General features: G+C 33.0%; 50 protein-coding genes and 3 tRNA genes (1 of these 53 running past the window's edge). 44 read left to right on the top strand and 9 right to left on the bottom strand.

What is annotated here, in order from left to right:
- Both OH806_RS14210 and OH806_RS14205 read right to left on the bottom strand, forming a co-directional pair.
- Positions 1-1,134: the 5' portion of a peptide MFS transporter gene (locus OH806_RS14210; RefSeq protein ID WP_264744335.1), read on the bottom strand. It extends 522 nt beyond the left edge of the window; 1,134 of the gene's 1,656 nt are visible here — the first part of the coding sequence; it begins with the start codon at positions 1,132-1,134; the stop codon falls past the left edge of the window.
- A gap of 161 nt (positions 1,135-1,295) precedes the next feature.
- On the bottom strand, positions 1,296-3,425 hold the full coding sequence (locus OH806_RS14205; protein ID WP_264744334.1) for a S9 family peptidase: 2,130 nt from the start codon (positions 3,423-3,425) through the stop codon (positions 1,296-1,298).
- 258 nt (positions 3,426-3,683) lie between these two features.
- Between OH806_RS14205 and OH806_RS14200 the strand changes: the two genes are divergently transcribed.
- From OH806_RS14200 to OH806_RS14160, 9 genes are all read left to right on the top strand, one after another.
- A complete protein-coding gene (locus OH806_RS14200; protein ID WP_264744333.1) occupies positions 3,684-5,111 on the top strand; it encodes a helix-turn-helix transcriptional regulator in 1,428 nt (475 codons plus the stop codon).
- A 238-nt stretch (positions 5,112-5,349) separates the two neighbouring features.
- Positions 5,350-7,098, top strand: coding sequence for a tail fiber domain-containing protein (locus tag OH806_RS14195; RefSeq protein WP_264744332.1), 1,749 nt, complete (start codon positions 5,350-5,352; stop codon positions 7,096-7,098).
- A gap of 93 nt (positions 7,099-7,191) precedes the next feature.
- On the top strand, positions 7,192-8,166 hold the full coding sequence (locus OH806_RS14190; RefSeq protein ID WP_264744331.1) for a hypothetical protein: 975 nt from the start codon (positions 7,192-7,194) through the stop codon (positions 8,164-8,166).
- A gap of 48 nt (positions 8,167-8,214) precedes the next feature.
- Positions 8,215-8,637, top strand: coding sequence for a helix-turn-helix domain-containing protein (locus tag OH806_RS14185; protein ID WP_264744330.1), 423 nt, complete (start codon positions 8,215-8,217; stop codon positions 8,635-8,637).
- Entirely contained in the window at positions 8,613-8,954 is a 342-nt protein-coding gene (locus OH806_RS14180; protein WP_264744329.1) for a helix-turn-helix domain-containing protein, read from the top strand. Before OH806_RS14185 ends, OH806_RS14180 begins: the two co-directional genes overlap by 25 nt.
- 414 nt (positions 8,955-9,368) lie before the next feature.
- Positions 9,369-10,298, top strand: a complete 930-nt coding sequence (locus OH806_RS14175) for a hypothetical protein (RefSeq protein ID WP_264744328.1) — start codon at positions 9,369-9,371, stop codon at positions 10,296-10,298.
- An 11-nt stretch (positions 10,299-10,309) separates the two neighbouring features.
- Entirely contained in the window at positions 10,310-11,221 is a 912-nt protein-coding gene (locus OH806_RS14170; RefSeq protein ID WP_264744327.1) for a hypothetical protein, read from the top strand.
- A gap of 50 nt (positions 11,222-11,271) precedes the next feature.
- Entirely contained in the window at positions 11,272-12,483 is a 1,212-nt protein-coding gene (locus OH806_RS14165) for a hypothetical protein (RefSeq protein WP_264744326.1), read from the top strand.
- A 192-nt stretch (positions 12,484-12,675) separates the two neighbouring features.
- A complete protein-coding gene (locus OH806_RS14160; RefSeq protein ID WP_264744325.1) occupies positions 12,676-13,149 on the top strand; it encodes a hypothetical protein in 474 nt (157 codons plus the stop codon).
- Positions 13,150-13,257: 108 nt separating this feature from the next.
- On the opposite strand, the gene glgP is transcribed toward OH806_RS14160, so the two are convergent.
- Complete coding sequence (glgP, locus tag OH806_RS14155; RefSeq protein WP_264744324.1) at positions 13,258-14,916, bottom strand: alpha-glucan family phosphorylase; 1,659 nt, start codon at positions 14,914-14,916, stop codon at positions 13,258-13,260.
- A gap of 155 nt (positions 14,917-15,071) precedes the next feature.
- Here glgP and OH806_RS14150 point away from each other — a divergent pair, with 155 nt between their 5' ends.
- From OH806_RS14150 to OH806_RS14125, 6 genes are all read left to right on the top strand, one after another.
- Positions 15,072-15,869 carry a hypothetical protein gene (locus tag OH806_RS14150; RefSeq protein ID WP_264744323.1) on the top strand — a complete coding sequence of 266 codons (798 nt, stop codon included), beginning with the start codon at positions 15,072-15,074 and terminating at the stop codon, positions 15,867-15,869.
- A gap of 152 nt (positions 15,870-16,021) precedes the next feature.
- Complete coding sequence (locus OH806_RS14145; protein WP_264744322.1) at positions 16,022-18,118, top strand: gliding motility-associated C-terminal domain-containing protein; 2,097 nt, start codon at positions 16,022-16,024, stop codon at positions 18,116-18,118.
- An 85-nt stretch (positions 18,119-18,203) separates the two neighbouring features.
- Positions 18,204-18,728 carry a DUF1572 domain-containing protein gene (locus tag OH806_RS14140; RefSeq protein ID WP_264744321.1) on the top strand — a complete coding sequence of 175 codons (525 nt, stop codon included), beginning with the start codon at positions 18,204-18,206 and terminating at the stop codon, positions 18,726-18,728.
- A gap of 6 nt (positions 18,729-18,734) precedes the next feature.
- Positions 18,735-19,406 (top strand): hypothetical protein, encoded by a 672-nt coding sequence (locus OH806_RS14135; RefSeq protein WP_264744320.1) that lies wholly within the window; start codon positions 18,735-18,737, stop codon positions 19,404-19,406.
- Between the two features lie 67 nt (positions 19,407-19,473).
- Positions 19,474-20,820, top strand: coding sequence for a tRNA (N(6)-L-threonylcarbamoyladenosine(37)-C(2))-methylthiotransferase MtaB (mtaB, locus tag OH806_RS14130; RefSeq protein ID WP_264744319.1), 1,347 nt, complete (start codon positions 19,474-19,476; stop codon positions 20,818-20,820).
- A 52-nt stretch (positions 20,821-20,872) separates the two neighbouring features.
- Positions 20,873-22,390, top strand: coding sequence for an FMN-binding glutamate synthase family protein (locus OH806_RS14125; protein WP_264744318.1), 1,518 nt, complete (start codon positions 20,873-20,875; stop codon positions 22,388-22,390).
- Between the two features lie 76 nt (positions 22,391-22,466).
- Here the strand turns inward: OH806_RS14125 and OH806_RS14120 are convergent, their stop codons facing one another.
- Positions 22,467-23,222, bottom strand: coding sequence for a hypothetical protein (locus tag OH806_RS14120; protein WP_264744317.1), 756 nt, complete (start codon positions 23,220-23,222; stop codon positions 22,467-22,469).
- A 55-nt stretch (positions 23,223-23,277) separates the two neighbouring features.
- On the opposite strand from OH806_RS14120, the gene OH806_RS14115 reads away from it, so the two are divergent.
- Complete coding sequence (locus OH806_RS14115) at positions 23,278-23,715, top strand: RNA-binding S4 domain-containing protein (protein WP_264744316.1); 438 nt, start codon at positions 23,278-23,280, stop codon at positions 23,713-23,715.
- An 8-nt stretch (positions 23,716-23,723) separates the two neighbouring features.
- On the opposite strand, the gene OH806_RS14110 is transcribed toward OH806_RS14115, so the two are convergent.
- Entirely contained in the window at positions 23,724-24,239 is a 516-nt protein-coding gene (locus tag OH806_RS14110; RefSeq protein WP_264744315.1) for a shikimate kinase, read from the bottom strand.
- Between the two features lie 116 nt (positions 24,240-24,355).
- On the opposite strand from OH806_RS14110, the gene OH806_RS14105 reads away from it, so the two are divergent.
- From OH806_RS14105 to OH806_RS14095, 3 genes are all read left to right on the top strand, one after another.
- A tRNA-Lys gene (locus tag OH806_RS14105) sits at positions 24,356-24,428 on the top strand.
- A 36-nt stretch (positions 24,429-24,464) separates the two neighbouring features.
- A tRNA-Leu gene (locus OH806_RS14100) sits at positions 24,465-24,547 on the top strand.
- 76 nt (positions 24,548-24,623) lie between these two features.
- Positions 24,624-24,696 (top strand) — tRNA-Lys (locus OH806_RS14095).
- Positions 24,697-24,884: 188 nt separating this feature from the next.
- On the opposite strand, the gene panC is transcribed toward OH806_RS14095, so the two are convergent.
- The gene (gene panC / locus OH806_RS14090; protein WP_264744314.1) at positions 24,885-25,733 is read right to left on the bottom strand and encodes a pantoate--beta-alanine ligase; all 849 of its coding nucleotides are present in this window, start codon (positions 25,731-25,733) and stop codon (positions 24,885-24,887) included.
- 169 nt (positions 25,734-25,902) lie between these two features.
- Here panC and OH806_RS14085 point away from each other — a divergent pair, with 169 nt between their 5' ends.
- From OH806_RS14085 to OH806_RS14050, 8 genes are all read left to right on the top strand, one after another.
- On the top strand, positions 25,903-26,673 hold the full coding sequence (locus tag OH806_RS14085; protein ID WP_264744313.1) for a glycogen/starch synthase: 771 nt from the start codon (positions 25,903-25,905) through the stop codon (positions 26,671-26,673).
- 13 nt (positions 26,674-26,686) lie between these two features.
- Positions 26,687-28,234: a DUF4270 domain-containing protein gene (locus OH806_RS14080; protein ID WP_264744312.1), complete on the top strand. Its 1,548-nt coding sequence runs from the start codon at positions 26,687-26,689 to the stop codon at positions 28,232-28,234.
- 24 nt (positions 28,235-28,258) lie between these two features.
- Positions 28,259-30,112 (top strand): glutamine--fructose-6-phosphate transaminase (isomerizing), encoded by a 1,854-nt coding sequence (gene glmS / locus OH806_RS14075; protein ID WP_264744311.1) that lies wholly within the window; start codon positions 28,259-28,261, stop codon positions 30,110-30,112.
- 108 nt (positions 30,113-30,220) lie between these two features.
- Entirely contained in the window at positions 30,221-31,636 is a 1,416-nt protein-coding gene (gene porK / locus OH806_RS14070; RefSeq protein WP_264744310.1) for a T9SS ring complex lipoprotein PorK/GldK, read from the top strand.
- A gap of 58 nt (positions 31,637-31,694) precedes the next feature.
- Positions 31,695-32,390: a type IX secretion system motor protein PorL/GldL gene (gene porL, locus OH806_RS14065; RefSeq protein WP_264744309.1), complete on the top strand. Its 696-nt coding sequence runs from the start codon at positions 31,695-31,697 to the stop codon at positions 32,388-32,390.
- Between the two features lie 52 nt (positions 32,391-32,442).
- Entirely contained in the window at positions 32,443-34,032 is a 1,590-nt protein-coding gene (porM, locus tag OH806_RS14060) for a type IX secretion system motor protein PorM/GldM (RefSeq protein ID WP_264744308.1), read from the top strand.
- A gap of 22 nt (positions 34,033-34,054) precedes the next feature.
- The gene (gene porN / locus OH806_RS14055) at positions 34,055-34,993 is read left to right on the top strand and encodes a type IX secretion system ring subunit PorN/GldN (RefSeq protein ID WP_264744307.1); all 939 of its coding nucleotides are present in this window, start codon (positions 34,055-34,057) and stop codon (positions 34,991-34,993) included.
- A 55-nt stretch (positions 34,994-35,048) separates the two neighbouring features.
- The gene (locus tag OH806_RS14050) at positions 35,049-36,083 is read left to right on the top strand and encodes an NAD(P)/FAD-dependent oxidoreductase (RefSeq protein WP_264744306.1); all 1,035 of its coding nucleotides are present in this window, start codon (positions 35,049-35,051) and stop codon (positions 36,081-36,083) included.
- Between the two features lie 95 nt (positions 36,084-36,178).
- Here OH806_RS14050 and OH806_RS14045 read toward each other — a convergent pair whose 3' ends face one another.
- A complete protein-coding gene (locus OH806_RS14045) occupies positions 36,179-36,574 on the bottom strand; it encodes a hypothetical protein (RefSeq protein WP_264744305.1) in 396 nt (131 codons plus the stop codon).
- Between the two features lie 279 nt (positions 36,575-36,853).
- Here OH806_RS14045 and OH806_RS14040 point away from each other — a divergent pair, with 279 nt between their 5' ends.
- From OH806_RS14040 to OH806_RS14020, 5 genes are all read left to right on the top strand, one after another.
- Entirely contained in the window at positions 36,854-37,246 is a 393-nt protein-coding gene (locus tag OH806_RS14040) for a hypothetical protein (RefSeq protein WP_264744304.1), read from the top strand.
- Positions 37,247-37,420: 174 nt separating this feature from the next.
- Positions 37,421-38,482: an efflux RND transporter periplasmic adaptor subunit gene (locus OH806_RS14035; protein WP_406567644.1), complete on the top strand. Its 1,062-nt coding sequence runs from the start codon at positions 37,421-37,423 to the stop codon at positions 38,480-38,482.
- A 20-nt stretch (positions 38,483-38,502) separates the two neighbouring features.
- Positions 38,503-41,697: an efflux RND transporter permease subunit gene (locus OH806_RS14030; RefSeq protein ID WP_264744302.1), complete on the top strand. Its 3,195-nt coding sequence runs from the start codon at positions 38,503-38,505 to the stop codon at positions 41,695-41,697.
- Entirely contained in the window at positions 41,684-43,126 is a 1,443-nt protein-coding gene (locus tag OH806_RS14025) for a TolC family protein (RefSeq protein ID WP_264744301.1), read from the top strand. Before OH806_RS14030 ends, OH806_RS14025 begins: the two co-directional genes overlap by 14 nt.
- Before the next feature lie 166 nt (positions 43,127-43,292).
- On the top strand, positions 43,293-43,997 hold the full coding sequence (locus OH806_RS14020; RefSeq protein WP_264744300.1) for a hypothetical protein: 705 nt from the start codon (positions 43,293-43,295) through the stop codon (positions 43,995-43,997).
- A 112-nt stretch (positions 43,998-44,109) separates the two neighbouring features.
- Here the strand turns inward: OH806_RS14020 and OH806_RS14015 are convergent, their stop codons facing one another.
- Both OH806_RS14015 and OH806_RS14010 read right to left on the bottom strand, forming a co-directional pair.
- Entirely contained in the window at positions 44,110-46,584 is a 2,475-nt protein-coding gene (locus OH806_RS14015; protein WP_264744413.1) for an AAA family ATPase, read from the bottom strand.
- Between the two features lie 13 nt (positions 46,585-46,597).
- Positions 46,598-47,653, bottom strand: a complete 1,056-nt coding sequence (locus OH806_RS14010) for a PKD domain-containing protein (RefSeq protein ID WP_264744299.1) — start codon at positions 47,651-47,653, stop codon at positions 46,598-46,600.
- Between the two features lie 101 nt (positions 47,654-47,754).
- Between OH806_RS14010 and OH806_RS14005 the strand changes: the two genes are divergently transcribed.
- The 12 genes from OH806_RS14005 to tssD form a co-directional block, all read left to right on the top strand.
- Complete coding sequence (locus OH806_RS14005; protein ID WP_264744298.1) at positions 47,755-48,411, top strand: C40 family peptidase; 657 nt, start codon at positions 47,755-47,757, stop codon at positions 48,409-48,411.
- A gap of 3 nt (positions 48,412-48,414) precedes the next feature.
- Complete coding sequence (locus OH806_RS14000; protein WP_264744297.1) at positions 48,415-49,350, top strand: type VI secretion system baseplate subunit TssG; 936 nt, start codon at positions 48,415-48,417, stop codon at positions 49,348-49,350.
- The gene (locus OH806_RS13995) at positions 49,347-50,318 is read left to right on the top strand and encodes a TssN family type VI secretion system protein (protein ID WP_264744296.1); all 972 of its coding nucleotides are present in this window, start codon (positions 49,347-49,349) and stop codon (positions 50,316-50,318) included. The genes OH806_RS14000 and OH806_RS13995 overlap by 4 nt, the downstream gene beginning before the upstream one ends.
- A 14-nt stretch (positions 50,319-50,332) precedes the next feature.
- Entirely contained in the window at positions 50,333-51,493 is a 1,161-nt protein-coding gene (locus OH806_RS13990) for a hypothetical protein (RefSeq protein ID WP_264744295.1), read from the top strand.
- A 24-nt stretch (positions 51,494-51,517) separates the two neighbouring features.
- A complete protein-coding gene (gene tssO, locus OH806_RS13985; protein ID WP_264744294.1) occupies positions 51,518-52,030 on the top strand; it encodes a type VI secretion system transmembrane protein TssO in 513 nt (170 codons plus the stop codon).
- 53 nt (positions 52,031-52,083) lie between these two features.
- Entirely contained in the window at positions 52,084-52,626 is a 543-nt protein-coding gene (locus tag OH806_RS13980; RefSeq protein WP_264744293.1) for a hypothetical protein, read from the top strand.
- Positions 52,604-53,299, top strand: coding sequence for a hypothetical protein (locus OH806_RS13975; RefSeq protein ID WP_264744292.1), 696 nt, complete (start codon positions 52,604-52,606; stop codon positions 53,297-53,299). The genes OH806_RS13980 and OH806_RS13975 overlap by 23 nt, the downstream gene beginning before the upstream one ends.
- An 8-nt stretch (positions 53,300-53,307) precedes the next feature.
- On the top strand, positions 53,308-53,736 hold the full coding sequence (locus tag OH806_RS13970) for a GPW/gp25 family protein (RefSeq protein ID WP_264744291.1): 429 nt from the start codon (positions 53,308-53,310) through the stop codon (positions 53,734-53,736).
- 3 nt (positions 53,737-53,739) lie between these two features.
- Complete coding sequence (locus tag OH806_RS13965) at positions 53,740-55,563, top strand: type VI secretion system baseplate subunit TssF (protein WP_264744290.1); 1,824 nt, start codon at positions 53,740-53,742, stop codon at positions 55,561-55,563.
- A 39-nt stretch (positions 55,564-55,602) separates the two neighbouring features.
- The gene (locus OH806_RS13960) at positions 55,603-56,052 is read left to right on the top strand and encodes a hypothetical protein (protein WP_264744289.1); all 450 of its coding nucleotides are present in this window, start codon (positions 55,603-55,605) and stop codon (positions 56,050-56,052) included.
- A gap of 18 nt (positions 56,053-56,070) precedes the next feature.
- Entirely contained in the window at positions 56,071-57,453 is a 1,383-nt protein-coding gene (locus tag OH806_RS13955; RefSeq protein WP_264744288.1) for a DUF5458 family protein, read from the top strand.
- 99 nt (positions 57,454-57,552) lie between these two features.
- Positions 57,553-57,671: type VI secretion system tube protein TssD (tssD, locus tag OH806_RS13950; protein WP_264744412.1), on the top strand; the 119-nt coding region annotated here is incomplete at its 3' end.

Below are 57,671 nucleotides of genomic sequence, written 5' to 3'. Positions count from 1 at the left end.
TTTATTTTCTGGATTTTTTTCCAATTCGGTGCGCTGTCCTTCAGAAATATTTTTAAAATAAACATCTTTTCCTTGTTCTTTGATTGTATTTCCTTCTTTATCTTTTTGAGATTGGAATTGATTGTCGTAAACAGGGACTTCTTTTGTTTCATAGCTTTTTCCGTCAACCATATAAATACTTTCTAATGGTTTTTCCATTGAAGCAGGAACACTTCTGTCTGTATAATAATTTGCCCATCTTGTTAAGGCTGTTCCGTTTTGTTTAAATACTGCCCAAAAGAACATACTGATTAAGAATACGGATAATAAAGCTCCGATTGAAGCCTTTTCTTCTGGTTTTGCTTTGAAATAAAGTGAAGCATAAAAATAAATGACAGGGACACATGCAAAAATAAATGCGTCCGTATTATCACTTCCAAAAATATTTCCTGGAATCACCCAGCCGATTGCTCCGGCAATAATTGCAGGTAAGAAAACTTTAATTAAAATTTCAGAAAGTTTTGTGTCACCTTCCTGTACAGGTTTCATTTGAGCTGCATGAATATAATGCTTTCTACCGATGGTAAAAATAACAAGACCGATTAACATTCCGACTCCCGCAGTAATGAATGCTTCACCCCAACCGAATTTATTTCTCATAAAAGCAGCAATAATATTGCAAATAAATGCCCCAATATTGATTCCCATATAGAAGATATTGTAACCAGAATCTTTATTTGCTTTATAAGGTTCTTCCGAATAAAGATTTCCTAAAAGAGTAGAAATGGTGGGTTTAAAGAATCCATTTCCAATGATAATTAATGCTAATGAAGAATAAAATAAAGTCAAATCTTTAAAAATACCCATTCCAATATATCCGGCTGCCATCAAAATACCACCCAAATAAATAGATTTGATGTACCCTAAAACTCTGTCAGCTAAAAAACCTCCGATGAAGGGAGTAAGATATGTCAGAGCGATATAAGTTCCGAAAATGTCGTCTGCGGTTTTGTCGGGAAGTCCAAGACCTCCTTTAAGACCAGTTGGTTCAATAACATATAAAACAAAAATTCCGAGAATTAAATAATACCCAAAACGCTCCCACATTTCAGTGAAGAAGAGGAAAGGCAATCCTTTAGGATGTTTAGTCTTCATATTTTCAAATTTCAAATTTCCCAAAAATAGGTTTTTAATTTTAATTGATAAAATAAATGAACCTTTCTCGTAACGATAAATTGTATTAATGCAAGAATCCCTTCCAAAAGTTTGAAAGGGATTGTGGTATTAAGAAATTAAATTGTTTATAGCTAATAAGATTATAAATTCTCTAAAATAAAGTTTGTCATTTTCTGATACAATTGAGGTCTTGTTTGTCCACCATAAATTCCGTGGTTTTTGTCAGGATAAGCCATGAATTCAAATTGTTTTTTGTTTTGAATTAAAGCTTCTGAAAATTCCATTGAATTTTGGAAATGTACGTTGTCATCAGCTGTTCCGTGGATCAATAAAAAATTACCTTTTAATAGTTTAGCGTATTCAGTTGGAGAGTTTTTATCGTATCCATCTGGGTTTTCCTGAGGTGTTCTCATAAATCTTTCGGTGTAAACAGTGTCGTAATATCTCCAATTGGTAACTGGTGCTACTGCAATTCCAGCTTTGAAAACATCAGCTCCTTTTGTTAAGGCTAAACTCGTCATGTAACCTCCAAAACTCCATCCGAACATTCCAATTCTTGTTTTGTCGATATAAGATTGGTTTCCGAACCATTTTGCGGCTGCAATTTGGTCTTCAATCTCATATTTTCCTAAATTCATATAAGTTACTTTCTTGAATTTAGCTCCTTTATAACCGGTTCCGCGTCCGTCTACACAAGCTACAATATATCCTTTTTGTACCAAATGATTGAACCATAGTGTGTTTCCGTTGTCCCAAGAATTTGAAACCTGTTGAGAACCCGGCCCTGAATATTGGAACATAAACAACGGATATTTTTTGTTTTTATCAAAGTTTTTAGGCTTCATTACCCATGCATTCATCAGGTCTCCTGCTTCATTTGGAATTGTGATGAATTCTTTCTCAACAAAATTATCTGCTTTTAATTTTTGAAGCTGTTCATTATTGTTTTGAAGTTCTTTCACAACTTTTCCGTTCCCATCTTTTAAAACAAAAGTATAAGGTTGGGATGCTGTAGAGGAAGTTTCAATGAAATAATTGTAATTTTTGCTGAAGTTGGCAGAGTTATTTCCTTCTGTATTTGAAATTAACTGAGATTTGCCGTTTTCAATATTGATTTTAGAAATTACTTTGTTGATACTTCCTTTTTCAGTTGTCTGAACATAAATTTCTTTAGATTTAGGATTAAATCCATAATAATCAGTTACTTCCCAATTTCCTTTTGTTACCTGTTTTTTTAATTTTCCATCTTTCTCATACCAATATAGGTGTCTATAGCCATCTCTTTCAGAACCCCAAAGGAATGAGTCGTCCTCTAAAAATTCAAGAGTAGGGCTGTCTGTATCTACCCATTTTTCGTCTGTTTCTGTAAATAGTTTTTGTACGGTTCCTGTTTTTGTATTTACTTTTAAAACATCAGATGCATTTTGAATTCTTTCAGAAGTTATTAAAACAATTTCATCAGGTTTTGCAGTCTGGATAACATTCGGAATATAATAATTTTTAAATGAGCTTAAATTTAGCTGAGTTGTTTTTCCTGAATCAATACGGTATAATTGTGCTGAAACTACTGAATTTTTTTCTCCTGCCTTTGGATATTTAAATCGCATTTCCTGCGGATATAGTGATTTCCCATAAATAGGGATATAAACTTCAGGAACTTCGGCTTCATTTGATTTTACAAAAACAATAGCATCAGAATTTTTTGTCCATTCATATAATCTTGCATGTCCGAATTCTTCTTCATATACCCAATCTGCCAATCCGTTGAGGATAGAGTTTTTCTTGCCATCATTTGTTATTTGTGTAATTTTTCCTGAATCTACGTCCTGGAAAAATAAATTATTTTCGAAAACAAAAGCGACTTTTGTTGCATCAGGAGAAAATCTTGGTTCTTGAACGGGCTTTCCATTATTTAAGCTGATAACTTTTCCTGATTTTAAATCTTTTACATCAAAATTTCCTAAAAAAGAATGTCTATAAATGGGTTGACTTTCCTTTAACAAAAGAATTTTAGATTCATCATCGGAGAATTCGTAACTTTCAAAGTTCCCATCTACGATATTTCCTTCTTTTTGAGATGTTTTGTAAGAATACTTTGCAATTCCGCCTTGTTCGATAACGAGGTAATTTTCACCATTTTTCATAGATGTTATTCCAGCGATACCTTTTCCACGGTAATATCCTGAATATATTTTATCTAAAGTAATTTCCTGTGCCGAAAAATTTTGAAATGCAACAGCAGCAGCTAGAGCTAAAAAGATTTTTTTCATTTTCATTTTAATAGGTTATCAAAGATATAAAATAATTGAAATGTTTTTAAATTACGATCTGACGAGTTTTATAAAGTGTGATAGAAAATTGATGTTTTATTTGTAATTTATTCACTGTATTTTGATATTATGGGGTAATTTTTTATCAATATTTAAATATTGATTTATAATATTTATTTTTTTTAAATTAGACGATTGTTTTTTAGTCGCAAAAATTTAAATTTGTAAAAAATATAAATGATGATTAAAATGATGACTTTGAAAAATATAAAAGATCTTTTTGGTCTCTTGTTTTTTTTCTATTTTTCACTAACCAGTGCGCAGGTAGGCTTTTCTATATCTGAAATAGACAGTTTACAAAAGAAAGAGCACAAAAGATTAGCAAATGTTGGTGATATTAAGGGGATTGTTTTGCAGGAAAAAAAACTGATTAAATATTCTCAAAAGATAAATTATTTTAAAGGGGAGCTTAATGGTTATCTCAATCTTGCACAAGCATTAAAGGCATTGGATAGAAATAAAGATAGTTTTTATTTTCTTGACATTGCAGAGAAAAAACTTCTAAAATCTACCGATAATCTTTTAAAATCCCGATTGTTTTTTTTATATGGTATTAATTATCATTCACTAGGATTGCATCAGCAGGCAATTAAGAGTTTTGACAAATCTTTAGAATTTGCCTACAAAATTAAAGAAAAAGAAGAAAGGGATAGGCGAATGTATGAGGTATATGACTGGAAAAGATCCAGCTTTGCTTTTCTCAATAAGATGGATTCTGTAATCAGTAATGAGCGCAAGTGTATGAAAGCACCAAGACCAATGCTTTATATAACAATTGCTAAAAGACATTTACCTCAAAATATAGATTCTGCAGAGTACTATATAAATAAAGCTAATGAACTTGTATTGGCAAAAAAAGCTCCCGCCGAAGGTAAAGCTAATGTTTTGAGGGCTTATGGAGAACTGTTCATTGAAAAGAAAGAATGTCAAAAAGCTCTTGAATATCTTTTTGAGTCCTTGAAGATTTCACAAAGAATGGGGCAGAAGAAAAGAAGTCTTGAAACTTATAAACTAATTTCCCAAGCATATAAAAAGCTAAATGATGTGCAGCATCAAAATGAATACCTGACAAAATATTCTGAATTAAATGATAGCATTATTCAGGTTGAAAGAAGCATTTTGAATGTTCCTATTGAAAAATTTCTAAATGAGCGTAACACAAAAAGTGAAAATAAGGATACAAAAGACTTTTACATCTTCATTTTTATTGTCGTTTTAGGGAGTGGTATGGCTATTTTATTTATTGCAAAAATGTATTTAAAAAGGCAAAAACAGAAAGACTTGGTTATTAATCAGAAGGAACAGGAGGCGGAGATTTTAAGAAAAAAGCTTAATAAAGCTTATGAAGAAGTGATACGACTTGCAGTAAATGCAGATCCTGCTTTTATTACCAGGTTTAAAGAAACTTATCCTGAATTTTATAAAAATATTACCTCAAAGTATCCGGAGCTTACCCCAAATGACATTAAACTCTGTGCTTATATAAAGCTTAATTTTTCTAATAAAGAAATTGCGGAATATGATTGTATTTCTATTCGTACTGTTGAATCAAAAAAATATAGGTTAAGAAGAAAGTTAGGTCTTTCAACGGAGATAGATTTTAATAAATGGGTATTGACACATTAATAACACAATTCTTTTTTTTGAAGTGAAATTTATGATTCTATATGTGTCTTTAATTATTTTATTTTCTTGATAGTCAATTGTTTGTGTTAATGCAGTATAAATGCAGTATGTAAGTTTTTCTGTTAAAGCATTAGTTTTGCTCACTAGTTTTTATTGTTAAAGTGCTCAAATTGGTTTGAGTATATGAAAACAAAATTGAAGTGAAATTGAATATTAACTAAGGATTAAAAAAACACAAATGAAAAAATTTACTACCCTTTTAGGGCTAATTTTGTATGGAGTTTATTCTGCCCAAAGTGGAAGTGTAGGTATTAATACTCCTGCACCTAATTCTGACGCTGTATTGGATGTGGTTTCTACCAATAAAGGCTTTTTGACTCCAAGAATGGCACTTACCTCTACTACTTCGCCATCTCCATTATCTGCTCATGTAGCCGGGATGATAGTGTATAATACTGCAACAGTGAATGATGTACAACCTGCTTTATATTACAATGACGGAACTAAATGGGTGCTGAGTAAAGGAGGAGCGGCTACAGCTACTACGACTAACGTATTAAGTACTTCTGGGAACACTATAACTTCTACAGTAAATGGGATAGCATCTACTGCCCCAGCAATAAATACGAATACGTTGTCATTATCAGGTACGAATCTTACAAGTTCTGTAAATGGAGTTTCTAGTAGCTCGTTGGATTTGAAACCTGTTGTTACAGCTGCAACTACTCATACACTATCTACGTCTGGGAATACATTAACATCGAATGTAAATGGAATTGCCCCTACGGCTTCAATAATTACCTCTAATGCGCTTACTAAACCTGCGACTAATACTTTACGCTCCTCTGTAAATGGAGTTACAGCATCACCGGATGTAACTTTGGTAAGCTCTGTAAGTAATACATTGAGTGGTTCTTCTTTGTCAACATCTGTAAATGGAGTTGCAGGAAGTGCGGTAGATTTGAAACCTGCTATTACAGCCGGAACTACACATACATTATCTACTTCAGGTAATACACTGACTTCTAATGTTAATGGTATTGCTCCTACTGCTTCAATAATTACTTCTAATGCACTGACTAAACCAACAACCAATACTTTGCGTTCTTCCGTAAATGGAGTTACGGCAACACCGGATGTAACTTTGGTAAATTCTGTAAGCAATACTTTGAATGGCTCTTTACTATCAACTACGGTAAATGGAGTTACAGGTAGTACTGTAGATTTATCTTCAGCAATGAAAAATATATATAATGCTGATGGAACGCTTACTTCTAATAGGACTGTGAATATGGCAGGTAGAACGCTGTCATTTGTTAACGGGGATAATAGTATCTCTTTTGATACTAGTTCTTATGGAAACCTAAGGGTTGGAAGTCCGACAAGAGGAAATATAAGAACAATGGGAGGGGATGCTTATTTCGATATGTTTGTTGATAACGGTAGTGCAGCTCAGTGGGCAGCATTTGGTAATTTGACTTCTATACATATAGGTGGCAAAACTGCCGTGCCTATGTACTTTTTTACTAATAACACAACAAGAGTGACGATAACTTCTGCCGGTAATTTTGGAATTGGAACGCAGTCTCCTACATCTTTACTTTCCGTAAATGGTTCTGCTGACAAACCAGGAGGTGGAAGCTGGGGTACATTCTCAGACAGAAGAGTGAAGAAAGACATTGTAGAGTTTAAAGATGGTTTGAATGTTATCAATAAACTTACTCCTGTAACCTACAAATACAATGAAAAATCTGGTTATGAAGACCTGAATAAAGAATATGTTGGTTTCATAGCTCAGGATGTGGAAAAAGCTGCTCCATATATGGTTAGTATTATTGATGATACTCAAAAAAGCGGTTTGAAAGATAAACGAGAACTTGACGAAAGTGCTCTTACTAAAATATTGGTAAATGCAGTAAAAGAACAGCAACAACAAATTGCAGAGCTGAAAAAGGAAATAGAAGAACTAAAGAAGAAAAAAAGTTAATTGATCTGAAGTATCAATAGCAGATATAGCTCATTGTAATATTGGGCTATATCATTTTTAAGCGTTTTATCCCAACTTTAAAATAATTCAATCATGAAAAATTTGTTAATTTCAGCATTGCTCACATTATCAGGGTTTTGCTGTGCCCAAACAGGAAATGTAGGTATTAATACAACTTTACCTGGTAGTACTCTTACTGTAAGTGGTTCTATTGCAGGGCAGTATAAAAATGTATCAACTTCCACAACACTTGGGAGTAATGATTTTTATACGGCATTTGACGGTTCTTCGGCAGGAACATTTACTTTACCTGCAGCAGCGGCAGCATATCCGGCAGCGGGAAATATAAAAGGTAGGGTTTACTACATAAAAAATATAGGAACAGCTAATCTTTCTATTAAAGCTAACGGCTCTGAGCTTATAGATAATCAGTCAGGAGCAGGTGTTTCAAGTGTGACGGTTACTCCGGGAGGATATACAATGCTTATCAGCAAAGGAACTACGAGTGGAGCTACATGGGAAGTGGCAATTTTAATAAATAAAGCAACTCCTACTATAGCTGCATTGAGTGCTTCAGATTTGATAACTATTACAGGAAGTTCATTTACAGATTTTAATAATAGTATTCCTCAAATTATTCCATTTTCATCTTCGGATATTATAGTAAATCAAGGAGGGTCTGCAAATTGGAATGATTCAGGTGATTATTGGAATATCTTAGAGTCTGGAATATACAAAATTGAAGGTTATTCTTATTTCAGAAGTGGAGGAGCTGTTACAGGGAATGGAGCGTTTACTGGGATCAATTTAAATGTTACTAAAAACGGGACGGCAATTTCAAGTATAATATGTGGTAATAGGGCTAATTTTGATAATGACACATCATCCATAGGGTTTACACCAATTAATGTAAGTTGTATTGTGCCTCTTAATGCTGGTGATAAAGTGTATCTTACTATGAATTGGGGTGCATTAAATAAACCAACTACAGAAGTACGAATTGGAGCACCTGCATCTTTAACAGAAAGTAGAAACTTTTCACTAATGCAGTTGTCTACAGCACAATAAATAAAAAAATAAAAAGTAAAAATAAAAAAACACAAAGTAACCACTATTATGCAATTTAAATACATTCATATAGGCTCAGAGATTCATCAGCGAGTTAAAGAATATGGGGTAGATATAGACCGTATATGCAAATTCTTTAAATGTGAAATAGAAGATGTAGAAAATATATACCGTGCAGAAAGCATTGATACCAATTCGCTTCTGCGTTGGAGTAAACTGCTTGGATATGATTTTTTTAGGATATATTCTCAGCATCTGATTTTATATTCTCCGCAAGGTCATTCTAAAAATTCTGCTTCTGATCAGAAGCAGAATTCACCTCAATTCAGAAAGAATATTTATACTAAAGAATTGATTGATTTTATTTTAGAATTGATTGAAAGTGGAGAAAAGACTAAACAACAAATCATAAATGAATATAAAATCCCAAAAACTACTTTGTATAAATGGACAAGCAAATACAAGAAATGAGTCGTCCGGATTACAGACGTATATATAACGATATCATTATAAAAAAGCATCCTGATAAAAAGGAAAAATGTCAATCTTTTCTTTTGAAGAAGCAATTGTCTGCTTTAGATATTATTAAACTCAATTCATTAATATTTGATTCGGGAGACAGAGAGTGTATTGCTTTTAATCAAAAAAATAAGGCTTACAATCGTTCGGCTATTCAGGAAATATTAGAATATCAGATAAAAAATAAATTAAATAATACTCAATTGGCTAGCCATTTTAAACTCAGTAGAAATACGATAGCAAAGTGGAAAAAGATGATAATGAGTTAGTTGTTGAATTGGGGATGAAAAATATACTAATTGAAGTACTTTGTCAAAATTTTAGAAGATTGTTGGTAAGCAAGTAAAAAAGTTTCAGATAAAGTATAAATAGGAGTATTGGAAATAGGTGTTTTTGATTTGAAAATCAATCTGTTTGATTTATTGCAGTGTAAATGCAGTGTGAATGCAGTGCTGTTTGATTTAGTTATACGATAGATTTGTATATAAAATAAAAACTACTAACAGAGAACTTTGAATGTATAAAAGACTCCCCCAATTTTTTCTTAATACTATTTGTTAACCATACAAAATAGATTTCAGACAAAACTTTAATGCTTTAGTAATTTAAATTAGGTTATTATGATTTTATGACTAGGAGAGAATATATTATTTGCTCCTTTTTAACACTAAAACTAAACTAAAATGAGAAAACGTTTATTATTTTTCTTTAATGTATTACTTACCGCACTTATATATGCTCAAGTAGGTATAAATGAAACTAATCCATCGGCAACTTTGGATATTAAGTCAAAAGGAAATACAAGCGCGACCAAGGCTCTTGAAATTAATAATTCAGGCGGAACAGAAATGCTTACTGTTCTTGATAATGGGAATGTAGGAATTAATGTTGCTAATCCTACGGCAAAACTTCATACAAAGGGAAGTGTAAGATATGAAGATCTTCCCTCAGTTACGGGTAGTGTATCTCCTCTTGCTATAAAATCGGATGGGACTGTTGGAACTTATACCCCGGAACCTACTAAATATCTTTATATGCAACTGGCATCAACAACAACTACTACTGCATTTTCATTATCAAACACTGGCGTTTATACTAATATTCCGCTCACAGCAACACAATCTGTGACAAATACTATTGCAGCAGTTTTTGGAACAGACGCAACGGTTTCTTTATCGGTAGACGGTACAAATGTTACTACTCCTCCTACGAATGTGAGATACATTTCCTTTCCGGAACCAGGGGTTTATAAGATAAATTTAAACTATTATACATCTTGTACAGGAGAGCCAACAACTGCTTCAGGTAATATGCTTGGTATTGGTACGGCTTTGTTTAAAGCTAATGCGGGTAGTACTAGTTACACAAGGCAGGCGGTAGTTCGTTATAATGGTTTGCCAAGAAGAAATAGTACTGGTTCTGTGATTACAGATCCTTATAATTTTGCACTTCCGCATACGGTATATTTGATTTTTGAAACAACAACAGCTAATGAAAAAATAGCTCTTTTTGTTAACTATGGATTTGGGGATACATTTACCACTAATGTATGTTCTTTTGCAACACCTCCGGGACTGTCTAATAAAGTAACGATGAATATTTCAAAATTATAATAATAAAAATTATGAAAACGAAAATATTGATATGTTTTATTCTAGTTTACGGTAAGGCTTTCGGTCAAGTCGGGATAAATACAGATTCACCTTCTGCACTATTAGATGTTATTTCAAAAACGAGTTCCCCAACAACAAAAGCATTAGAGATTAATAATTCTACAGATTTGGAAATGATGAAACTACATGATAATGGTAATGTAGGAATTAATATAGGAACGTCTAATGCAACAGATTTATTACATGTGAAAGCAGATGTGAAACATGAGGATTTACCGGTTTTATCTGCTCCATATAGCTTATTTGCGGTAGATGGCGCAGGGGCAGCCAAGGCTCAGTTTACAAGTACAAAATATTTTTATTTCAAAAGAAGTACATCATTTGGAGATTTTACTCTTTCTAATACCAATTCTTATACTAATATCCCTTTTGAAAATAATTCTGATATTAAGGGAAATACAGTAGGATTTAGTTTTGGAACAGATACTTCGGCTACAGTAAACGGACAATCTGTAAATAACGTAAGTTATTTAACTGTACCAGAGCCAGGTGTTTATCTTTTTGAAATGTATCAGACTGCTTTTTGTAGTGGCTTACCAACAACAGTGGGAGATACAGGGCAGATAGCTTTAAATACACTATTTGCAACAGCTGCTAGTGGAAGTTCTACTTATTCTACTAATACCATTTTTAGAGACTATGTTATTGCTAGGAGAAATGCTTCAGGAGGAATTACTTCTTCCAGTTATGCTTACGCAAATCCCCAAAAAATGGTGGTAGCTTATCAGAGTACTTCAGTGAACGAAAAAGTGGCATTGTTTATTAATTATGCAGGTGGGGATAGTTACAATACAGAATCATGTAGGATGAATTTACCTGCAGGGAGTGATAATTATGGTTATCTAATCGTCACTAAATTATAATCAATTATTACAAAAACACAAATAATTTTAAGATTCTAAAAAAATAAATGATGAAGAAAATTTTTCTCATGGGATGTCTATGGGTATGTACGCCGTTGTTTTCTCAAATTGGAGTGAATACGTCAACTCCGAAAGCAAGTTTTGATATTGTAGCGAAAAATCCTACAGGTACATCTTCAACACCGGAAGGTTTACTTGTACCGAGAGTGAATAGAGAAAGAGCGCAGTCAATGACTGATGTGGCTACATCTACTTTAATTTACATAAATGGTATAGCATCAGGTACACAAGCGGGAACGGCGGCTAACATAGATTCTGTAGGGTATTATTATTTTAACGGAAGTGTATGGGTAAAATTAAATGCAGGAACAATTACTGATAAAGATACTAACCTTTATAATTCTAATGGAACTCTTTCAGGAGATCGTATAGTTACACAAGGTGATAATACATTAGCATTTAGATCAAACGCTGTTAATGGATTTTCTGTTGATGGTATTACATTTTCTGTAGATGCTGCAAATAACAGGGTGGGACTTGGAACAAGCACTCCGGCAGAAAGGCTTGATGTTCAGGGAACAGGACTCATTTCAGGGAGGCTAGGAGTTGGAACAAGTACTCCGGCTGCAAAACTAGATGTTCAGGGAGGTGGACTTATTTCTGGAAATTTAGGTGTAGGAGTGACTGATCCTCAAAATAAATTGGACGTTGATGGAAATGCAAGATTTAGGTCTGTGACTTCAGGTAATTTGGGAGATAATGATAGGTATTTGGGAATTACAAGTGATGGAGTTTTGAAAAAGTTTAATATCACATTACCATCGTTAGCATTATATGCTACCAGTACGCAGACCATAACCAGAAACGCAGATAATACATTCAGACCATTGGCTATTCAGAGTACAGACAAAATTAATAATGAATATATTGTAAGAGTGAATAATACTACTTTTAAAGCTGTAAAAGCTGGTATTTATACTATTGAGGTTTGGGGCAACTTTTCTGAAATTCCTGTGCTAAATGAGGGAGGAGGAGCTGATGGTCGTTTGGGAGTTGCTTTACAATTGACAGCAGGAGGTAATACAGTAAGCCTTATTGGTTCAAGGTGGAACGGCGCTACTGGTACATCTAATATTACTAAAACTGTGATTTTATCTGCCAATGCAACAATTGAAGTGAAGAGTGCACTTTCTCGAGGCGCAAATGAGCAGTACAAAGAGGCGCCTGGTTCAACGATATTTATTACTTACACGGCTTTATAGATGAAAAAATAATTAATATTCCGCAAGATTCTAAAAACACAACCTAAAGATTCTTTCCTTTTCCCTCAATTGAGAAAGAATCTTTTTTTCCTCAGAGAAAAGATTGAATATTTACATGTGTTTGTTCTGTTTTTATTAATATTTGGCAAAAAAATTGATCATAATATTGTGATAATCAAATAAAATATAATTATGGAAACAAATGCATATAATCAGAAGTTGAATCGTTATGAATTAAATAATCAGATTGTTTATACGGGTTTTTCCGGCTTTAAAGATGCTGAAGACTGTGCCAAAGCAAAAGGTGGTACACTTGTAGAAGTGGGGTTTAAGGATGGAAATGATAATCCTCAGATTACCAATGAAGCAGGACTTTTAGAGAAAAAGCTGCATTATTTTGTAGATGCAGGTAATGAGTATAAATTTATTCACTCTTCAGATCCTGGGTTTAGGCAATATGCTGATGAATTACAGAAAATAAAAGCCAATCAAGACAAAGCTAGTTTCGAAGAAAGATATTTTGCTAATTTTGAGATTGAGAATGTAGAAGATCCTATTATTGTGATTAAAAATGATCATTTTGAATCGGTGACTTCCAGAGAACGGTCCAAATATCTAAAACATGCTAAAGTCTATGAAATAGGAGTTGCATTGCCAAAACCTTAAAGTTTTTATCTTGCATAAAATAAAATGTTTTGGGTGAGAATATAAAAAGAAAAGATTTATACTAATCAAAATAAAAAATCCGTGAAAATTTTTCACGGATTTTTTAATTTAATAGCTATAAAGCGTTGTATAGTATTCGTCAGCCATTCTGTCGCTGTTGAATTGATCTTTTACGTCAACCATTGCGTTATACTGAATTTTTCTCCATTTATCAGGATTGTCGTAATATGTTGGAAGAATTTCATTTTCTAAGATTTCATATAATTTGTTTAAATCATAGTTGTCTTGCTCGTAAACACTCATATTCATATAATCTGCTTTGGGAACAACGAATGAATTTTCTCCGTGTTTTGCAAATTCAGGAATCCATCCGTCGTCTGTTGAAAGGTTTACCGAACCGTTCATAGAAGCCGTCATTCCTGAAGTTCCTGAAGCTTCTCTCGGAACTCTTGGGTTATTTAGCCATAAATCTGAACCTTGTTTTAATGATTTGCTTAATGAAAGTTCATAGCCTGTAAGCACAGCCATATTTTTATGATTTTTACTTTCTTCAACCAATGTATTGAATGTAGAAATCGCAGAATAATCCATTGGATAAGGTTTTCCTGCCCAAATAATTTGTACGGGATATTTAGGATTGTTTAATAATCGGTAGAATCTTTCTTTGTCTTGCAGTAAAAAATCTGCACGTTTGTAACCTGCAAATCTTCTTGCCCAAACAATGGTGAAAATATTAGGATTGAATAAATTTCCTGTTTGGTCGGCTACGATTTTGAAAAGTCTCTTTTTCAAATGCTTTTTGCGATAATCAAACAACGTTTCATTATTTTCATCTTTAGCATTGTAAAGTGGTTTGTCTGCCCAATATTTAAATTCTTGAGCATTGGTGATTGATTTTATTTCGCAGATTCCGGGATATTTACTCCACATCGCTCTTGAAACTTCACCATGAAGCTGAGAAACTCCGTTGGCGATTTTAGCCATTTTCAGAGCACAAAGCGAGTGATTGAAACGGTCGTCGTCTGCTCCTTCAATGTTTTTAACATCTTCCATGCTGAATCCCGAAAAATAAGACATATCGTAGCATAATTTTAAATTATGTTTTTCATTTCCGGCTTCTTCAGGTGTATGAGTGGTAAAAACCAGTTTCTCTTTTACTTGGTTTAAATCTCCATTATATTTTTTTAGCAAATGGAAAGCGGCAGGTAGTCCATGAGCCTCGTTCAGATGATAAATGTCTCTTTCAATATTCATTTCATCCAATAATTTTGCTCCTCCTTTTCCTAATAAGATGTACTGTGCTAATTTTGTAGATTCGTTGGCGTCGTATAGCTTATGACAGATTGTTTTTGAAAGATGATCGTTCTCAGGAACATCTGTAGAAAGGAAAAACATGGGTGCTGTATTGAAAATCTCGGGATCAAGATACCATACCTTTACCCAAACAGGTGCGCTGTGGATTTCAATTTGGAATTTTATGTCTGTATCTTCAAGAAAGCTGTACATTTTTTTAGTCCATGTCGGCTGTAAAGTCTGGTCGTGATTTCTTGCCTGGTCATAATAGCCGAATTTCCAAAGAATACCGATTCCGATAAGATCTTGTTTAAGGTTGTAAGCACTTCTCATATGAGAACCTGCTAAAAAGCCTAAACCTCCCGAATATATTTTTAGAACCTGCTCAATAGCGAATTCCATTGAAAAATAAGCAACTTTTTTAGAGTATTGAGGATTAATACTATACGGTATTTTAAAGTTTTTAAAATCCATAAAATGTAGTTTAAAATTTGAGGGGGTAAAGGTATAAATTTACAGAAATAAACTCTACATTAATTATATGATAAATTAACTTAAAAAGCATTCTTTGAATAGTTTTTTTAACTAACTTTAAGGTGTAAATTTTTGATAATCAAAAACTTCATATTATGAAAAAAGCATTTTCTGATGAAGATTTAATCAAGAATCTGAGTTTATACTATCTGAATCGACATTTGAAAAAAAAGCCGATAGAGAAGTATTATCGTACAATAGATGAATCTCCGCTCCATGATCGTGATAAATACAAGAAAAAGGCAGAGATTTTATTGCTGAATTCTTTTATGCACCATTTTCCGGAAGTTAAGTTTGAGAATTTAACTTGTGAGAGCCCCGATTTTATTGCAAAATTCAACGATAAAAAAATAGGAATTGAATTAACTGAAGTTATCAATCACCTTGAAATGAAAAAGGTTGAAAGCAATTTGAATAAAATTTTCCGTCAGGCAGAAATACTATTAGAGCAAGAAGACACTACGAAATATCGTGGTGTTTATTTTTTAGAATTCTACCCCAATATTAAGTTAGATACTTTGGAAAATCATGAAGAAATTATCCTGAATATTTACAAAAGCATCAAAAAAAGAAAAGCCATTGGTTGTGTGAAAAGTTTGCGAAAATCTTTCCATCGTAGAAATGTTTTTATTACCCATGAGTATAATATGAATCTTTTTGATGAGTTGTGTTCGGAGAAAATTCTGGAATTAATTGAAAAGAAAAATGAAAAATTTCCTTACTATGACAGCTCTGTTGACGAATGTTGGCTGGTTATTGTTTCGGATATGAACTCTATTGCATCACGGTACACTTTTATACAAAATAAAGAACATTTGCGTGAGGTGAAAAGCCCTTTTCATAAAATTTTTCATTTAGAAAATCTATGTGGAAATATTATAAGTATTAAATAGTTTTCGTTGTTTTGTTTTTGAATTTTTAATAATTTTTATATTTTACGCTTTAATTCATTGCTTTTTCTGGGTATTATTGTTTTTTATTGAAAAATGTTTATATTTGATATTCATTATACACCATAAACTTTAATAACCTTTGAGAAAAATATATGAAAAAATCTTTACTGTTTTTCCTATTACTTCTTTCGCAAACATTTTTTTCACAGGCAGATTGTACATCTGCATTGTCTGTTTGTGGAAACTCTAGTATTACCTATTCTCCTACAGGAATTGGTGCTGTAAATGAAAGCTTAGGTGGGTGCTTATCAACGGGTGAGCATAACTCAATATGGTATAAAATTACTATCGCTACTGGTGGAACACTGACTTTTGATTTGGTTCCTACGGATCCGGGTGCAGATTATGATTGGGCAATTTACGGTCCGAATGTTACCTGCGGAAGTTTGGGAGCCCCAATACGTTGTAATGCAGCAACAGTCATCGGGGTTGGTGCTTCTACAGGATTAAATCTGACGAGCACAATTACCAATGCGGCAGGTGGCTCTTTGACTCCTTATTGTAAATATCTGGATGTTTTGCCAGGACAAACTTATTATTTGTACATAGATAATTGGGTGGGAGCAGGAAGTACTACAACCGCTCCGTTCTCTTTAACTTGGGGAGGGACGGCAACATTGGCATCGCCATTCACAGATCCTGCAATCCAGCCACATCCTTTTAGTCCTCCAGGAAATCCGGCGGCTAATCCTGCAGATCCGAGAGAAATAATTGTGTGTAACAATCCTACAATTTTTGATTTTAATAGCTTATCAACAGGTATTTTGAATGGAAATCCGAATTTTGTGATAAGTTATCATACCTCTCAAAATGATGCGCTTTCTGGAGCTAATCCTATTTTAACTCCACAGACAGTAAGTACAACTGCAACATATTATTATAGCATACATTATCAGGATCCGGCAAACCCGAATAATCCTATTAATTCTTGTAGACAGGTAGGTGCTTTTAAATTTAAGCAAGGAACGATTACAGGAACTAATGTAACGATGTATGGTTGTAATAATAACAATGCAGGAACTGCAACATTTGATCTTACAACGGCGGCTGTTTTTGCAGACCCTACGGCAACTAAAAAATATTACCCTTCATTAGGTGACCTTAATGCGGGAACTAATGAGATTTTGACGCCAACATCATATGTTTCTGCGGAAGGAGCAACATATGTGAAAATAACATCTCAATACGGATGCGTAGGAACTGCGGTTATTACTCTCAATTTTCATCCTGTTGTTACTGTAACTGAGGCTATTTTAAGGTCTTGTTCTATAGAAAATAATCCTTCAACAGCTTCTTTCAATCTTACGACGGCTTTAGTGAATTCGCAAATAGGAATGACGAAAAAATATTATCCATCATTAGCCGATGCGATTAATGGAACAAACGAAATATTGGCACCAGCGAATTATATTGCACCAAATGGTGTAGCGTATATAAAAGTAATCAACGGAAACGGATGTTATGCTATAGCCAAAGTAACTTTAAATGTGATACCTTCAGTTTATTCTTCTGTATTAAAAGACAAAACGATTTGTATTGAAGACAAAACTACATTGGATGCAGGGCCAGGATTTAATGGATATCAGTGGAGTACAGGAGCAACGACTCAATCTATCGACAATGTTGGGGTTGGAATCTATTGGGTGAAACTGAAAACAGGAGATTGTGTCGTTACACAAACCGTGAAAGTGAATCCTTCTGAACAACCTGTTATTTCAAGCATTGATATTTCAACTAACACCGTGACTGTAAATGTAATTGGTGGTACTGCGCCGTACAAATATTCTATGGATAATGTAAACTGGCAAGATTCTAATGTGTTTAATAATGTTTCAAGAGGAGATCATATCGTTTATGTAAAAGACGCTTATGATTGTGAGCCTATTAATGTAAACATTGTTGTGCCAAATCTTACTAATGTCATTACGCCAAATGGAGATGGGGTAAATGATATTATTGATTATTCAGCTTTAGGAAATAAGCAGAATCTTGTGTTTGATATTTTTGACAGATATGGAAATAAAGTTTTCCACGTGGATAAATTCCGCGGATACAAATGGGACGGAACCATGGCAGGAAAGAAAATTCCGACAGGAACATACTGGTATTCTATATCATGGAATGAAAATGATAAAAAGAATACCCAAATTAAATATTCCGGATGGGTAATGGTAAAGAATAGAGATTAAATTTATAATTAAGATAGAAAAACCGTCATAAAAATGGCGGTTTTTTATTTTTAAAGTTTTTAAATTGAATAGCTAAATTTTAATTATGAAAGATTTATTCATAAAACGTTTTGAGTATTATAAAATACTTGGTGATAAGTCGTTTAAGCAACTTTCAGATGAGCAGTTTTTTTGGCAGTATAACGAAGAAAGTAATTCGATAGCTATTATTGTAAAGCATATTGCGGGAAATATGCTGTCAAGATGGACGAATTTTCTGACAGAAGATGGAGAAAAATCATGGCGAAACCGTGATGAAGAATTTATAAATACTTTTAAAACAAAACAGGAAGTTTTAGAATATTGGGAAAAAGGTTGGAAATGTCTTTTTGATGCTCTAGAGCAAATCAATGATGAAAATTTATATTCGACGATTTATATAAGAACTGAACCACATTCGGTGATTGATGCGATTTTTCGTCAATTGGCTCATTATCCGTATCACATCGGGCAGATTGTTTATATTGCAAAAATGTTGAAAGATGATGATTGGAAGACTCTTTCTATTGCAAGAAATAAATCTGAGGACTTTAATAATGAAATGAAAAATAAAATTTCAGGAGAAAAATAACAGATAATGAATGATTTTAACATAGATAAAGATAAAGGAATTGTTTCTAAAAGATTCTCGGAATTCGATATTTCTAAATTTTCTTCTGCTTGTAACTTCATCGCTGAATTGCCCTATAAAAGAAATCAGAATAAAGATAATATAACATGTGTTTTTGATGATAACGGAGGAACTTGCAGTACAAAACATGCAGTATTAAGAAAATTAGCACTTGAAAACAATCAGGAAAATGTAAAACTAATGCTTGGAATTTTTAAAATGGATGCAGAATATGCTCCTTCAATAAAAAATACTTTAGATAAATATCAGCTTAAATACATTCCTGAAGCACACAATTATTTGAAAATTGATAATCAGTATTTTGACTTTACTAAACCTAATTCAAGTTATAAAAATTTTGAGCAAAAAATTTTACTTGAAACCGAAATAGAATACAATCAGATAAGCTCTGAGAAAATATTACTTCATAAAAAGTATCTTGAAGAATGGTTAGTTGAAAAAGGAATAAAATATACATTGGATGAGGTGTGGGAAATTCGGGAGAAATGTATTGAGGACTTACAGAAACAAGATGTAGAAAAGATTAAAACAAATTCTTCGGAAGAAGATTTTAACTGTAATTCTTCTCCTGTTTGCTTTCAAAACAGTCCTGAAGTTCGAGATGAATACAAACAATAGTTTTAATCAGTTTAAAAATCATATTAAAATTACTATCTTTGCACCCATAAAATTCAGGAGTACACAAATGTCAACTTTTCACAGGACTGCCGCATTTCATACACTTGGCTGCAAATTAAACTTTGCGGAAACATCTACTATTGCCCGTCAATTAACAGATGCTGGTTATGAAAAGGTGAGTTTTGATGATAAAGCCAACGTTTATATAATCAATACTTGTTCTGTAACCGAAAATGCAGACCGTGAATGTAAACTTCATGTGAAAAGAGCAATGAAAGCCAATCCCGATGGTTTGGTGGTTATTGTCGGTTGCTACGCTCAGTTGAAACCTGAAGAAATTTCGCAAATTGAAGGGGTTGATTTGGTTTTAGGAGCCAAAGAAAAATTCAATATTTTGAGCTATCTTGATGATTTGGAAAAATCAGAAAATCAAGGTATTGTTCACTCTTGTGAAATTGAAGAAACAGACTTCTTTATCGGAAGCTATTCCATTGGTGACAGAACTAGAGCTTTTCTGAAAGTTCAGGATGGTTGCGATTACAAATGTACCTATTGTACAATTCCTTTGGCGAGGGGTATTTCTCGTTCCGATACTATTGAAAATGTATTGAAAAATGCAAAAGAGATTGCGGAAAAAGATATCAAAGAAATTGTTCTTACCGGAGTAAATATTGGTGATTACGGAAAAGGAGAATTCGGAAACAAAAGACATGAGCATACCTTTTTAGATTTAATTTCGGAGCTTGATAAAGTGGAAGGAATTGAAAGGATTCGTATTTCTTCTATTGAGCCGAATCTTTTGAAAGATGAAAGTATAGAACTTGTTTCTAAAAGCAAAAGTTTTGTACCTCATTTTCATATTCCGTTACAATCGGGAAGTGATGATTTGTTGAAAAAAATGAAGCGTCGTTATCTTACTAAATTGTATAAAGACAGAGTTGCGAAAATTCGTGAAGTAATGCCTGATGCAGCAATTGGGGTAGATGTTATCGTTGGATTTCCGGGAGAAACAGAAGAGAAATTTTTGGAAACATATAATTTCCTTAATGAACTTCCGATTACTTATTTGCACGTTTTCACATATTCTGAAAGAGAAAATACGGAAGCTGTGGATATGGAAGGTGTTGTTCCTATTCTTGAAAGAAAAAAAAGAAATAAAATGCTAAGAATTTTATCTGAAAAGAAAAAAATGGCATTTTATCAGACCCAGCTTGGAAAAACGCTTCCTGTACTTTGGGAACACGAAAACAAAGATGGTAAGATGTTTGGCTTCACAGAAAACTATGTGAGAGTCCAAAAAGACTTTGACCAGGCATCTGTAAATCAAATAGAATTCTTGAATTTAGAAAAAATACTGTCAGATGGCACGGTTTCTGTGCAGTCTTCTTACGAAAGTTTTTTAGCAAAGGCATAGTTTCTTTGCAAAATTTCTACTAAATTTAATTTAAACTTTAAATATTACATTCATGAGAGATAAGTTTTTATCTTGGGGAATTGTATTAGTGATTGCTACATGGATAGTGGCATTACTAATCAGAGCGCATTATTGGATACCCATTCTTTTGTCCGCAATCTATGTGTTGGGAGTTTACAATGCTTACCAGACAAAACATGCCATTCTAAGAAATTTTCCGGTTTTGGGATATTTCAGATACTTTTTTGAAAGTATTTCTCCGGAAATGCAGCAATATTTTATAGAAAGAGAAACAGATGGAAAACCATTTCCAAGAAATCAACGTTCTGCGGTGTACAGACGTGCTAAAAACTTAAGTGATACTGTAGCTTTTGGAACTCAGCTTGAAGTGAATCATAGAAAATATGAAGGAATTAAGCATTCTATTTATGCTAAATCTCCTTCAGAGGAACTTCCAAGAGTTTGGGTAGGAGGTGAGCAATGTACTCAGCCTTATCATGCTTCTTTACTGAATATTTCGGCTATGAGTTTCGGTTCCTTAAGTGACAGAGCTCAAATTTCTTTAAATAGAGGTGCTAAAAAGGGTAATTTCTATCATAATACAGGAGAAGGAGGTATTTCTCCTTATCATTTGGAAGGAGGTGATTTATGTTGGCAAATTGGAACCGGATATTTCGGATGTAGAGATGATGAAGGAAAGTTTAATCCCGAATTATTTACAAAATATTCCACACTTCCGAATGTGAAAATGATTGAGATTAAATTATCACAGGGTGCAAAACCTGGACATGGTGGGGTTTTACCTGGAGTGAAAAATACTCCGGAAATTGCAAAAATCCGACACGTACAACCTGGTGTGACAATTATTTCTCCGCCTTCACATTCAGCCTTTTCTGATGCAGCAGGACTATTGAGGTTTGTTCAGCAATTAAGAGAACTTTCAGGTGGAAAACCAATTGGATTTAAATTATGTATCGGAGATACTAAGGAATTTGAAGATATTTGTGTTCAGATGAATGTTCTTAAAATTTATCCGGATTTTATTACAATTGACGGAGCGGAAGGAGGAACAGGAGCTGCGCCGCCGGAATTCTCAGATGGAGTAGGAATGCCTTTGGAACCTGCTTTGATTTTTGTTAACAGAACCCTTAATAATTATAATTTAAGAAATAAATTAAGAGTAATTGCAAGTGGAAAAGTTTTAACAAGCTTAGATATTTTGAGAGCAATTGCAATGGGCGCGGACATGTGTAACAATGCGAGAGGGTTCATGTTCTCTTTGGGCTGTATTCAGGCATTAAGATGTAATTCCAATAATTGTCCGACAGGTGTTGCAACACAAGATAAAATGTTGATTAAAGGATTGGATGTTACAGATAAAGCGGAAAGAGTGTATCATTTCCATAAAAATACGCTTCATACATGTAATGAACTCATTGCTGCGGCAGGTAAAAGTTCTTACGAAGAAGTAGATGCAACAATGTTTATGAGAGGTGATGAATTTGATCATCTTGCAGATTTATACTTCCCTGATATTTTAGGAAATGTAAAACAAAAAGCAAGATCTTAAAAAAAAGATCTTATATCAATCAAAAATAAAACCACTTCAAGCGAAGTGGTTTTTTGTATTTTAAATATAATAAGAATTATTCTTGATCGGCAGGTCGTGTTTCTGATTTGTAAACTTGAAAGTTAAAAACAAAACTTCTGTTTCTGAAAGAATATCCACTGTAATTGTAGTGTGCATCTCTTGCAAAAGCAGCTCTTGATGGAACTATAATTACACCTTGTAAATTGTAAGGAGCTCCATTGTCTTGATTGAATGCTTTAAACTTTCTTATAGCCTCCTGAAATCCTTCTATTTCATAATAGTTTTTATCTTTGCTGGTATCACTAGTTAATACATTCTTTTTCACATAGTAAAACATAGGATCTTTAAATGGGGAGCCACTTCCTTCAAGAGGGCTGTAGCCCGACATACTTGTACCTGCAATGAAAGCAACATTTCCATCAGTATTTGCAGCTAAGTAGGTAGTGGTTTTTGATAAAATCGTCAAAATATCTTTTTCTCCAATAGTAGTTCCTGTTACAGGAGGACTTGAATCTTCGGGTTGAGCTCCAGCTCTTACAATATATACAACCCCTGATGGAAGTGTAATAGGGTTTAATTCAGATAATTTTTTCTCATTATCGTCTGAGGTGTCAGTGCTGCTGAATGCCTTTATATTTCCTTGTGAATCTAAATAATTATTATCTAAAAACTTTTGGATAGACTGATCGTCATAAGAATTCTGCGTTGCAATATCTTCTGGCTCTACGTATGTTGGAGTGTCATCGCCATCTTTTTTACAAGCAGTGAAACACAATGATCCTGCAAGGATATATAAAAATATTTTTTTCATTTCAAAAAACTTTAATTACTTTACAAATAATATAACGGCAAAAGTATAAAAAAATATGAGAATAGATAAATTTTTATGGAGCATTCGTTTTTATAAGACAAGAAATATTGCAGCTGAGGAGATTAAAAAGAATAGGGTGTCCATAGGAGAATCTACCGTAAAGTCATCAAAAGAGGTAAAAGAAGGAGATATTATTAAAATCAGAAAGAATCAGATTGATTATAAGATTAAAGTTATTCAAATTCCTAAAAGTAGGATAGGAGCTAAGCTTGTTCCTCTGCATATAAAGGATGTGACGGATAAAGAACAATACGAATTATTGAAGCTTCGCAAAATGTCTCAGGATTATTACAGGATAAAAGGAGAGGGGAGACCAACTAAAAAAGACAGACGTGATATGGATGAATATACAGAAAATGATATAACATCAGATTTCACAGATTGGGATGATTTTTTCGGAGAAACAGATAATAATTCAGATGATGAAGATTAGGAAAAGCTCTAGAGATAGAGCTTTTCTATTATTTCTGAAACAATTTCTTCCGGGTCACGTGAGTCTGTACTGATGCTAAACTGTGCTTTATTGTAAAATTCATTTCTTTCAAATAAATGTTTGGCAATAAATTCAGGAAGGTTTTCATCAGAAATATTGGCTATTAACGGTCTTTTTTCTTTTTGTTTGGAGAGTCTTTCAGTCAAAGTACCAATAGAAGCTCTTAAAAATATACTTTTCGAATTGTGATTAATAATTTCCATGTTGTTATAATAAACAGGAGTTCCTCCACCCAAACTCAAAACAACATTTTCTTCACCTGCTAATATTTCTTCCAATGTTTCTCTTTCCAGCTTTCTAAAGTAGATTTCTCCCTTCTTTTCGAAGATTTCAGGGATAGTCAATTTATTTCTCTTAGAAATTTCTTTATCTAAGTCAATTAATTTAAAATGTAATTTTTCGCTTAATATTTTGGAAATGTGAGATTTGCCACACCCCATGTATCCGACCAGTGAAATTATCATGAATTTTTTTAAAACAAATTTGCAAAAAAGTTTTGAGATAATGAAAAAAGTCCTATCTTTGCACCACTTAAAACAAGGGACATTACTTAAATGAAACCTTGATGAATAAAGTGACCGACTCGGTAGCTCAGCTGGTAGAGCAATACACTTTTAATGTATGGGTCCTGGGTTCGAATCCCAGCCGGGTCACAAGCAAGAGAATTACTAGATTTTTGTAATTTTATTGCCTGCGTGGTGAAATTGGTAGACACGCCATCTTGAGGGGGTGGTTTCCTAAGGATGTGCTGGTTCGAGTCCAGTCGCAGGCACACTGCAGAAAATAAAAATTAATTATTATTGATATTATAAAAAAATGTTTTATATTTATCAATATTAATAATGACCGACTCGGTAGCTCAGCTGGTAGAGCAATACACTTTTAATGTATGGGTCCTGGGTTCGAATCCCAGCCGGGTCACAAGTTTACTGAAAAGTAAATTTTTTTCATATTAATATTTTGTGATTTGGTGTTTCAAAGGCTTCCTTCGGAGGCCTTTGATTTTTTTATTTATATAGAAAATATGTTGCATATATAATAAAAAAATGCTGCTCATTATCAAAGAGGCAGCACTTGTTATTTTGTTTGAAAATTAATTTTGGTTTAAATTAATCTAAATGCATATTGTCGATTAATCGTACACCGTCTACGACTACAACTATAAAAGCTCTGAAATTTCTGTCTTTATAGAAAAAATCGGTTTCTTTTAAAGAGTCTTCATCTGCAATCAAAAAGTATTCTAATTGCATTCCTTGTTGGCTTTCAAAAATATCTTTTACTCTTTCTTTTATCTCGGGAATTGTAATTACCCTGAACCAATCATTTACTTTTTTTAATGTTTCGTAAATTATTTTTGAGGCTTCTCTTCTGTTTTCGTGAAGGCGTTGGTTTCTTGAACTTAATGCAAGTCCGTTTTCAGCTCTGTAGATTGAAACTCCATGTATTTTAACAGGAAGTTTTTTCTTTTCAACCATTTTTTTTATAATGGCTAATTGCTGAAAATCTTTTTCTCCGAAATAGGCGTTGTCTGGTTTTACTTGCCTGAAAAGTTCTTCTACAACGGTTCCTACACCATCGAAATGTCCTGGTCTTGATTTTCCTTCCATTTCGTTTTCCAGTCCGTCAAAGTCGTAATGTAGGCTTTCTGCCTTTTCGGGGTAGATGTCGACAACTTCAGGGATGTATACAGCATCAACTAAATCAGAATTTTTAAGAATTAAAATATCTCTGTTGATATCTCTTGGGTATTTCTCTAAATCTTCTGCGTTGTTGAATTGAGTAGGATTTACAAAAATTGAAGAAATAACAAGGTCGTTTTCTTCTTTTGCTTTCTTATATAGTGAGAGATGACCGTTGTGTAGAGCTCCCATAGTAGGGGCGAAGCCAATTTTTTTACCCATTTCCTTCTGTCTTTCAATGAAATCCTGAAGGGTTTTCTTGTTTTTTAAAACTTCCATAGTTTATTGTAATGACAATTCAAAAATACTAAAAATATCAATTAATAAAGTGTGTTTTTGATAATTTGAAAATGAGAATTTTCGTAAAAAAATGTTAATTAAATTAATGTTGGATGTTTTTTTGTAATTTTGCACATTAAAGCAATTTTACAAAATTAGATAGAAATTTATGCCGAATCAAAAGATACTGTATATTACTACAGAGATGTATCCATATCAAGAAGATACAAATATGGCTGCAGTCGTAAATAAAATGGCACTTAAGATGCACAATGAGGGCAATGATGTAAGAGTTTTTATGCCAAGATTTGGACAAATAAGTGAGAGAAAATTTCAGTTACATGAAGTTATTCGCCTTTCAGGGATGAATATTATTATTAATGATCTGGATCAGCCACTTATTATCAAAGTAGCATCTCTTCCAGGAGAAAGACTTCAGGTTTACTTTATAGATAACGAAGAGTATTTCAAAAGAAAACAATATTATTTTGAAGAAGACGGAACGGTTTTCGATGATAATGACGAACGAGCTATCTTCTTTGCCAGAGGGGTAATTGAGACGATCAAAAAACTAAATTGGGTCCCTGATGTTATTCATTTGAATGGATGGATGTCTTCATTTGTTCCTTTATATCTCAAAACATACTACGAATCTGATACTTATTTTAAAGATGCAAAGATTGTTCTTTCTTTATATAATGAGAAAGATGCTTCGTTGAGTAAAAATGTTGATGAGAAATTGAAGTTTGATAATATTTCTGGTTTAAAAGCGTTAGATAAACCAAGCTTTCAAAGTTTTGTCGTTGAAAGTATGAATTATGTAGATGTAGTAGTGAAGGGTGACGAGTTTTTAAATGAGGATTTAGATAAAGCTTTCAACGAAACTGCGACTACAAAATCAGAATATTTAGATATAGATTCAATAAATAAAATTTATTAAAAACACATTTTTAATGACTTATACTATTAAAAGAACTTTCGCCGTACTGTTTTTGGCGATTATGGGAAGTGCATTGCTTTATAATTGCGAACCAGATCCGGATTCATTAGGTGAACAATTATTTTTAGACGGCGCTGCCCAAGGAAATGAAAAATCTTTTGACCTTATAGCTTATAATATAAATAATCTTGATACCATTCAAAGTGATGCTTCAAAATTAACATCTGCTGTTCTTGGAGCCTTTAATGAAAGTCAGTTTGGTATGCAGAAAGCTTCATATCTTACTCAATTAAGGCTTTCAACATATGATCCTGATTTTGGAGCTAATGCAGTTGTGGATTCTGTGGTTTTAGCTGTCAAGCCAACATATGCTTCAGATTCTGTGACAACAACTACGAATGAAGATTATATGCATCCAGATCCTGCAGGCAATATTGCTGCTAAAAAAGTGGTGAATACGTACCCTGCAAATAAATATGGGAAAGCTAAAACATCAATGACTATCAAAGTACATGAGGTTAGTGATTTCTTAGATGGATATACAGATAAAGCAAGTTCTGGAACTATATATAATGTAGGTTCGGAAATTGGTTCAAAAGTATTTGATGGTAATGTGAATTTAGTTACAATTACTAAAGATTCAGATGCTTCTTCAATTTATACTTCATCAGCAGTTGGTGTAAGAGTTAATCTAGATCCAACATTCTTTCAGAATAAAATTATTGCAAAGAAAGGTCAACCTGAGCTAAAGGATGTTTCAAACTTTATCAGATATTTTAGAGGTTTAAGAATCTCTGTAGCAGAAGATGATGGTTATTTAATGCAATTTTCGCCAAACGATTTGGAGTTAGTTATGTATTATAAATATGATAAAACTGAAAATGGCACTACGACAAGGCCTCAAACAACATATAAATTTGATTTAGGTGCTGGAAATACTCATATTGGAAGTTATGTTTACAATAGAATAGGAACGCCTGCAAAAACAGCAATTGAAGGAAGTAATCCTACTTTAGGTGATGCTAGGTTGTATACTCAAGGTATGGGTGGTGCATCAATTGGTGTTAAATTCCCAGAAACAACAATCAATCAGCTGAAGGAATTATACCAAAAAGATAAAGCTGCAATTATTAGTGCTAAAATTAGAATATATACAGATTCTAATGCTTGGACAAGTAAATATTATAAACCAACAGCATTTACAATTACTCAAAGAGATATTGTTGATGGTAAAGAGAAGTTTACATTTACAAATGACTTGTTGAAACTCTCAGGTTTAGGCAGTTTTGCTCTTTATAAAGCATATGATTTAGATAAAAACCCTACGTACTACGATTTTACTGTTACTCAATCAGTAAAAGATATAGTGGAAGGAGAGGCTAAATATGCTGATAAATATTTGAAGATAGACATGGGAAGTTTCCTTCAGACAGCTTCAGGTACACTTGCAGGGCAGCAATATACTTCAAGAGCATATACTAGAGATAGGGCTGTTTTCGTAGGAACAGAACCAGGTAATGCAAATAGAATTCAATTAAGAGTTATCTACGGAACAAAATAAATTTTAAAAACACTTGATAAAAATATGTGCGGAATAGTAGGTTATACAGGATTTCAAGACGCTTACGATATCGTAATTAACGGTCTTAGAAGATTAGAATATAGAGGTTACGACAGTGCAGGGATTGTTCTCGAAAGTACAGCTAATAAATTTGAAGTTGAAAAAACTAAAGGAAAAGTTGATGATTTGGTCAATATTTCCAGTCAGTTAAAAGGAACTGCTAAAATAGGAATGGGGCATACTCGTTGGGCAACTCATGGCGTTCCTAGTGATAGAAATTCTCATCCACATTTGTCTAATAACGGAAAGATAGCTTTGGTTCATAATGGTATTATTGAAAATTATGATACTATTAAAACAATGCTTACAAATAAAGGGTTTACTTTTAAATCCGAAACAGATACTGAAGTTTTGGTAAACCTAGTTCAGTACTTTATGGATCTTGATTCAGAAACTGATTTCCCAACAGCTGTAAGATATGCTTTAAATGAAGTTTACGGTGCATATGCTATTACTGTAATGCATGAGGATTTTCCTGGTATTTTGGTTGTAGGAAGATTGGGTTCTCCATTGGCTATTGGTATTGGAGAAAAAGAATATTTTATTGCTTCAGATGCTTCTCCTTTTGTTGAATTTACAAAAGAGGCAATCTATTTAGAGGAAGGTCATATGGCTACAATTTCTTTAGAAAAAGGGGTTGATATTCGTACAATTAATGATAATTCTAAAATAAAGCCTGAAATTCAAGAGCTTAAATTGAGTTTAGAGCAGATTGAAAAAGGCGGATATGAGCATTTTATGCTTAAAGAGATTTTTGAGCAGCCTAAATCTGTTCATGATACAATGAGAGGGAGACTTCTTGTGGATGAAGGAATTATCAAGATGGCGGGAATATGGGATCATATAGAGAAATTCAAAAATGCAAACAGAATTATTATTATTGCTTGTGGAACTTCTTGGCATGCAGGTCTTATTGGAGAATATTTGATTGAAGAATATGCAAGAATCCCTGTTGAGGTAGAATATGCATCAGAATTTAGATATAGAAATCCAATTATTACAGATAAAGATGTTGTTATTGCAATTTCTCAATCAGGAGAAACGGCAGATACAATGGCAGCTTTAAAACTTGCAAAAGAAAAAGGAGCGTTCATTTATGGTATTTGTAATGTAGTAGATTCTTCTATTGCGAGAATTACAGATGCTGGTTCATATACTCATGCAGGACCTGAAATTGGGGTTGCTTCTACAAAAGCCTTTACAGCTCAGCTTACTATTCTTACTTTAATTGCGTTTAAATTAGGAAAACACAATGGTAATTTAGGAAATGCTGAATTTATGAGTTTGATTTCAGAATTAGAAGCTATTCCAAAGAAAATTGAAGAAGTATTAAATACTACTCACGAATTAACTCAAAATATAGCTAAAGATTTCATTAATGCTACAAATTTCTTATATTTAGGAAGAGGATACAATTATCCTGCTGCTTTAGAAGGTGCTTTGAAGCTTAAAGAAATTTCTTATATTCATGCTGAAGGTTATCCTGCTGCTGAAATGAAGCACGGACCAATTGCTTTAATTGATGAGAATATGCCAATTGTTATTATTGCTCCTAAAAAAGGGCATTATGATAAGATTGTAAGTAATGTTCAGGAAATTAAAGCCAGAAAAGGAAAAGTTATAGCTGTAGTAAATAAAGGAGATGAACAGGTGAGTGCTATGGCAGACTATGTAATTGAAATTCCGGTTACTTCAGAATGTTTCTCTCCAATCGTTGCATCAGTGCCTTTACAGCTACTTGCGTATTATATTGCTGTTTATAGAGGTGCGAATGTGGATCAGCCGAGAAACCTTGCAAAATCTGTAACTGTGGAATAAAAAAATAGTTGAAATAAAATAAAATTAGATTTCTTTCGTTATTTCAAAAAAAATCTTAAAAGTTTCTTAAAAAAATTATATATTTACGGCTTAATTATAAAAATTAACATGAAAAGGATATTTCTTTTATTATTATCTGCGTCGGTAGCATCGGTATCTTGTTCAGGTGGTGGTAGCTCTTCTGTAGGGAAGCCAGGAACAAAAGGAGAATTGATACCAAGAGAAAAAACGAAATCATTTGTTGCGGAAAGACCATACGGAATGGTAGGTATCCCTGCAGGTTCTTTCATTGTAGGTTTAGCAGACCAGGATATGACAGACACTCCTGAGAAAGCAGCATTGAAAACTGTGACTGTTTCTTCATTCTTTATGGATGAGGCAGAAACTACTAATGCGGAGTACAGGGTATTTATTAATTATGTAAGAGATTCCATTGCTAGAACTTTACTTGCGGAAGCTGCCGGAGAAGGTGGAGATGGAAAAGGTAAAGGAACAGGGATAGGTGATTACGCTTATCTGGCAAAAAAAGAAGATAATTTAACACCATATCAAGAATATTTAGAAGGACAAGGAGGGAGAGACGAAGGTTATGATCCAAATAAAAGACTAGACTGGAAAGTGCCTTTGCATTGGAATACTAGCAAATATCCAGATGTAGAATACGCTGAAGTATTAGAGTCTATGTATTTACCAGCTTCTTCTAGAATTGCTAATGAAAGAATTCTTGATGTGAGTAAATTGAAATATACTTACAGATGGGGAGATATGGATGCTGCAATTGCTGATAATGAGAGAGGGGTAAATTATTTGAAAAGTGAAAGTATTGCTATCTATCCAGATACAACTGTTTGGGTGAAAGATTTCCATTTTGCTTATAACGAACCATTATTTGAACAATATTTTTGGCATAAAGCTTATAAAGATTATCCGGTTGTTGGTGTAACTTGGGATCAGGCAAGAGCTTATTGTAACTTTAGATCTAAATTAAAATCGGATTATAACGAAAGTTTAAAAAGAAAAAAACAAAGACCATTACAATTCCGTCTACCTACTGAAGTTGAATGGGAATATGCTGCTAGAGGAGGTCTGCAAAATGCAACTTACCCTTGGGGAGGTCCTTATTTAATGGATGATAGAGGTTGTTACTTGGCGAACTTCAAGCCAAAAAGAGGTAACTATATGGAGGATGAGAAAAAAGGTACTTATACATATACAGCTCCAGTAAAGAAATTTAAGAAAAATGGATTTGGGTTATTTGACATGGCAGGTAACGTTTCTGAATGGACAGAATCAGGGTATAATAATTCTTCTTACGGATTCTCTTCTACTCTAAATCCTTCTACTAAAGATAAAACAGATACTAAGAAATCTGTTAGAGGAGGTTCTTGGAAAGATGTAGGATATATGCTTATGACAGGTGCAAGAGACTGGGAAAGAAAAGATTCTGCAAGAAGCTATATTGGATTTAGAACGGTACAGGATATTCCTGAAGCTGCTGTTAAACCTAAAAGAGTAAACAGATAAAAACATTTTTTGGTAAAAAATCATTAACTTAAATTAACATTAAAAAAAACTAACTTATATGTTTAAGACTAAAGATGCGTGGATGAACTTCTTTTATTCATTCGGTGCTGCAATTGTAATTCTTGGAGCTTGGCTTAAAATTACACACATTACTTTGGGACCTATCAATGGTAATATAGCACTTACTGTGGGGCTTATTACTGAAGCTATTATCTTTATCATTTTTGCGTTTGACCCGCCAAAATCTGAGGAATCTTATGCTTGGGAAAATGTTTATCCTGAATTGTTAGATAAACATGCAAATCCTAACCCATTACATTCTAATATATCTTCTAAAAATAATGCTGCTTCAGCTTTTGCTGAATTAGAAAATTCTCTTTCATCTAAACTAGATAAAATGCTTGAGGATGCTAAATTAGATGTGCAATTATTTGAAAGATTAAGAACAGGTATTGATAAATTTTCAAGTTCAGTAGATCAAATTAATCAAACTGTGGATGTTTCTGCTTCTACTCATAAGTATAATGATCAATTAAATAAAGCTGCTTCACACATGGAGAGTATGAATGCTTTATATGCTATGCAATTAGAAAGTGGTAAGAGACAATCAGAATTTGCAAACAAATATGTAGCAGACATGCAAAAATCTGCTGAACAATCAGAAAAATTCAATCAAGAATTACAAGGTTTAACAGCTAACTTAAATAACTTAAACAGAGTTTATGGCGGTATGTTAACTGCAATGAAGTCTTAATTCCCTAAACCATTTCTAAAATTTAACTACTTAATCAAAAAAAACAAAGAAAATGGCAGCAGGAAAACAGACACCTCGTCAGAAGATGATCAATCTTATGTATTTGGTGTTCATCGCTATGATGGCTCTAAATATTGATGCAGAAATCATCAGATCATTTTATGACTCTACTACGGCTCTTAACGAAACAAGATTTTTAACTGAAAAGAAAAATGAAAAAATCTTCGAAAGAACTTTAGAGGCTAAAGCTCAACAGGTTCCAGATACTTATGCAACACCTTGGGAACAGTATAAAGTATTAAAGGCCAAAGTTGATATTTTAGTAAATTCAGCCGAAAAAATTAAAAATACTCTTAAAAAACAATCTGAGTTTCAGGAAAAAGACGAAGCAGGAAAAGATATTGATGTAAGTGAGAATTTTGCAGCACTTAACAATAATGAAGCTACAATGGCCTACTTCTTCAAAGAAGGAGACGAAAACTCTCCTACTAAAGAAGCTTTGGATTTGAAAGCTAAAATGGATGATGTAAGAAATTATATTAATGCCACTTTTGGAAAAAATCCTCAACTTCAGGACTTAGTAGATAGAGCAAACAAGTCTATCATTGCTGAGTACCCTAAAGGAAAGTCTCCAAATGGAAAGACATGGTTTCAGAATAAATTCTTTCACCAGTCTCTTATTGCAGCAATATCAAATCTTGGCATTATTCAGAATGATGCGAGAAACGTACAATCTGATGCATTGGCATTATTACTACAAGAAAAAGTAGATGCTAGTATTAAGTTTTCAAGCTATGAGCCAATCGTTTCTGGACCAGTTGATATTCAGGCTGGTAAACAAGCAGAAGTTAAAGTTATGTTAGGAACTTATTCTAACAGTAACAAAATTTCTATAACTGGTGTAAGTAAAGTTGAAAATGGGAAAGGTACGATTGCTATTTCTGGTAATGGTATTGGAGAACATAAGCTAGGTGGTACTATTACATTAACAGATGCTTCTGGTAAACCACAAAGTTTCCCTTGGACACATACTTATAATGTAATCGCTGGACCAAGAGAAGTGAAAATGGAGAAAGGTTTATTATTATCTGCTGATAAAATGAATGTAATGTACAGAGGACTTGAAAACCCTGTATCTGGTTCTATTTTAGGTGCTGATAATTCAAAATTATCATTGTCTGCTCCGGGTGCAGTTGTTAAGAGTGCAGGTGCAGGTAAATGGATTGTTACTCCTAGTACAGGGAATAGTGTTAAGTTAACATTATCAGGTACTGATCCATATGGTAAAACAATTTCTCAGGTTTTTGAATATAGAATTAAGAATGTACCAGCGCCACAAGGGCAAATGAGAGGTCAGACAGTATTAAATATTCCTGCTACTTCGATTCCAAATCAAACAGTACAGGCAGCTATTCCTGATTTTGATTTCCCTGTATCATTTACTGTTAATCAGTTCATGGTTAAGATTCCTGGTAGAGCAGCGTTATTAATCAAAGGTAGTAGTTTAGATGAAGCTGCAGGATTGGTTAAAAATTTGAGAACAGGAGATGTAGTATATGTATTTGATATTAAGGCTACTGCTACTGGATTAGGTAATCAGACATTGAAAAATATTTCACCTGTTGTAATCAATGTTCAATAATTTAATAGATTAAAATAACATTATGAAAAAATATATAGGTAGTCTTTTAGTTTTAGTTTCTGGACTAATGTTTTCCCAGACTATTCTAAACGCATCTTCTCCGGAAGAGTTCAGAAGAATGAGAGCTGAGAATAAGCAAAAAGTTGGCGATACAGTTATTGATAACAAAGTAAAGCCTCTAGAATACGGTTATGTTGAAGATAAAGATATCTTGAAAAGCATGATGGTTTGGGAGATTATTGATATGAATGATAAAATTAATCAACCATTCTATTATGATAATCCGGATGGGTTGTTAGCTAAACAGACAAGATCTTTGTACCAATTACTTTTAGATGCTGCTATTTCTGGTCAGATTCAGGAAGTTTATGATGATGAAAACTTTGTTACTAAATTATCACCTGAAGGAATTCAAAAGAGACTAGAGAGTGTAAGAGTTTCTGATGCGGCTATTGATATTCTTAATTCTGGTAGACAATTAACAGAGCAAGAGAAAAAAGAATATACAGATATTTTTAAAACTACTACTGAGAAGGTTAAAGTTCTTAAAATAATGGGAATGTGGTTCATTGATAAAAGAGATGGACAAATGAAGTACAGACCTCTTGGTATTGCTGCTATGGGACCAGATCCTGCTGTACAAGGTAGAACAGGACCAGACGGTCAACCTTTAGCCGGATCAGATGAACTTATCGATTTATTCTGGATTTACTATCCAAGTGCAAGAGATATCTTAGCAAATAACTATGTTTATAACAAAAAGAATTCATCTGCTGATCTGTCTTTTGATGACTTAATCAATGCAAGAAGATTCTCTTCTGTTATTTACAAGTCTTCAACAGGACTTGGAGATGGAACTATTAAAGATTATATTCCTAGAAATGCTGAAGAGCAATTAGAAGAAAGCGAGAAAATTAAGGAGCAAATTCTTCAAATGGAAAATGATATGTGGAATTACTAAATTTCACTTGATATTTATAAAAAACCTGAGTAATTTTACTCAGGTTTTTTTTATTATGAAAAATGTAGATTATATAATAGTAGGGGATGGATATGCGGGACTTTTCTTTGCGCATCAATTGATAACAAATAATAAATCTTTTGTAATTTTTTCTGAAGGAAGGAGAAGTGCATCCCAAGTGTCAGCAGGAATTGTAAATCCTGTAGTTCTCAAAAAGTTTACTACGTTTTGGAAAGCTCAGGAGCAAATAGATTTCTTGAAAGAATCATTGAAAGAAATTGAAGATTATACAGGAAAAAAATATTTACTTGAATTTCCTATTCATAGAATTTTTCATGATGAAAATGAACAGAAGCTTTGGCTCAAAAAATCAGATAATGATGAACTCAAAGATTTTTTGAATGAAAATTTCACTCATTTAGACGTTGTAAAAAACAATTTTAATACAGGAAAGGTTAATCAGTCTGCCAGACTTGATGTTAATGGATTTTTCGAGGGTTTATTCAGTTTTTTGGAAAATAATGAAAAATTAATTAAAGAAAAATTTGATTATTCTTGTCTTAATACTAAAGAATCTGTTTATAAGGATATTAATTTTAAGAATATTATTTTTTGTGAAGGAATTGGGGTGAAAGATAATCCTTTCTTTTCTGGAATTCCTGTAAATCCAAATAAAGGACACCACATTAAAGTAAAGTTATCGACTTCAATGCCTGAAAATATTACAATTAAGAAAAAACATTTCCTTTTTCCTACAAATGATGATCTGTACTTTTATGGGGGAACTTATGACAGAGATCAATTATATAATCACATAGACGATTCTGCGGTAGAGCAGTTGGTGAAAGGGTTATCTGAATTTTATCCTTATGATTTTGAAGTAAGAGAAGTGAATTTTGGCTTTAGACCAACTGTAAAAGACCGAAGACCTATTATAGGAAGGCATCATGAATATAAGAATTTATATGTTTTTAATGGCCTTGGTGCAAGAGGAATTTTAAACGGTTGTTATTTCTCCAAAAATTTATATGATTTTATTGAAAACAACACTCCTATACATGAAGAAGTTTCATTGGAAAGGTTCAACTAAAAAATTAAGCGCTTTTACAAACTGTAAAAGCGCTCTTTATATTGATGTGTTTTTAAAATATGTAGTAAAAAATTTTAGTCAAGATCATTTTTTAGTTAATATGAAGCCATGTTATTGCCAATAGATTTAGATACTTTTTTAGTTTGGAATAATACCATGTTATAATCTTTTTTTAGCAATGTAACTTTTCCTCTTATGTTTGAATATTGATATTCTGCATTAGTAGCCGTAAATTCTGGTAATTGGTTATTTTTTTTCAATTCATAAGTTTTGCCTTCTAATCGAATTGTAACTATATTTTTTGTGTTGTTTACTACTACCTCCATTTGTTCTCCATTCTCATCAGTAAAAACATTTTTTGAGATGTCATCATTGTTTACAGAAGGAGCATCGTCTTTAATGACATTCATTTCAGACTCTTTTGAGTGCCTACAGGATATCGTTGAAAGAGTAAAAACTCCCATGGTTGCCAGTAATAATAATTTTTTCATGATAATATGTAATGATTTGTGGTTTGTTTTGGTCTAATAAAATTACAATTTTTTTTAATCATATATGTTAATTTTTCATAAAATAACAAATTTTGTACCGTATATGGTCATCTCTGGTTAAAATCAGGAGCAATGGTGAACTTTTTTACTGTTTAATATTTAATTTTTAAACTTTAAGTTAAGAGTGATTGTGTTTTTTCAGCTAAATTAAAGGAGAGTTAAATTTTGTTAATCAACTATGATAGTATATAAATCTAAATGTACATTTGTGCCTTCAAAATGAGAAATTATATAGTATATTTTTTTACGTGCCTTTTTCTGCTATTTGTAGTAGAAAGCAGGATTAATGTAAAAACTTTACAAAATAATTATACTGCTCATTCTTCTCAAAACATGCCCAAAAGGGTAAATCGTTTAAATCAGACTTACGAAAAACTTTCAATTCAGCAAACTCCGGATAATTCGGGAGATACTTATTCTTTAGAAATTGCTGAAGATGACTTTCAACTTTCAGATACATTTCAGACAATTGTTGTTTTTGCAAGTGTTTTTAGTCTGGTCTATATTTTTGGTTTAAAAAGCTTTAAAAAGCCAAAAACAGCCTTTGATGGGCTTATTACTAATTTTTCTTCTGTAAAAAGATTCATTCTGATTCGTTCAATTAGAATTTAAAATTTTATTCTTTTCAAATAATTTTCTGCTCGTTTATTTGGGCGGGAAATATCATGCGTTGTGTTTGTTGGTAAGCATCACATTGTAAGAATACTTATTACCATTTTCAAATTTTTCATAACCGATTTAAAAATATTAAACTCTAAAATTATGGTGAAAAGAGTTGTCGCAAGCATGATGCTGAGCTGTCTCTTATTGGTTGTTAGTTGTAACAATAAAAAAGAAGAAAAAGAAGAAGCTGCAGTGTATCCTGTTACGTCTCCTGTAAAGATGGATACGGTGATTAATAAAGAATATGTAGCTCAAATTCAATCTGTAAAGAACATTGAAGTTCGTGCGCAGGAAAAAGGATTTTTGGAAAAAATTTATGTAGATGAAGGGCAGTATGTACATGCAGGGCAAACATTGTTTCGAATTATGCCTCAATTATATCAGGCAGAATTAATGAAAGCAAAAGCTGAAGTAGAACAGGCCACGATTGAACTGAAGAATGCAAATACTTTGGCAAATAATAATATTGTTTCCAAAAACGAAAGGGCAATGGCAAAGGCTAAATTAGATGCAGCTAATGCAGAAGCCAAATTGGCTCAGATTCATTTGTCGTTTACTAATATTAAAGCTCCGTTCTCTGGAGTTATTAACAGGATTCCTTTGAAATTGGGAAGTCTTGTTGATGAAGGCGATTTATTGACTTCTTTATCAGATAATACCAATGTTTATACCTATTTCAATGTTTCAGAACCTGAATATCTGAACTATCAAAGAAATGTAGCTTCAAGAGGAAGTAATCAGGTTTCTTTAATTATGGCAAACGGAGATATTTTTCCTCAAAAAGGAGAAATTCAAACAATTGAAGGTGAATTTGATAATGAAACGGGAAACATTGCTTTTAGAGCAAAATTTCAGAATCCTGATAAATTATTAAGAAATGGAGAAACGGGGAAAGTACAAATGACGCTTCCTTTGAAAAATGCTTTAATCATTCCTCAAAAAGCGACGTATGAAATTCAGGATCAAAAATATGTTTTTGTAATTGATAAAAATGGAGTTGCAAAATCTAAAAATATAAAAGTGGCTTATGAACTTCCTGATTTATATGTTGTTGCTTCCGGTATTTCTGAAGGAGATAAAATTCTTCTTGAAGGGGTACAGAAGGTAAAAGATGATCAAAAAGTTCAGACAAAATTCCAGGAGCCTAAAAAAGTTCTTCAATCATTGAAATTAAAAGCAGAGTAAGACTCTTTAAATGAAGTAGTATGTTTAAGAAATTCATTCGCAGACCTGTTCTGTCTATCGTAATCTCTTTGATTATCGTATTTATGGGAGTTTTATCGCTAGTTAAATTACCCGTTACTCAATTTCCGTCCATTTCACCTCCAAAAGTGAATATCACTGCAGAATATCCTGGAGCCAACAATGAGTTGTTGATTAAATCCGTAGTTATTCCGTTAGAAAGAGGCTTAAATGGTGTTCCTGGAATGAAATATATGACTTCTGATGCCGGAAATGATGGAGAAGCATCTATCCAGGTGGTTTTTGATTTGGGAACTGACCCGAATGTAGCTGCTGTAAATGTTCAGAACCGTGTGTCTTCAGTAGTTAATAAACTTCCGCCGTTGGTAGTTCGAGAAGGGGTAAAAATTACCCGTGAAGAGCCCAACATGTTGATGTATATTAATTTGTACAGTGATGATCCAAAGGCAGACCAAAAATTCCTTTTTAATTATGCAGATATCAATGTAATGTCTGAACTAAAAAGAGTAAGTGGAGTTGGTTTTGCAGATATTTTGGGAACAAGAGAATATGCTATGCGTATTTGGCTTAAACCTGATAGGTTAACAGCTTACAGTATTTCCGCTGATGAAGTAATGGAAGCATTAAATCAACAAAGTTTAGAAGCATCACCCGGGAAAACAGGGGAAAGTTCAGGGAAACGTTCGCAGTCATTTGAATATATTTTAAAATATCCAGGTCGTTTTAATAATGAAAAAGATTACGGAAATATTATTCTGAAAGCAAAACCTGGAGGAGAATTTATAAGATTAAAAGATGTTGCAGATATTGAGTTTGGTTCTTCGATGTATGATATCTATTCTACATTGAATGGAAAACCTTCTGCTGCAATTACAGTAAAACAATCATATGGTTCTAATGCAAGTGATGTTATCAAAAATGTAAAATCTTTAATGGCAGAATTGCAAAAAACGACTTTCCCAAAAGGAATGCACTATGATATAAGCTATGATGTCTCAAGGTTTCTGGATGCATCAATAGATAAGGTGGTTCATACCTTGTTTGAAGCGTTTATTTTGGTGGCAATTGTAGTATTTCTATTCTTAGGAGATTGGCGTTCAACTTTGATTCCGGCTTTGGCTGTTCCGGTTTCACTGGTCGGAACTTTTGCAGTTATGTCCGCTTTCGGAATTACGTTGAATATGATTTCACTTTTTGCTTTGGTAATGGCAATCGGGGTTGTAGTTGATGATGCGATTGTTGTAATTGAAGCAGTTCATGCCAAAATGGAAGAGAAACATTTATCTCCGTTGAAGGCTACAGAAGAAGCAATGCACGAAATCAGCGGAGCAATTATCGCAATCACTCTGGTAATGGCTTCTGTATTTATTCCGATTGCATTCATGTCTGGTCCGGTTGGGGTATTTTACCGTCAGTTTTCGATAACAATGGCTTCTGCAATTATCCTTTCAGGAGTTGTAGCGTTGACATTGACCCCGGCTTTATGTGCTTTAATTTTAAAAAATAATCATGGGAAAGCCAAAAAAAGAACTCCGATTACCATTTTCTTGGATAAATTCAATGGGTTATTTACAAAAGGAGCAGGGAAGTATGAGGGAATGCTGAATAAAACAGTGAAAAAGAAAACAATCACACTTCCGCTATTATTGGCTTTTTGTGCTTGTACATTTTTCTTGAGCAATTCACTTCCTTCTGGGTTTATTCCTGCTGAAGACCAAGGGATGATTTATGCAATTATACAAACTCCTCCGGGGTCAACTTTGGAGAGAACAAATCAGATTGCCAAAGAATTATTGAGAGAGTCTGAAGATATTGATGGTGTACAATCAGTTTCTTCTTTGGCAGGTTATGAAATCTTGACTGAAGGTACAGGTTCTAATTCAGGGACTTGTTTAATTAATCTTAAAAGTTGGGAAGAACGTAAAGAATCTGCTGCGGAAATTATTGAAAAACTGGAAGAGAAAGCCAAAAATATTCCTGGGGCGAATATAGAGTTTTTCCAACCCCCATCTATCCCGGGATACGGAGCTGCAGGTGGTTTTGAACTTCGTCTTTTAGATAAAGCGGGAAGCGGGGATTATCAAAAAATGGAAAAAGTAAGTAACGATTTTGTAAGGGAACTGAAAAAACGTCCCGAATTGGGTTCTGCATTTACATTCTATTCTGCAAGTTTCCCCCAATATATGCTGAAGATTGATAATGATTTGGCAGAACAGAAAGGTGTGACGATTGAGAATGCGATGGATAATTTGTCTACATTGATTGGTTCCAACTATGAAACGAGCTTTATTCGTTTTGACAGGCCATATAAAGTTATTGTTCAGGCAGGCCCTCAATATCGTGCTTTGCCAAGTGATTTATTAAAGCTATATGTTAAAAATGATAAAGAACAGATGGTTCCGTATTCAGATTTCATGCATTTGGAAAAGGTATATGGCTTATCAGAAATTACGAGACACAATATGTATAATTCTGCGGAGGTGAGTGGAACTCCTGCACCTGGATATAGTTCAGGACAGGCTATTGCTGCCATTAAAGAAGTTGCTGATAAAACTTTGCCGAGAGGTTTTGGTATCGATTGGGCAGGTATTTCCAAAGACGAGGTAAGTCGTGGGAATGAGGCAGTATTCATTTTCTTGGTATGTTTAGGATTTGTTTATCTTATTCTTTCTGCTCAATATGAAAGCTTTATTCTTCCTTTGCCTGTAATTTTATCGTTACCAACGGGAATTTTCGGGGCTTTTTTATGCTTAAAATTATTAGGATTAGAAAACAATATTTATGCTCAGGTTGCAATGGTAATGTTGATTGGGCTTTTGGGTAAAAATGCGGTATTGATCGTAGAATTTGCTGTGCAGAAGAAGGCAGAAGAAGGAATTCCTGTTGCACAGGCTGCAATTGAGGGGGCTGCTATCCGTTTTCGTCCGATTTTGATGACTTCATTTGCATTTATCGCAGGTTTGATTCCGTTGGTGATGGCAACTGGTCCCGGGGCAATAGGAAACCGAACGATTGGTACAGCGGCAGCAGGTGGTATGTTTATCGGAACTATTTTCGGATTAATGATTATCCCTGGATTGTATTACATTTTCGGAACAATTGCTGAAAAATCAAGATTGGCAAGATATGAAGAAGAAAATCCTTTAACAGAACAAACAGAACCTTATCAACACGATGACAAACATGAAGATTTATAATAAATATATATTACCCGTTGCGATATCGCTTGTTTTAGCAAGTTGTAAAGCTCCTATGGCAACCGTTATAAAAGATGAGGTAAAGCAAAACATTCCTCAGAATTTTAATCAGCAAGAACAGGCTGATGCTAATAATAACAGTGGAATGACGCCGTGGAGACAGTTTTTTACTGATGCTAATTTGGTCGTTTTAATTGAAACGGCATTGAAGAATAATCAGGAGTTGATGATTACTTTGCAGGAGATTGAGATTGCAAAAAGTAATGTTCTTTATAAAAAAGGGAAGCTATCGCCTACTGTAGCTGCAAAATTAGGGGCTGGAGTAGAAAAAGTAGGTCGATATACAAGTCAGGGAGCAGGTGATGCCAATACTGATATTGAGCCTGGAAAAGAAATGCCGGATCCGTTAGGGAATTTTGAAGGAGGATTAATGGCAAACTGGGAGATTGATATCTGGAAAAAATTGAGAACCGAAAAAGAAGCTGCTGTTGCTCACTATCTTTCGACTGTTGAAGGGAAGAATTTTGTGCTTTCAAGTTTAATTGCTGAGGTTGCAGATAATTATTATGAATTATTATCACTTGATAATCAGCTTGAAATTATTCAAAAATATATTGAACTTCAAAAGAAGGCTTTAGAAATCTCTAAAATTCAGAAAGAAGCAGCGGCTGCAACTGAACTGGCAGTGAAAAAATTTGAGGCTGAATTGGCTAAATCAAAAGCCGCAGAATATACAATTCGTCAGCAGATTACAGAAAAAGAAAATCAGATCAATGCTTTGTTGGGAAGATATCCACAGCCGATTGTGAGAACAAAAGAAAGCTTTATGACAATGATTCCTCAAACCGTTTATACAGGGATTCCTTCACAATTATTGTCGAACCGTCCTGATATTAAACAAGCTGAATTGGAATTAAAATCCTCGAAACTAGATGTTGAAGCAGCAAGAAAAGAATTTTATCCTTCTTTGGAAATCTCTGCAACATTAGGGTTGGAGGCATTCAAACCATCTTATTTGGTTAAATTGCCGGAATCGGTCGCTTACAATTTGGTGGGAGAATTAGCGGGTCCATTGATTAATAAAAGTGCAATTAAAGCTAATTTTCAGGCTGCCGATGCCAAACAGATTCAGGCTTTGTATGAATATGATAAAACGATTTTAAATGCTTATCTGGATGTGGCTAATTTGATGTCGAAAATCAAAAATATAGACCAGTATTATAAATTAAAATCTGAAGAAACCCATGCTTTAGACCAGTCGATTGATATTGCGAATCAACTATTCCGTAATTCGAGAGCAGATTATTTGGAGGTTTTGATGAATCAGAGAGATGCATTAGATGCTAAAATGGAGTTGGTGGAAGCTAAAGAAAAACAACTAAGTACAGTTGTTGATATTTATAAAAGTTTAGGAGGTGGCTGGAAGTAGAGAGTAACTTTTAAATCGTTACTAAAAAAGGGGCTGTGTCTTAGGACTTAGCTCCTTTTTTTAGTAGTAAATCTAAAATTATTTGAAATTTTTTTTTAATTAAAAATAACACGTCAAGTTTTGTCGCTTTACACAGATAGCTTTGCGGTATTAAATCATTAAAGCTATGAAATTACCATTTTACTTAAGTTTCAGAGAATTTGAAAAAGAATATTACGACAATCTCGAAAAATGGTTTGAACATTACGACAATACCAATGAAATTGACTTCCTAAAAAGTCAGGCAGAACTATACAGACCATATCTGAGTTATAATTTTTCGGAGGATAAATTGCAGACGGATGCTGTAATTAAAGTGAAAAATTGTTTCTTCCCTTATTTTGAAAATTTCGGAATTTCCTTTTGTGTAGATGTTGAGAACGGCAAAAGAACTCAAGATGTATCATCTAAAATTGACAATATATCAGAATGGAAAACCATTACCATGATGGAATATGCCCAACATATTTTGGATAAAATCAATACATATTTTCAGAAAAAAGGATTGGATAAAACCAAAGAAAATGTTCTTGATTACATCAATAATTATGAAATTATTACGTCCAAAGAGCAGACAGGTTATTGTTTAGATTATACCCAACACCAAAAAACGATTCCTTTTTTAGAAGCATTTTTACCGAATTTTGGCTGTACGGTTGATATTTCTTTATATAGAAATTTCTTTTTTTCCATTGTCAGAATTGCTGATTTTATTGATTATAGACTGAAAGCTGTTGAGGCTTTCGAATTCAGTTCTTACAGCACTTTAAAGTCTGAAGCTAAAATACAATTGCATATGAAAAATCATAGTTTTCTCACCATTTGCAATTAGACAAAGACACTAAACATTCATATACTCAATTATATTGTTTGAACATTTTGTTAGCTTATTATTCAAACAATGATCCCAGCCAAAAAGGCTGGGATTTTTACAAAAATTAAATTTAAAATTGGTTTGCAGTCCAGATGAGTTCTCCATCTTTTATATCTACATTAATTTTATCTCCTTCTTTAAACACTCCGGATACAATTTTTTTGGCAAGAGGTCTTCTTAACCTTCCTCTTATAACACCTTTTAGTGGTCTTGCTCCGTATTTTATATCATAACCTTCTATAGAGAGAAGCTCTTTTGCTTCCTGACTGATTTCAAGATTAATATTTAAGTTTTTAACCAAATCAAGAAGTTCTTTTTTAAGATGAATTTCAAAAATTTTCAGGGCATTATCTTTACTTATCGGAGCAAAAGGAATCGTTTCCGTAAGTCTTCCTAAAAATTCAGGTCTGAAAAAACGACTCATCATTTCCAATAATTTTGAAGATTGAGGAATTTCACCTTTTCCAAAAGATTCTACAATAAAATCTGAACCGATATTTGAAGTGAAAAGGATAATAGCATTTGAGAAATCGCCCTCTTTTCCTAATCTATCATGAAGTTTTCCTTCATCCATAATCTGTAAAAAAACATCAAAAACAGAGGCGTGAGCTTTTTCAATTTCATCAAATAAAACAATAGAGTAGGGTTTTTGTCTGATTTTGTTGACTAATAATCCGCCTTCTTCATATCCTACATATCCTGGAGGAGCTCCGTAAAGTAATGCGGCAGAATGCTCTTCTTTAAATTCGGACATATCAAACCTGATAATTGCATTTTCATCCTGAAATAAAAATTCTGCCAACGACTTTGCCAATTCTGTTTTACCTGTTCCTGTTGGTCCCAAAAAGAAGAACGAACCGATGGGTTGTCCTGCTTTGCTTAATCCTGAACGGGTTTCCAAAACAGCTTCCGAAATGGTTTCAATGGCATGGTCTTGCCCTACAACTCGTCGTGCAAGAACACTTTCCATTTCGTTAAGTCTTTGTTTTTCTTCTTCTTTAAGCTTTCCGATTGGGATATTTGTTTTCTGGGAAATAATCAGGGCGAGGTCAAAATCTGTAATATTAGTTCTCTTATCCTGAGCTATTTTTTCTGTTTTTTCGATTAATTTTCTTGAAAAATCTAAAAGTTCATCAATATTTTCAAATTCAGGAAGTTGTTTTTCTTCGGCTTCTTCAGAAGTGCTTATGAGATATTTTGTTTTTTCAGTTAGATCTTTTAATAACCATTCTGCCTGCATTTTCCGTTCATCTTCAGAAAGATTATTTGTATTATCTTCCAGATGAATAATGCTAGTCAGAAGATGGTTTTTCTCTTTGATAAAAGATTCTCCGGCAGTTTTTAGAACAGCCATGGTATGATCAATTAAATCAATAGCAGAAGCGGGGAGGCTTTTTTCTTTCAAATATCGTTGAGAAAGTCTTATTGCTTCTTTTATTGCATTGTCGTCGATATTGATTTTGTGATGATTCTGATAGTCAATTAAGGTTTGTTTGAGCATTCTGAAATGAATCTCATCAGTAGATTCTTCTAGTTTCACAAGCTCAAACAGACTTGCAAATCCCTGATCTTTTTCGATTTTTTTGCTGTATTCTTCAATTGTTGATGTTGCAAGTAAGGTCAATCCGTTTGAAATCTCACTTTTTAAAAGATTTGAAACTCCGGAATCTGAGCCATGACCACCTAAAATTGAAGAAATATCTTCGATAATTAATAATGATTTGGGAACTGATTTTAATTCCTGAGCAATATTTTTTATTCTGTCTTCAATTTCTCCTTTATAAGAAGCTCCTGCAATGAGGGCTCCCATATCAATTTCAAAAACCTCTAATCCTAAAAGAGCATCGGGAATTTGTTTTAGTAATATTTTCTGAATGAATCCTTCTATCAATGTTGTTTTCCCGACACCGTGTTCACCAATGATTAAAACATTTTGTTTGCTGTATCGGGATAATATTTCGGTGATTTTATTGATTTCCGAATCTCTTCCTACAAGTAATTCTTTTTTGTTTTTCTTTTTTACCTGTTCATTTTTATTGATGCAGTACTTTTTTATAAAGCCTTTGTTTGCTTTTTTTGAAAAAGCTGCATTTTCCACGTTTTCTTTATTGTCAGAAACAGAAATATCTTTCAGCAGTTCATTTCTTGTTACAGGAAAAGTTTTCATTTGATCAAATGAAAAGGCTACACCAGGTGAACTAATGGCAACAATTAATGTAAACAGTGTAATGTCTTCTATACCTAACATTTCTCGGACAGAGTCTGCTTCCGCAAAAATTTCATCTATAATTTCATCCGGTTCGCACGAAAAAGTGTTTGGTGATTTAGGAAGGTCTTCCATGCGTACTTCTGCCCATTCTTCAAGATAAAAAACGTCTGTTCCTAGGCTTTCAAGCTGTTTTAAAAGAGAAAGATCTCTGTTTAACATTGCTTTTAAAAGATGGGCTCCTGTAAATGTGGAATTTAAATTTTCTCTACCTATTTTTTGAGCAATTTCAAGAGCTTTGGTAACTTCTTGATTGTAAATAATTTCTTGTTGATTCATCATTTGTGTGTTTTTAATCATTCATCCAAATCATCAGTTTTTTTACTTTATATTGAATGTTAATATTTTGGATACAGTTTTTGTCGTCTTTATTGACTCTCAATGCCGTAATTTTTATTTTCTTACCGGCAATATACTGGCAGAACTGATCAAAAGGCATTAATTTATTATTATTTACAACTACCGGGATATCAAAATTTCCGCATAGATATTCTTTAAAGTCATCTTTTATTTTTGCTTCTGCGGCAACCTGTTTAATGAGAATTTTAAATTGTTCATTTGAAATTTCGGGAGCTTTTTTGTCTGCAATGAGAGAATCTTTTTTGCTTTTCGATCTCGGTGAAACCGGAATGTGTTGAAGCATATCAACTAAAGGATCTTTTTGTGCGCTTCCCATAGGCAATGAGAATGAGGAATGAGGTTTTTCAAACTCATAAGATTTGATATCGATTTTTTGTTTAGCTTTAATCGTTTTGGGAGCTACATAAATGGTTTTCACGGCTGTATGCTCTACGTCTCCATTTACAATAAGGGTGATTTTTTTGTCTCCAACTGTTTTAAATGTGTAGGTTGGGCTTTTTCCTAGGGCATCAGTTCTTGTTGTTTCCCCGAAGCTCCATTCCCAAGATTCACCGCCATCTTTTTCTGCGTTAAAAAATACAGGTTCTCCCACCGTTACAACATTAGGACTGGAAATGATAGGAAGATAACCGGATTGTTGGCTGATACTTGAAATTGTTACTAGTTTTTCGTGGATACAATTTCCGTTTATTTTTAATCTTACAATATATTCACCCGGCTTTTTATAGGTATGGATAGTTCTTTGTCGTACATCAATGGCTGTGCTGTCTCCAAAATCCCACTCCCACGATTTAGCACCTTCTGTATTATCAAAGAATTCCACAACATTATTGATCATAAAGTCATCGGAATGCACTATAAATTTTGCATTTTCACAATCAACGTGGCGGGTAAACTGATATAATAGATAAAACAGACTGAGCAATAAAACAACTCCTAAACTTATAAGAACCTTATTATCCATAAGGTTTGAAATATTTTTTTTCATTGTGCTTTTGTGAATTCACAAATTTAAATAAATTTTTTTTTAGAAAAATATATTACAGATAAATTATTTTATATACTTTTGTTGAAAACACAACACACAACATGATGAAATATTATATATGCCCTGCATATAAAGTTTGGTTTATACCGCTTTTATACTTATTTACACTTTCTTGTAATAGTAAAAAATACATTACAGATATCCCATATAACTATTCATCAGATAAATTAAATAATACTCAGAACGCACAGGAGGGTATGGGTGATGGGTATACTGTTGTTGATGACAATAAAGAGGGATTGAGTGATGAAGACTTAAGGATTAAAGAAAAATATTCTATCATTTTGAAGGTAATGCCAAAGGAAGTTCAGAATTATAAGCTTTACTCTTATATAGACAAATGGTTAGGAACTCCGTATAAATCACAGAAATTGGAAGAAAATGTAGGGGTAGATTGTTCTTACTTTGTACAGGCTCTTTATAGTGATGTTTTTAATATTACTTTTCCTAAGACTTCAGACGGTATTTTTCGCTCAAAATCTATTCAGCTTTTTACTGGAAGAACTTTCTTGAAGGAAGGGGATATTTTATTTTTTAGATATGATAAATTTCATCCTATTTCAGATGTAGGAATTTATTTACATAACGATAGAATCTTAGCATGTACAGCAAACGGACTCAATATTTATAATTTTAATGATGAGTATTTCCAGTTGAGATATGTGGCTGCAGGAAGATTGAAACCTAATAATAATTAATTTATGGAAAGGCTTACAGATCTTGCTCGTCATATTACTTCTTTAAAGCATGATATTCGTGCGGAAGTTGTTGTAAATGATTTGCTTAAAAATAATGATATTTCAGACGGGAAGTATATTGTTTCTAAAGAAGGTCAGTTTTCGAGAGCTTACCGGTTTGATATACTCGATGCAGATGTAATTGATTATGATTTTGATGCAACCCAGATTCTGAAAATATGCCTTTCCAGAGATAGTATCTACGATATGTTACCTGAAAATATGGTTCATAACGTAAGAAATGATTCTCCTGAAAAGGATGTTGATGTAATGATTCGTGAACATAAGAATCAAAAAAAACAACAAAAGGGTGCAAGAACTTTTTTTCAACCGTTTGAAAATGAAATTTTTGGTTATGGAGTAGCTATTGAAGGTTTTGAGAGAGATTTTTTGACCGAATTGAATGGTTCTTTAGTTGCTGATATGTTTTATGATTTTTGGGGAATTAGTAAAGATTTTCCGAAGCTATTAATATCAAAATTTATCAGAGTTCTGCCTTTTGCGTACAAGATTGTAGGAAATATAGAATTGGCAAGTGAGATTTTAGCTAATCTTCTTGAAGAGAATGTGATAATAAATAATAAAACTCATCAAAAATATACAGATAAAGATGAAAGTATAATATTGGGAGATAGCAGATTGGGTCTTGATTTTATTACAGGAAACAGTTATGATGACTATTCAAACCATTTTAATATACAGATTGGACCATTGAAAAACTCAAACTTCGTTGATTATATCCATGAGGGTAAAATGAAGAAGTTTTTGGATCTATTTTATGAATATTTTTTCCCTATTGAAGTGGAAATTGAAACAACAATTCTGTTAGCTGAAGAAAAACAAAATTTTGAATTTGTGTCTGAGGAAAGTTCAATTTTAGGATACAACACACGCATATGATGAAACTGAAAAAATACTTTATTAATTTATTAGAGCCCCAAATCTTGGCTGCAAGTGTGATTTTTTTAGCAATTATCATAATTCTTACTATGATTTTTTCTCAAAAAACACCTGGTTTTAAGCAAAAATACAGAGCAAAATTCTATATCTATTGTTTTTCTGTTGCTTTTGTATACTCGGTAATTGCGTTTTTGGGTTATAATAAATTATTCTTGGATAATAATCTTTATGAGTTTATCTTTTATCAGGTTAGTTCATTGATTATTGGGATAGTACACTGCTATATGTATCGTTCTTATTTCAACAAATTTGAGAGTAAGAATAATGCAGGAACCGAATATTTATTTGCCTTAATTACAGTAGCATATTCCATTATTCCGTTTATGTTGATTTATACGTTTTTAAACGGAATAGATTTCACATTTTTAATGCTCGGACATTATATTGTTTTCTTTATTCCTACATTTTTGAATGATACTTTCAATAAAGCAATGGCAATTCCTCCGAAAGTATATAAAACATGGCAGTTTCCGGAAAATTATAGAGAATTGACAGGAGTTGGAGATGATGAAATGAGAGATCTTGTGGTATTTACATTATTGATGGATAAAGACCGTTATGCTAAAAAATATAGTGTTTATCGAGCAAAAGGTCCTACAAGAATTGATTTTGGAAGATTATTTTACAATTTCGTTTCTGATTATAATGAAAGACATACCGAAGATAGGATAGAAATAGAAGGAGAAAACGGAACCTACAGTTGGGTGTTTTTCCTTCAGCCGAAGTGGTATGAAAGTACAAAATATATTGATCCTGACCTTACTCTTTACATGAATGGGATCGAAGAAAACAGTGTTATTTTCTGTATGAGAACGAGTGAAATGAATATTCGTGAAGATCAGCCAGATGACGAACCTGATTTTGAATATAGTACAGAACGAGATAATCAAAGAGTAATAAGTGAATAAAAATTAAAAAACCAATGATAGAAAAATTAAACCATTTTCCGGTAAATTGGATAGATGGGATGAAAATAAATAAAAATCATTTCATCGATGTTCAAAATTTTGTGAGTGATTCTGTGAGAGATTCTGTTGGAGTGCATACTTCAATGATCAATTACGGACTTCTACCTGTGGAAAATTCCATCAAAATGAATCTTATTATAGATAATCATAAGTTGTTGAGAATAAGAGTGGAAGAGTGTCATGCAATTACTCCGAGTGGTTCGAGAATAGATATTGGACAGGGAACTTCAGAATCAATAAATTTATCAATTCCTTATCCGGAAGCTGTTTATGAAATTAAAGATAACGAAAGTATAACACTTTTAGCATGTCTTTCTGTAAACCATTTTAAGCGAACTCCTTTTGGAGAGCCTGATCCGGAAGAAAATCCTCCTCGATATCCATTTACACAGCCCGAATATTTTTTGAGTCTTATCCCTGAGAAAGAATTGAAAAATACTTTAGGTTTTGGGATTAATTATCTTACGATAGGAAAAATCCTTGTTAATGCAGGAGAATCTAGGATTGATGACCAATATATTCCGTCTTGTGTAAGTGTTTCTAGTCACAAAAAATTACAGGAATTGTATGTAGAAATAGACCGCTTTTATGGTCAGATTGAGCTGTATGCAGTTCAAATCGAGCAGAAAATTCATGTAAAAAAGCAGTCTAATTCACTTGCGGTCATGATGCAGTATTTGGCAGATAAAACGCTGAATTATTTAGGATTAGAAATTAATAAGTTCCGATGGTTATCTCCTCATACATCACCGGCAAATATGCTTCTGTCTGTTGTGGGAATGGCAAGAGTTTTAAAAAACTTTATTGATGCAAGATCTGGATCAGGAAAAGAAGAATTATTAAATTATTTTGCCGAATGGTGTAATGTGAGTCAGGGAGATTTTGAAACTATTTTTTCAGATGCCATTAATTCGGATTACAATCACAATGAAATTGATATTACCGTAGCAAAAGTAGTTAGGTTTATGAAAATGCTAGAAGAGCTGTTTGCAGTACTGAACCGTCTTGATTATATAGGTAAAAAACGTGACGGAAGCATCTTTGTATCCGAAAATACCGATGACAGAGATTCTGTTATTCATGCTAAACGAAGTCGAACTTTTCTTGCAGATTAATTAAATAAAACACAAAGAAAAAATATGGAAGTTCTTAATAAGAAAGAAAGATCAATAGCCTTTTCATTTTTCATTTTGTTCTTTATTATTACGGTCACAGTACTTGTGATTGCAGTTTTCTTTAATGCATATTTCCCATTTAAAGAAAATAGCTTACTTAAAACAGAGAACATCAAAATGAAAAAAGAAATGGAAACCCAAGAAAGATTCTCTTTTCAATTAGAAAAAGTGAAATCAGCGGTAGATTCCATAGGTGTTCCCGGGCAAAATGATTTTTTCAACGAAAAATTAGGATTATCAATTCTTGCCGATATGTATAAGCAACTGCCGAAAGATACTTTAAAAAATAAAGTGATGTATAATAATACTATCATGACTTTCAAAGATTTGATAGATGCGAAGAAAGAGATAAAGCAACTTTCCGGAAATCAGGCTACAATGGATAGTTTGAGTAAAATAAATGTTGCACTGAAGGCGGAATATGATAAAATGAAAACCGATTTGGAAGTGTGCAGACAGTTGTATCAGGCTCAATAGTTATGATGGGGTTTAAAGTTTTTTTTAGTTTTTTTTTACTGAGTTTTTGCCTATTGAAAGCTCAGGCTGATAAAGATGAGAGTGGAGCTGTTGCAAGTTTTGACTGTGAGATTACGCAAACAAAACAAAAACTCGATAAGCAGTACTTTGCAAGCACTCCAATGATGCATCTGAGAGTTGACAATGTAGAATATGCATATGCAACATTGCAGTTTGGTAAAAGAAAGGATAAAATTTTCATGTATATCCAAATTGCTGATAAAAATGTCTGTATAAAAAAGGAGAAAGTACTAGACATTTCTTTTAAATCAGGAGAGGTAATCACTTTTAAAAATGATTTTGCCTTAAACTGTGAAGGATATTTTGTAAAGCAGCTGAGTAAAAAAGACTTTTTAAAGCTAAAAGATAATGAGATTACCCAAATGAAAGTGTATGCTTATGAGAAAAATTATGAGTTGTATGTGAGCGAATCTCAAAACTATGATATTGATAATCAGCTAAACTGTTTGGCTGTTTACAAGGTGAAAAAAACAGATGAAATAAAAATAAAAAACACAAAAAAAGAAGAAAAAAATGAGTCCTCTTCCGGAACTTAATCTAGGTCTTGGAATACTGAAAGATCCTCACTCAACCGTTGAAAATAGAGACGGAGAAATTATTGTGAGAACCAATTCAGGTCTGAGTAAGTATACAATTTCAATTGTGATTTCTGATCAGGAGGTTGGGAAAATCAGTTTGAAAATTGGTGAAAAAGTTGTTGAAGTTCCGACCTATAAACTAACGGTAACTGATGATAAAACTAATGAAACGGAAGTTTATCAAGTTACTCGTGATACTTTAAGTTTTACAAAAACTAAAACAAAAAGAAGTTTTCTTTCCTTTTTTGGATTTAAAAAATTTGATAAAACATCTTATCTATACGAAAATATACCGTACGAACCTGCTTTGGAACGTATTGAAAAGTTTGATATCTCAAGACATAGAAAATTGTCTCATGAAGAACTGACTTATCATCTGAAAAATGAGGATAAAAGTGTTATTCTTTATGCTGGAGATATTAATGAGTTTAAAAAACCGGATGAGGTCTCTCAATATTTTATTGTGGTAGATAAAGATGGAGGTAAAAGTTTCATAGGAAACATTTTGTATAGAGAAAAGTTTTTAAAACTTACTCCGAGAGTAGAATTAGAAATCATTCGTCGTAAACAGGTTCCGAAGAATTTCGAATACGATGATAAAGGAAATATTAAAAGAACAATTTATTTATAAACAGTCAGATGAAAGGAATTTATTACAAAATACCCATGGATTTTGAAGGTCTTTTAAATAAAAAAGACGCCGAAAAAATCTCTATCGACAGTTCTATCGGACAGCAGATTTTCCTTATTGCAACTACGGCTTTGGGAGAATGTAAGTTTGATGAAACATTCGGTACAGAAATTTGGGAGCTTGATTTTGACTTATTGAAAAGCGATAACCAATTGAAAGAATACATTGTAAATGCAATGAAAAAAGCAATTACAATGCATGAAAAAAGACTTCTTTTAGAAGATGTGGAAGTTTCCGTTAATGATTTTAATCTGGGAAGCATCGGAAAAAGAAGAATGAAAAAAAGAGTAGTGATTTCTGTGAAAGGACAGGTAATGGAAACCAACAGACCTTTTCTTTTCCAAAATTCATTTTTTGTAGGACCTCTTTCATATTAAAACATGAATCAAGAAAGAATAAAAGACAGAATACTGCGAAGAGCAGCCCGATTGTGGGGATACAACGAACTTGAGGCGGAAACATCTTTCGACCCGGTGATTGGTTTGCTTCTTTCAGCGACGGCTTCTGAGCTTGAAAAATTAGGTTTTGAGCTTGAAAGTTCGCGTTCCAGAATCATTGAGCGTATTCTTGAAATTATGTTTCCGGAAGAAGTTTCGGGTGTGGTTCCTTCAAGGTCATTAATTCAGGTATTTCCGTTAGAAAATCGCGAAACAATATCATTTTATAACCATTTCAAGACAAGTAAAAGAATTCATAATGTATTCAATCCTACGGAAACTACCAATAAAGATGTTTTCTTTTGTCCGACTATTGAAGCTGAGCTTACAACTGCGAAAATAGAATATATTGCTTATGGAAATACTTTAAACAGAATTGAAAGTTTCTTTTTCAGTGATACAATTGCAAGAAGCGAAAATCATATTCCTTCTGGTGAAATGTGGATTGGCATTAGAAGCCCACAAAAGGCTGATTTGGAAAATTTAATGTTTTACATAGACATTAATAACAATTATCAGAGAGAATTATTTTTCTATTATCTAAAACAGGCTAAAATATCTTTCGGAGATAAAGATTTTACTCTTCACGAAGGGTATAACGTAAATCAGGAAGATGTAAATCTGGAGAATATTATCACCAAAAATTATTCGGATTTACAGCATATTTATAATGATGTTAATCAGTTTTATTTTGGTAATTTTTTCACACTAAAAGATAAAATCAGATATTCTGAAAAACCGCAGCAAGAGGAACTGTTTACTAGATATTTTATAATAGATAATGCACTTGCAAAAGAAGAAGAGATAGTTTGGCTAAAATTCAAATTTTCTGAAGCTGTTGTGGGGGAAGTTCTTGAAAATGTAAGTGTTTCTTTGAATTGTATTCCGGTTATCAATACCTACAATGAAAGAGTCTATAGAAGAATTACAGGAAAACTGAATATTATTCCAATTCAATCTAATGATTTCTTTCTGGATCTTGACTATGTATCTGATGATAGAGGAAAAAGATTTGATTTGAAAGACTATTCATCAGAAAAAAATGGAACTACAGCTTTATTAAGAAGAGGAGGTGTTTCAAGATTCGATCAAAGAAGTGCTTCCGAACTTATGCAATATCTTTTAGAGTTAATTAAAGATGAAACTGCTGCTTTTTCAGGAATTGGTGGTGACTCGGCAAAAGAAACTTTAAGACAGATCAATCAAAATGTAGCAGCTTTGCATCAGTTGGCAAAAGAGAAGAAGTTTTCTCAGGCAAACAATCCTTATCTGGTAATCAATTCGGATCTTCAGGATACAGAAGTTGCCTGTAATATTTCGTATTGGTTGACACTGGCTGAAGAAGGTAATGATATTAAACCGGCTACTGTTCTTATGGTAGAAGATTCTGAAAAATCTGTTCTGGATAAGACCGCAGTAATGATAAAAAGTTCTGTTGGAGGTAGGAAAAGTCTTTCTGCTCAAGAAAAAATATTAGAATATAGAAATTCATTGCTTACAAGAGGAAGAGTTGTAACTGTTGCAGACATCAAGGCTTTCGGAATGAGTCATTTTAAAGGCACAATTAAAGACATTCAGGTTCAGAAAGGAACAAAAAAAGAAGTTTCATTAAAAGGAGGTTTCAGCAGAACAATAGACATATTCTTAGTTCGGAATTCAGAGAAAGATTTAAAAGAATCTGAATGGGAATATTTAAGACAGAGTTTTCTTTTAAAATTACAAAAAGCATCAGCAAATATATATCCTTACAGGATTTTTGAAAAATAACAATCATCAACATATTAATAATCAATAAATAAAAACACTATGTTAACAAACAAAGGAATTGGTGGAAATGAAGTTCCATTAGACGCAAGTGAGGCAATATTTGAAATCCCTCAAAACAGAACGCTTTTAGCACAAAAATTGACAGCAAATGATCCGGTAAAACCTGAATTGGTGGAAGGTTTAACTACGATAGAAAAAGTTTTCGAACATTTCAAACCGGAAGTAAAAGTTGATTTTGAAGATGCAAACGGAGCTGTGAAAATGGAAAACCTAAAATTCAAAAATTTAGGAGATTTTGGAACAAAAGGTATTACGAATCAAAGTAAATTCTTATTAGGCCTTGAAACCGAAAAAGATCAGTATCAGAAAATTATTAAACAATTAAAGACAAATAAAATATTAAAAGCAGCTTTGGAAGATGCTGATGCTAAAAAAGCACTTTATGATACTTTACAGAACTTAATTAAAGAATTAGAAGAAAATAAATAACCCTAAACACAAAATAGCATGAACAATAATAATAAACAACCGCAAGCTGCTCCACAAGCAACAGAAACTCCAGTTTTAGAACCTAAAAAACAGGTACAGCTAGGAATAGATAAATTGATAGATAAACTGGCTCGTTATGGTGGTTTTGATCTGCTGGAAACATCAATTGAAAATGTTCAAAATATCAATCCGGACAGAAAAGCAAGAAGAAAAATTTTCTTAACAGAAAAAGGAAAAGAAAAAGAAAGAGAAACTTTAAAGAAAACTTTAGAGCTTTGGGCTGATGTAATCAATAAAAACAGTTCTTTAACAGATATGGTTGCAGATTGCGAAACTCAGAGAAAATCTGCAGAAGATCTTCTTTCTAAAAACCTTTCGAGAGCCGTTGAGGCAACAAGAGAGCTAGAGGGTAATTATAGAACGGCAGCCCTGTTCTATAAAAATACAGAGTCTGATAAAGTAAAAAATATTACGATTGTAAACTCTACTCTTGAACAGTTGAAAGACCTAGATAATACACGTTTTATAGATACAATTCATGCAGAATTAGCTGATAATTATGATAGATTAGACTTAAAAAGCAACTATGGTATTTTGGTAATTCCTGGGTATTTAGGGTCTAACAAAGTAGTTGAAAAATGGGCAAAAATGGCTCACGAAAACAAAACAATGTTGATTACTGACTTTGAACATCTTGATGAACCGGATGATGTAATGGAAATGTTTGATCAGGCATATCTTACAGGAGGAGATATTTACAGATCAAATGTTTTGATGACTTGTAACTGGCTTGTTGGTAGAGGTAGATTTGAGGAAATTGACGAGCTTGAAGATCTATACATTCCACCTTCAGCAGCTTTAGCTGGTAAAATTTATAAGACATTAATGTCTCAGGTGACTGCAGGTAAAAAATTCGGAGGTATCAACGAGGTTGAAGGAGTGAAATTCGATCTTAAAAAGAGTGAAATTGCCAATTTAGAAAATCTAGGACTTATCCCAATGGTAAATGAATATGGTAAAGTAATGGCTTTCTCAGGAAAAACATTATTCAATGGAGATAATCTTGGTCTTCAGACATATTCTGTAGTAAGAGTTTTCGATTATGTAACCAAAGTTTTGATGGATTTCTTAAACAGAAGAGCTTTTGAAAATTTCACGGCTGTTACCAGAAAAGAAATTATGAATCAAATTGTTCGTTTCTTGGATAGCATCACAGGACCAGGAAAACTGATTGAAAATTTTGAAATCAAAAGATTCGAGCAAGATCCTATTCAGAAAGATAAAATTCATTTAGATATTCACATGAAACCATATTTCCCGGCGAAAAACTTCCTAATCAAAATGGATGGGCATAAAGGAACAGATGGTAACGAGTGGGAAACTGAATACGAACAGAAATAATACATACAATTTTTAATATAAATAACCTTTTAACAGGTGTTTACGACATATTCCATTATTGGTAATATTAATTATTTTAAACCTTAAAAACATTTAATTATGTCCTTTAAAGCAAAATTCAAAGTTGCGGGGAAAGAGCGCAACATCATTGCTGTAGATTTCGGAATGCTACAGGAGACCGACCCAACAGGAAGACCATCTTCTATCGTAAGAGGGGG

Source organism: Chryseobacterium oryctis, assembly GCF_025971925.1.
GTDB lineage: Bacteria > Bacteroidota > Bacteroidia > Flavobacteriales > Weeksellaceae > Chryseobacterium > Chryseobacterium oryctis.
Note: the sequence above shows the minus strand (reverse complement) of the source record. Positions and strands in the feature narration are given on the sequence as shown.

Excerpts from the sequence above, each read along its gene's own strand:
- mtaB (WP_264744319.1), top strand. The coding sequence starts at position 19,474 with ATGTCAACTTTTCACAGGACTGCCGCATTTCATACACTTGGCTGCAAA.
- glgP (WP_264744324.1), bottom strand. The coding sequence starts at position 14,916 with ATGGATTTTAAAAACTTTAAAATACCGTATAGTATTAATCCTCAATAC.
- OH806_RS14085 (WP_264744313.1), top strand. The coding sequence starts at position 25,903 with ATGCCGAATCAAAAGATACTGTATATTACTACAGAGATGTATCCATAT.
- porN (WP_264744307.1), top strand. The coding sequence starts at position 34,055 with ATGAAAAAATATATAGGTAGTCTTTTAGTTTTAGTTTCTGGACTAATG.
- OH806_RS13995 (WP_264744296.1), top strand. The coding sequence starts at position 49,347 with ATGATGAAACTGAAAAAATACTTTATTAATTTATTAGAGCCCCAAATC.
- OH806_RS14140 (WP_264744321.1), top strand. The coding sequence starts at position 18,204 with ATGAAAGATTTATTCATAAAACGTTTTGAGTATTATAAAATACTTGGT.
- OH806_RS13975 (WP_264744292.1), top strand. The coding sequence starts at position 52,604 with ATGAGTCCTCTTCCGGAACTTAATCTAGGTCTTGGAATACTGAAAGAT.
- OH806_RS14010 (WP_264744299.1), bottom strand. The coding sequence starts at position 47,653 with ATGAAAAAAAATATTTCAAACCTTATGGATAATAAGGTTCTTATAAGT.
- tssO (WP_264744294.1), top strand. The coding sequence starts at position 51,518 with ATGGAAGTTCTTAATAAGAAAGAAAGATCAATAGCCTTTTCATTTTTC.
- OH806_RS14165 (WP_264744326.1), top strand. The coding sequence starts at position 11,272 with ATGAAGAAAATTTTTCTCATGGGATGTCTATGGGTATGTACGCCGTTG.
- OH806_RS14000 (WP_264744297.1), top strand. The coding sequence starts at position 48,415 with ATGGAAAGGCTTACAGATCTTGCTCGTCATATTACTTCTTTAAAGCAT.
- OH806_RS14135 (WP_264744320.1), top strand. The coding sequence starts at position 18,735 with ATGAATGATTTTAACATAGATAAAGATAAAGGAATTGTTTCTAAAAGA.
- porM (WP_264744308.1), top strand. The coding sequence starts at position 32,443 with ATGGCAGCAGGAAAACAGACACCTCGTCAGAAGATGATCAATCTTATG.
- OH806_RS13990 (WP_264744295.1), top strand. The coding sequence starts at position 50,333 with ATGATAGAAAAATTAAACCATTTTCCGGTAAATTGGATAGATGGGATG.
- OH806_RS14175 (WP_264744328.1), top strand. The coding sequence starts at position 9,369 with ATGAGAAAACGTTTATTATTTTTCTTTAATGTATTACTTACCGCACTT.
- OH806_RS14035 (WP_406567644.1), top strand. The coding sequence starts at position 37,421 with ATGATGCTGAGCTGTCTCTTATTGGTTGTTAGTTGTAACAATAAAAAA.
- porL (WP_264744309.1), top strand. The coding sequence starts at position 31,695 with ATGTTTAAGACTAAAGATGCGTGGATGAACTTCTTTTATTCATTCGGT.
- OH806_RS14020 (WP_264744300.1), top strand. The coding sequence starts at position 43,293 with ATGAAATTACCATTTTACTTAAGTTTCAGAGAATTTGAAAAAGAATAT.
- OH806_RS13955 (WP_264744288.1), top strand. The coding sequence starts at position 56,071 with ATGAACAATAATAATAAACAACCGCAAGCTGCTCCACAAGCAACAGAA.
- OH806_RS14115 (WP_264744316.1), top strand. The coding sequence starts at position 23,278 with ATGAGAATAGATAAATTTTTATGGAGCATTCGTTTTTATAAGACAAGA.
- OH806_RS14125 (WP_264744318.1), top strand. The coding sequence starts at position 20,873 with ATGAGAGATAAGTTTTTATCTTGGGGAATTGTATTAGTGATTGCTACA.
- OH806_RS14110 (WP_264744315.1), bottom strand. The coding sequence starts at position 24,239 with ATGATAATTTCACTGGTCGGATACATGGGGTGTGGCAAATCTCACATT.
- OH806_RS13965 (WP_264744290.1), top strand. The coding sequence starts at position 53,740 with ATGAATCAAGAAAGAATAAAAGACAGAATACTGCGAAGAGCAGCCCGA.
- OH806_RS14185 (WP_264744330.1), top strand. The coding sequence starts at position 8,215 with ATGCAATTTAAATACATTCATATAGGCTCAGAGATTCATCAGCGAGTT.
- porK (WP_264744310.1), top strand. The coding sequence starts at position 30,221 with ATGAAAAGGATATTTCTTTTATTATTATCTGCGTCGGTAGCATCGGTA.
- OH806_RS14005 (WP_264744298.1), top strand. The coding sequence starts at position 47,755 with ATGATGAAATATTATATATGCCCTGCATATAAAGTTTGGTTTATACCG.
- OH806_RS14190 (WP_264744331.1), top strand. The coding sequence starts at position 7,192 with ATGAAAAATTTGTTAATTTCAGCATTGCTCACATTATCAGGGTTTTGC.
- OH806_RS14045 (WP_264744305.1), bottom strand. The coding sequence starts at position 36,574 with ATGAAAAAATTATTATTACTGGCAACCATGGGAGTTTTTACTCTTTCA.
- OH806_RS14015 (WP_264744413.1), bottom strand. The coding sequence starts at position 46,584 with ATGAATCAACAAGAAATTATTTACAATCAAGAAGTTACCAAAGCTCTT.
- OH806_RS14050 (WP_264744306.1), top strand. The coding sequence starts at position 35,049 with ATGAAAAATGTAGATTATATAATAGTAGGGGATGGATATGCGGGACTT.
- OH806_RS14180 (WP_264744329.1), top strand. The coding sequence starts at position 8,613 with ATGGACAAGCAAATACAAGAAATGAGTCGTCCGGATTACAGACGTATA.
- OH806_RS14080 (WP_264744312.1), top strand. The coding sequence starts at position 26,687 with ATGACTTATACTATTAAAAGAACTTTCGCCGTACTGTTTTTGGCGATT.
- OH806_RS14170 (WP_264744327.1), top strand. The coding sequence starts at position 10,310 with ATGAAAACGAAAATATTGATATGTTTTATTCTAGTTTACGGTAAGGCT.
- panC (WP_264744314.1), bottom strand. The coding sequence starts at position 25,733 with ATGGAAGTTTTAAAAAACAAGAAAACCCTTCAGGATTTCATTGAAAGA.
- OH806_RS14030 (WP_264744302.1), top strand. The coding sequence starts at position 38,503 with ATGTTTAAGAAATTCATTCGCAGACCTGTTCTGTCTATCGTAATCTCT.
- OH806_RS14205 (WP_264744334.1), bottom strand. The coding sequence starts at position 3,425 with ATGAAAAAAATCTTTTTAGCTCTAGCTGCTGCTGTTGCATTTCAAAAT.
- OH806_RS13960 (WP_264744289.1), top strand. The coding sequence starts at position 55,603 with ATGTTAACAAACAAAGGAATTGGTGGAAATGAAGTTCCATTAGACGCA.
- OH806_RS14120 (WP_264744317.1), bottom strand. The coding sequence starts at position 23,222 with ATGAAAAAAATATTTTTATATATCCTTGCAGGATCATTGTGTTTCACT.
- OH806_RS14150 (WP_264744323.1), top strand. The coding sequence starts at position 15,072 with ATGAAAAAAGCATTTTCTGATGAAGATTTAATCAAGAATCTGAGTTTA.
- OH806_RS14160 (WP_264744325.1), top strand. The coding sequence starts at position 12,676 with ATGGAAACAAATGCATATAATCAGAAGTTGAATCGTTATGAATTAAAT.
- OH806_RS14195 (WP_264744332.1), top strand. The coding sequence starts at position 5,350 with ATGAAAAAATTTACTACCCTTTTAGGGCTAATTTTGTATGGAGTTTAT.
- OH806_RS14040 (WP_264744304.1), top strand. The coding sequence starts at position 36,854 with ATGAGAAATTATATAGTATATTTTTTTACGTGCCTTTTTCTGCTATTT.
- OH806_RS14025 (WP_264744301.1), top strand. The coding sequence starts at position 41,684 with ATGAAGATTTATAATAAATATATATTACCCGTTGCGATATCGCTTGTT.
- glmS (WP_264744311.1), top strand. The coding sequence starts at position 28,259 with ATGTGCGGAATAGTAGGTTATACAGGATTTCAAGACGCTTACGATATC.
- OH806_RS14145 (WP_264744322.1), top strand. The coding sequence starts at position 16,022 with ATGAAAAAATCTTTACTGTTTTTCCTATTACTTCTTTCGCAAACATTT.
- OH806_RS13970 (WP_264744291.1), top strand. The coding sequence starts at position 53,308 with ATGAAAGGAATTTATTACAAAATACCCATGGATTTTGAAGGTCTTTTA.